This is a genomic window from Labrenzia sp. PHM005 (assembly GCF_006517275.1).
Lineage (GTDB): Bacteria > Pseudomonadota > Alphaproteobacteria > Rhizobiales > Stappiaceae > Roseibium.
Map to the genome: position 1 here is coordinate 403,304 of NZ_CP041191.1, position 57,671 is coordinate 460,974.

47 protein-coding genes, 1 pseudogene and 1 riboswitch (2 of these 49 running past the window's edge) are annotated in these 57,671 nt (G+C 54.7%); of the genes and pseudogenes, 9 read left to right on the forward strand and 39 right to left on the reverse strand.

Annotated elements, in window-relative coordinates; all coding sequences use genetic code 11:
- From FJ695_RS02025 to FJ695_RS02055, 7 genes are all read right to left on the reverse strand, one after another.
- On the reverse strand, positions 1-1,260 hold the 5' portion of the coding sequence (locus FJ695_RS02025; RefSeq protein WP_141183883.1) for an ABC transporter ATP-binding protein. The gene continues 372 nt to the left of window position 1, outside the view; only the first 1,260 of its 1,632 coding nucleotides appear in the window; it begins with the start codon at positions 1,258-1,260; its stop codon lies off the left edge, out of view.
- 10 nt (positions 1,261-1,270) lie between these two features.
- Positions 1,271-2,365, reverse strand: coding sequence for an ABC transporter permease (locus FJ695_RS02030; RefSeq protein ID WP_247653835.1), 1,095 nt, complete (start codon positions 2,363-2,365; stop codon positions 1,271-1,273).
- Positions 2,366-2,457: 92 nt separating this feature from the next.
- Positions 2,458-3,579 (reverse strand): microcin C ABC transporter permease YejB, encoded by a 1,122-nt coding sequence (locus tag FJ695_RS02035; RefSeq protein ID WP_141183885.1) that lies wholly within the window; start codon positions 3,577-3,579, stop codon positions 2,458-2,460.
- Positions 3,580-3,642: 63 nt separating this feature from the next.
- On the reverse strand, positions 3,643-5,532 hold the full coding sequence (locus tag FJ695_RS02040; RefSeq protein ID WP_141183886.1) for an extracellular solute-binding protein: 1,890 nt from the start codon (positions 5,530-5,532) through the stop codon (positions 3,643-3,645).
- On the reverse strand, positions 5,529-7,331 hold the full coding sequence (locus tag FJ695_RS02045) for an extracellular solute-binding protein (RefSeq protein WP_209010886.1): 1,803 nt from the start codon (positions 7,329-7,331) through the stop codon (positions 5,529-5,531). Before FJ695_RS02045 ends, FJ695_RS02040 begins: the two co-directional genes overlap by 4 nt.
- A gap of 162 nt (positions 7,332-7,493) precedes the next feature.
- Positions 7,494-8,924: a diguanylate cyclase gene (locus tag FJ695_RS02050; protein ID WP_141183888.1), complete on the reverse strand. Its 1,431-nt coding sequence runs from the start codon at positions 8,922-8,924 to the stop codon at positions 7,494-7,496.
- 159 nt (positions 8,925-9,083) lie between these two features.
- The gene (locus tag FJ695_RS02055) at positions 9,084-9,635 is read right to left on the reverse strand and encodes a cytochrome c family protein (protein WP_141183889.1); all 552 of its coding nucleotides are present in this window, start codon (positions 9,633-9,635) and stop codon (positions 9,084-9,086) included.
- A gap of 201 nt (positions 9,636-9,836) precedes the next feature.
- On the opposite strand from FJ695_RS02055, the gene FJ695_RS02060 reads away from it, so the two are divergent.
- Genes FJ695_RS02060 through FJ695_RS02070 form a run of 3 tightly spaced genes read left to right on the forward strand, consistent with a single transcriptional unit; the run spans position 9,837 to position 12,531 of the window.
- Positions 9,837-10,571, forward strand: a complete 735-nt coding sequence (locus tag FJ695_RS02060; RefSeq protein WP_209010887.1) for a 3-deoxy-manno-octulosonate cytidylyltransferase — start codon at positions 9,837-9,839, stop codon at positions 10,569-10,571.
- Between the two features lie 28 nt (positions 10,572-10,599).
- Positions 10,600-11,490 carry a prephenate dehydratase gene (locus tag FJ695_RS02065; protein ID WP_141183891.1) on the forward strand — a complete coding sequence of 297 codons (891 nt, stop codon included), beginning with the start codon at positions 10,600-10,602 and terminating at the stop codon, positions 11,488-11,490.
- Positions 11,491-11,529: 39 nt separating this feature from the next.
- Complete coding sequence (locus tag FJ695_RS02070) at positions 11,530-12,531, forward strand: adenosine kinase (RefSeq protein ID WP_141183892.1); 1,002 nt, start codon at positions 11,530-11,532, stop codon at positions 12,529-12,531.
- Positions 12,532-12,584: 53 nt separating this feature from the next.
- On the opposite strand, the gene FJ695_RS02075 is transcribed toward FJ695_RS02070, so the two are convergent.
- On the reverse strand, positions 12,585-13,205 hold the full coding sequence (locus tag FJ695_RS02075) for a 2,3-bisphosphoglycerate-dependent phosphoglycerate mutase (protein ID WP_141183893.1): 621 nt from the start codon (positions 13,203-13,205) through the stop codon (positions 12,585-12,587).
- A 34-nt stretch (positions 13,206-13,239) separates the two neighbouring features.
- Complete coding sequence (dapB, locus tag FJ695_RS02080) at positions 13,240-14,052, reverse strand: 4-hydroxy-tetrahydrodipicolinate reductase (protein WP_141183894.1); 813 nt, start codon at positions 14,050-14,052, stop codon at positions 13,240-13,242.
- Positions 14,053-14,480: 428 nt separating this feature from the next.
- On the opposite strand from dapB, the gene FJ695_RS02085 reads away from it, so the two are divergent.
- The 3 genes from FJ695_RS02085 to FJ695_RS02095 all read left to right on the forward strand — a co-directional run bounded on the left by FJ695_RS02085 (position 14,481) and on the right by FJ695_RS02095 (position 21,309).
- Positions 14,481-17,225, forward strand: a complete 2,745-nt coding sequence (locus FJ695_RS02085; RefSeq protein WP_141183895.1) for an EAL domain-containing protein — start codon at positions 14,481-14,483, stop codon at positions 17,223-17,225.
- Between the two features lie 188 nt (positions 17,226-17,413).
- Positions 17,414-18,559: a substrate-binding domain-containing protein gene (locus FJ695_RS02090; RefSeq protein WP_141183896.1), complete on the forward strand. Its 1,146-nt coding sequence runs from the start codon at positions 17,414-17,416 to the stop codon at positions 18,557-18,559.
- Positions 18,556-21,309 (forward strand): EAL domain-containing protein, encoded by a 2,754-nt coding sequence (locus FJ695_RS02095; RefSeq protein WP_141183897.1) that lies wholly within the window; start codon positions 18,556-18,558, stop codon positions 21,307-21,309. Before FJ695_RS02090 ends, FJ695_RS02095 begins: the two co-directional genes overlap by 4 nt.
- An 89-nt stretch (positions 21,310-21,398) precedes the next feature.
- On the opposite strand, the gene pnp is transcribed toward FJ695_RS02095, so the two are convergent.
- Positions 21,399-23,522, reverse strand: coding sequence for a polyribonucleotide nucleotidyltransferase (gene pnp / locus FJ695_RS02100; RefSeq protein ID WP_141188533.1), 2,124 nt, complete (start codon positions 23,520-23,522; stop codon positions 21,399-21,401).
- Between the two features lie 315 nt (positions 23,523-23,837).
- Positions 23,838-24,107 carry a 30S ribosomal protein S15 gene (gene rpsO / locus FJ695_RS02105; RefSeq protein WP_141183898.1) on the reverse strand — a complete coding sequence of 90 codons (270 nt, stop codon included), beginning with the start codon at positions 24,105-24,107 and terminating at the stop codon, positions 23,838-23,840.
- Between the two features lie 282 nt (positions 24,108-24,389).
- Positions 24,390-24,509, forward strand: a riboswitch (TPP riboswitch).
- 95 nt (positions 24,510-24,604) lie between these two features.
- On the opposite strand from rpsO, the pseudogene thiC reads away from it, so the two are divergent.
- Positions 24,605-26,415: pseudogene (gene thiC / locus FJ695_RS02110) on the forward strand (phosphomethylpyrimidine synthase ThiC).
- Between the two features lie 48 nt (positions 26,416-26,463).
- Here the strand turns inward: thiC and FJ695_RS02115 are convergent.
- The 28 genes from FJ695_RS02115 to dnaK all read right to left on the reverse strand — a co-directional run bounded on the left by FJ695_RS02115 (position 26,464) and on the right by dnaK (position 56,497).
- Positions 26,464-27,861 carry an FAD-dependent oxidoreductase gene (locus FJ695_RS02115; RefSeq protein ID WP_141183899.1) on the reverse strand — a complete coding sequence of 466 codons (1,398 nt, stop codon included), beginning with the start codon at positions 27,859-27,861 and terminating at the stop codon, positions 26,464-26,466.
- 89 nt (positions 27,862-27,950) lie between these two features.
- Positions 27,951-28,895 carry a tRNA pseudouridine(55) synthase TruB gene (gene truB, locus FJ695_RS02120; protein ID WP_141183900.1) on the reverse strand — a complete coding sequence of 315 codons (945 nt, stop codon included), beginning with the start codon at positions 28,893-28,895 and terminating at the stop codon, positions 27,951-27,953.
- Positions 28,896-29,000: 105 nt separating this feature from the next.
- A complete protein-coding gene (gene rbfA, locus FJ695_RS02125; RefSeq protein WP_141183901.1) occupies positions 29,001-29,420 on the reverse strand; it encodes a 30S ribosome-binding factor RbfA in 420 nt (139 codons plus the stop codon).
- Between the two features lie 104 nt (positions 29,421-29,524).
- Positions 29,525-32,266 carry a translation initiation factor IF-2 gene (gene infB / locus FJ695_RS02130; RefSeq protein WP_141183902.1) on the reverse strand — a complete coding sequence of 914 codons (2,742 nt, stop codon included), beginning with the start codon at positions 32,264-32,266 and terminating at the stop codon, positions 29,525-29,527.
- A gap of 29 nt (positions 32,267-32,295) precedes the next feature.
- A complete protein-coding gene (locus tag FJ695_RS02135) occupies positions 32,296-32,931 on the reverse strand; it encodes an RNA-binding protein (protein ID WP_141183903.1) in 636 nt (211 codons plus the stop codon).
- Between the two features lie 100 nt (positions 32,932-33,031).
- Entirely contained in the window at positions 33,032-34,684 is a 1,653-nt protein-coding gene (gene nusA / locus FJ695_RS02140) for a transcription termination factor NusA (RefSeq protein ID WP_141183904.1), read from the reverse strand.
- Positions 34,685-34,750: 66 nt separating this feature from the next.
- Complete coding sequence (gene rimP / locus FJ695_RS02145; RefSeq protein WP_141183905.1) at positions 34,751-35,347, reverse strand: ribosome maturation factor RimP; 597 nt, start codon at positions 35,345-35,347, stop codon at positions 34,751-34,753.
- A 300-nt stretch (positions 35,348-35,647) separates the two neighbouring features.
- Positions 35,648-36,343 carry a tRNA (guanosine(46)-N(7))-methyltransferase TrmB gene (locus tag FJ695_RS02150; RefSeq protein ID WP_141183906.1) on the reverse strand — a complete coding sequence of 232 codons (696 nt, stop codon included), beginning with the start codon at positions 36,341-36,343 and terminating at the stop codon, positions 35,648-35,650.
- Positions 36,344-36,415: 72 nt separating this feature from the next.
- Positions 36,416-37,588, reverse strand: coding sequence for a methionine adenosyltransferase (gene metK, locus FJ695_RS02155; protein ID WP_141183907.1), 1,173 nt, complete (start codon positions 37,586-37,588; stop codon positions 36,416-36,418).
- Positions 37,589-37,700: 112 nt separating this feature from the next.
- Positions 37,701-38,105, reverse strand: a complete 405-nt coding sequence (locus FJ695_RS02160) for a helix-turn-helix domain-containing protein (RefSeq protein WP_094073420.1) — start codon at positions 38,103-38,105, stop codon at positions 37,701-37,703.
- A gap of 193 nt (positions 38,106-38,298) precedes the next feature.
- The gene (gene lnt, locus FJ695_RS02165; protein ID WP_141183908.1) at positions 38,299-39,915 is read right to left on the reverse strand and encodes an apolipoprotein N-acyltransferase; all 1,617 of its coding nucleotides are present in this window, start codon (positions 39,913-39,915) and stop codon (positions 38,299-38,301) included.
- 108 nt (positions 39,916-40,023) lie between these two features.
- On the reverse strand, positions 40,024-41,205 hold the full coding sequence (locus FJ695_RS02170; RefSeq protein ID WP_141183909.1) for a hemolysin family protein: 1,182 nt from the start codon (positions 41,203-41,205) through the stop codon (positions 40,024-40,026).
- Between the two features lie 35 nt (positions 41,206-41,240).
- Positions 41,241-41,756 (reverse strand): rRNA maturation RNase YbeY, encoded by a 516-nt coding sequence (gene ybeY / locus FJ695_RS02175; protein ID WP_141188534.1) that lies wholly within the window; start codon positions 41,754-41,756, stop codon positions 41,241-41,243.
- 16 nt (positions 41,757-41,772) lie between these two features.
- Positions 41,773-42,837, reverse strand: coding sequence for a PhoH family protein (locus tag FJ695_RS02180; RefSeq protein ID WP_141188535.1), 1,065 nt, complete (start codon positions 42,835-42,837; stop codon positions 41,773-41,775).
- Positions 42,838-42,911: 74 nt separating this feature from the next.
- Entirely contained in the window at positions 42,912-44,372 is a 1,461-nt protein-coding gene (miaB, locus tag FJ695_RS02185) for a tRNA (N6-isopentenyl adenosine(37)-C2)-methylthiotransferase MiaB (protein WP_209010889.1), read from the reverse strand.
- A gap of 126 nt (positions 44,373-44,498) precedes the next feature.
- Complete coding sequence (locus tag FJ695_RS02190; RefSeq protein WP_141183910.1) at positions 44,499-45,365, reverse strand: 1-acyl-sn-glycerol-3-phosphate acyltransferase; 867 nt, start codon at positions 45,363-45,365, stop codon at positions 44,499-44,501.
- The gene (locus FJ695_RS02195; RefSeq protein WP_141183911.1) at positions 45,358-45,807 is read right to left on the reverse strand and encodes a Fur family transcriptional regulator; all 450 of its coding nucleotides are present in this window, start codon (positions 45,805-45,807) and stop codon (positions 45,358-45,360) included. The genes FJ695_RS02190 and FJ695_RS02195 overlap by 8 nt, the downstream gene beginning before the upstream one ends.
- Positions 45,808-45,848: 41 nt before the next feature.
- Positions 45,849-46,337 carry a ribosomal protein S18-alanine N-acetyltransferase gene (gene rimI, locus FJ695_RS02200; protein WP_141183912.1) on the reverse strand — a complete coding sequence of 163 codons (489 nt, stop codon included), beginning with the start codon at positions 46,335-46,337 and terminating at the stop codon, positions 45,849-45,851.
- Positions 46,334-47,011 (reverse strand): tRNA (adenosine(37)-N6)-threonylcarbamoyltransferase complex dimerization subunit type 1 TsaB, encoded by a 678-nt coding sequence (gene tsaB / locus FJ695_RS02205; protein ID WP_141183913.1) that lies wholly within the window; start codon positions 47,009-47,011, stop codon positions 46,334-46,336. Before tsaB ends, rimI begins: the two co-directional genes overlap by 4 nt.
- A 156-nt stretch (positions 47,012-47,167) precedes the next feature.
- Complete coding sequence (locus tag FJ695_RS02210) at positions 47,168-47,725, reverse strand: NifU family protein (RefSeq protein ID WP_141183914.1); 558 nt, start codon at positions 47,723-47,725, stop codon at positions 47,168-47,170.
- 228 nt (positions 47,726-47,953) lie between these two features.
- Positions 47,954-48,448: a universal stress protein gene (locus FJ695_RS02215; protein ID WP_141183915.1), complete on the reverse strand. Its 495-nt coding sequence runs from the start codon at positions 48,446-48,448 to the stop codon at positions 47,954-47,956.
- A gap of 69 nt (positions 48,449-48,517) precedes the next feature.
- Complete coding sequence (gene hslU, locus FJ695_RS02220; RefSeq protein WP_141183916.1) at positions 48,518-49,822, reverse strand: ATP-dependent protease ATPase subunit HslU; 1,305 nt, start codon at positions 49,820-49,822, stop codon at positions 48,518-48,520.
- Between the two features lie 41 nt (positions 49,823-49,863).
- Positions 49,864-50,976, reverse strand: coding sequence for a hypothetical protein (locus FJ695_RS02225; protein ID WP_141183917.1), 1,113 nt, complete (start codon positions 50,974-50,976; stop codon positions 49,864-49,866).
- A gap of 273 nt (positions 50,977-51,249) precedes the next feature.
- A complete protein-coding gene (hslV, locus tag FJ695_RS02230) occupies positions 51,250-51,810 on the reverse strand; it encodes an ATP-dependent protease subunit HslV (RefSeq protein ID WP_141183918.1) in 561 nt (186 codons plus the stop codon).
- Positions 51,811-51,910: 100 nt separating this feature from the next.
- Positions 51,911-52,486, reverse strand: a complete 576-nt coding sequence (locus FJ695_RS02235; protein WP_141183919.1) for an NADPH-dependent FMN reductase — start codon at positions 52,484-52,486, stop codon at positions 51,911-51,913.
- Between the two features lie 51 nt (positions 52,487-52,537).
- Complete coding sequence (locus tag FJ695_RS02240; RefSeq protein WP_141183920.1) at positions 52,538-53,197, reverse strand: class I SAM-dependent methyltransferase; 660 nt, start codon at positions 53,195-53,197, stop codon at positions 52,538-52,540.
- Between the two features lie 75 nt (positions 53,198-53,272).
- Positions 53,273-54,409 (reverse strand): molecular chaperone DnaJ, encoded by a 1,137-nt coding sequence (gene dnaJ / locus FJ695_RS02245; protein WP_141183921.1) that lies wholly within the window; start codon positions 54,407-54,409, stop codon positions 53,273-53,275.
- 165 nt (positions 54,410-54,574) lie between these two features.
- A complete protein-coding gene (gene dnaK / locus FJ695_RS02250) occupies positions 54,575-56,497 on the reverse strand; it encodes a molecular chaperone DnaK (RefSeq protein ID WP_141183922.1) in 1,923 nt (640 codons plus the stop codon).
- Positions 56,498-56,830: 333 nt separating this feature from the next.
- Between dnaK and FJ695_RS02255 the strand changes: the two genes are divergently transcribed.
- The gene (locus FJ695_RS02255) at positions 56,831-57,457 is read left to right on the forward strand and encodes an alpha-ketoglutarate-dependent dioxygenase AlkB (protein WP_141183923.1); all 627 of its coding nucleotides are present in this window, start codon (positions 56,831-56,833) and stop codon (positions 57,455-57,457) included.
- Between the two features lie 87 nt (positions 57,458-57,544).
- Positions 57,545-57,671 carry the 5' end (the start) of a DUF2269 domain-containing protein gene (locus tag FJ695_RS02260; RefSeq protein WP_141183924.1) on the forward strand. 344 nt of this gene lie beyond the right edge of the window, so only the first 127 of its 471 coding nucleotides appear in the window; the start codon lies at positions 57,545-57,547; the stop codon falls past the right edge of the window.

Genomic DNA, 57,671 nt, shown 5'->3' on the forward strand with positions numbered 1-57,671 from the left:
CCGGGTCGATGCATCAAGGCCAACCTCTTCAAGCGCACCGGCAACCTTGCGGTCCCGTTCTTCAGCCGAAATGCCTGGAAAATGCACCTGTAGGCCTTCGCCAACGATGTCGGCGACCGACATGCGCGGTGACAGTGCGCCATAGGGGTCCTGGAAGACAATTTGCATATCGCGGCGCAAGGGACGCATTTCCTTCCAGGAGTTTTCCTGAATATCCTGACCGTTGAACGCAATCCGGCCGGTGGAAGAAATCATCCTCAAGATGGCAAGGCCGAGTGTGGTCTTTCCAGATCCACTTTCGCCGACGATACCAAGCGTCTGACCTTTCCGGACGGTGACATCTATCCCGTCGACCGCTTTCACGTGATCCACCGTCCGGCGTAGGAAACCGCGTTTGATCGGAAACCAGACCTTTAAATCGTCTGCCTGAACAACAATCGGTTTGTCCGTATCGGTTTCGGGTGGATTGCCTTTCGGCTCAGCGGCCAGCAAATGTTTGGTGTAGTCGTGCTGCGGGTTGTCGAAAATCTCGGCAACCGGCCCCTGTTCAACAATTTTGCCACCAGTCATGACACAGACACGGTCGGCAAATTTGCGCACGATGCCGAGATCATGGGTGATAAACAGCATGGCCATGCCCTGCTGTTTCTGCAGATCCTTCAATAGCTCCAGGATCTGCGCCTGCACAGTAACATCAAGGGCAGTTGTCGGCTCGTCAGCAATCAAAAGATCCGGTTCATTCGCGAGCGCCATGGCAATCATCACGCGCTGACGTTGGCCGCCGGACAACTGATGCGGATAAGACCCTAACCGGGATTCCGGATCACGGATCCCCACTTGGTTCATCAGTTCCAGAACGCGTTCGCGGGCCTTTGTATCGCTCATCCCCCGGTGGATTTTGAGTATCTCTGATATCTGCCGTTCCACAGTGTGCAGCGGATTGAGCGAGGTCATCGGCTCCTGAAAAATCATCGAGACTTCATTGCCGCGCACTTTCCGCATCTCGCTTGCCGAGGCGTGCAGCAGGTCGACACCGTCCTTAAGGATTTTGCCCGTTGGGTGGGAAGCTGCTGGATAAGGCAGAAGTTTCAGGATCGACAGAGCCGAGACCGATTTTCCTGAACCACTTTCCCCAACAAGCGCGACGGTTTCACCCTTGTTGATGTCGAAGGAAATCTGATCAACAGCGAGCGTTTCTTTGCCACCTTGGGTAAAGGCCACCGAAAGATCCTGAATGGAGACGAGAGTTTCTTTGGTCATAGGTCTCTCCTCACGCCAGGCTCTTGCGCGGATCAAAAGCATCGCGCACCGCTTCACCAATGAAGATCAGTAGGCTGAGCATCAGCGAGATCACCATAAAGCCGGTGATGCCAAGCCAGGGTGCTTGAAGATTATTCTTGCCTTGTGCCAGCAATTCACCCAACGACGCGGATCCAGGCGGTAAGCCAAAGCCGAGGAAATCCAGCGCAGTCAGTGTTGAGATCGAGCCATTCAGAATAAATGGCATGAACGTGAGCGTCGCGACCATCGCGTTTGGCAGCAGGTGCCGCCACATGATGACACGGTTGGATACGCCCAGCGCCCGAGCTGCCGAGATGTATTCAAAGTTCCGCCCGCGTAGGAATTCGGCCCGAACGACGCCAACCAGCGCCACCCAGGAGAAGGCCAAAAGGATCGTAAACAGCGTCCAGAATCCGGGGATCAAAACCGAAGAGACAATCAAGATCAGATAAAGCGTTGGGATGGCGGTCCAGATCTCGATGAACCGCTGGAAGATCAGATCGACCCAACCGCCATAGTAGCCTTGTACTGCCCCAGCTGCGATGCCTATCACGGAGGAGGCCAAGGTCAGAGCCAGGCCAAAGAGGACCGAGATCCGAAAACCATAGACAAGACGCGCTAGAACATCGCGGCCTTGGTCGTCCGTGCCGAGCCAGTTCCAATTGCCCATGACGCAATTCGGATCGTCAGCCCCCATCGGATACCGCTGGCAGCGCTCTTGCTTATCCATCATCCAGGACGGTGGCGCGGGAGCGGGGACTGGAATCTCATGGTTCACGGTCCGGTAGGAATAACGGACCAGAGGCCAGAGCATCCAGCCGTTGTTCGCTATTTCTTCCTGAATGAAGGGGTCGCGGTAGTCTGTGATCGCCAGAAATCCGCCGAATTTTTCTTCCGGATAATCAACAAAGACGGGCATAAGCAGCTCGCCCTGATAGGACACCAGAACCGGCTTGTCATTGGTCAGAAACTCGGCTCCCATCGCGAGCACAAAAAGAACCAGGAAAATCCACAAGGACCAGTAGCCGCGGCGGTTGGCCTTGAAGTTGGCAAGACGCCGCTGATTGATCGGCGACAGGCGCATTTTTCTAGGCGGCGGGGTGTTTTCTTCAGCGACGGGTGCTGGAGCGCTATAACCAGCGTTTTCCAGATCTTTGGTAAGGCGCGTGTCCATGACTACACCTCCCGACTTTCAAAATCGATCCTAGGATCGATCCAGGTGTAGGTGAGATCGGAAATCAGGTTCACCAGAAGGCCCATGAGCGAGAAGATATAGAGCGTCGCAAAGACCACGGCATAGTCGCGGTTGATGACCGATTCAAAGCCGAGCAGTCCCAAGCCATCCAGCGAGAAGATTGTCTCGATCAGCAGAGATCCTGCGAAGAAAGACGAGATGAAGGCCCCCGGAAAACCGGCCACCACGATCAGCATGGCATTTCGGAACACATGGCCATAAAGCACTTGGCCTTCGGTGAGCCCCTTGGCGCGCGCAGTGATCACATATTGCTTGCGGATTTCATCCAGGAAGGAGTTTTTCGTCAAAAGTGTTGTTGTTGCAAAAGCTGACAGGACCATGGCGGTCAGCGGCAACGCCAGATGCCAGAAATAATCCGCAATCCGCGCCGGCCAGGAAAGCTCTTCCCAATTGTCCGAAACCAGCCCACGAAGCGGGAAAATATCCCAAAATGACCCGCCGGCAAATAGTACGATCAAAAGGACCGCAAACAAGAAGCCTGGAATGGCATAAGCCACCACGATCACACCAGACGTCCAGACATCAAAGCGCGAGCCATCACTGACCGCCTTGCGGATGCCGAGCGGGATCGAGACCGCGTAGGAAATCAGCGTCATCCAAAGCCCGAGCGAGATCGAGACGGGCAGTTTTTCGGCAATCAGATCCAAGATTCGGATGTCGCGGAAATAACTCTCGCCGAAATCAAAGCGGGCATAGTCCCATAACATCGTCAGGAAACGTTCGAGCGGCGGCTTGTCAAAGCCAAACTGCGCTTCCAGCTCCTTGATGAATTCCGGGTCGAGCCCCTGAGCGCCCCGGTATTTAGACGTAACACTATCGCCCCCACCGCCACTGGATCCGGACGATTCATTGCCGATATTCCCCATATCGCTGCCACCGCCGCTGATGCGTGACGTTGCATCAACATCGGTACCGGAAATCTGCGCGATCACCCGCTCAACCGGGCCGCCAGGCGCAAACTGAATTATGAAAAAATTGATCGCCATAATCCCGACCAGGGTCGGGATCATCAGCAATAAACGGCGGAGAATATAAGCGCCCATAGGGTTCGTATCGTCCCTTTAAGTTTCGGCCAAAAACTGCAAGCCACAGGTATCTTTAAAACTTTACCCTGCTTCTTCGATGATTTTGGCTTTTTCCGGATCTATCCACCACAGATCTTCCACGGGGAAGAAGTACCGTGGCGGCTCTGGCGGATAACCGAACATGTCCCAAATAGCGACCGAATGGGTGTTCTTATGCCACTGCGGTATCCAATAATAACCCGCCCTCAAGACCCGGTCGAGCGCCCGGGCGGCTGTGTTCATCTCGTCTTTCGACTGCGCTGCAAGAATTTTGTCCGTCAGGGCATCAATCACCGGGTCGGCGATCCCAGACAAGTTGCTGCTGCCAGGCACATCAGCTGAACGCGATGTCCAATATTCCCGGATCGGATCGGATAGAGTCGCCGAAAAAGCAAAGCGGCGGTTGGCAATATCGAAATCAAACTCGTTGAGCCGGGCCTGGTATTGCGCACCGTCCACCACTCTAAAGTTTGCCTGAATACCGAGCCTCTTGAGATTTTTGATAAATGGATTTGCAATCCGCTCGAAAGAGGTCGTGTTGTTCAGGAACTCGATGCTGAGCTGTTTGCCGTCCGGTCCAATCAGATCCGCGCCCTGACGCGTATATCCTGCTGCCTTTAGAAGTTCGTTTGCCTTGCGCAGCAGACTCCGGTCGGCGCCCGTGCCATTGCTCACCGGCGGCGTAACGGGTTCCCCGAACACCACCTCCGGCAGTTGCTCCCGGTACGGTTCCAAAAGCGCAAGTTCTGCACCTTGAGGCTCGCCCTCCGCCTTCATCTCGGAGTTCTCGAAATATGACTCGGTCCGTTTATAAAGGCCATAAAACAGGTTCTTGTTCGACCATTCAAAATCGAACGCATATCCGAGTGCTTGGCGCACTCTCGGATCTTTGAATTTGTCGCGGCGTGTGTTGAGGAACCACCCTTGAGCTCCGGACGGGCGGCCGTCTGGGAACACTTTCGTCACCACACGGCCATCGACAACGGCGGGGAAGTTGTATTCCGTCGCCCAATTTTTTGACGAAAACTCTTCGCGGTAGCGGACGGTGCCCTTCTTAAATGCTTCAAAGGCAACTTGCCTTTCCCGGAAGAACTCGACCCGGACGATCTCAAAATTTTTCTGTCCGCGGACGACTGGCAGGTCTTTGCCCCAATAATCCTTGATCTTGTGGTACTCGACAAACCGCCCGACTGCGTGTTTCCCGACCTTATAAGGACCAGACGATAGCGGCGGGGTCAGCGTGCTTTGTTTAAAGTCATAAGCTGTGTAGTAGCGCTTTGAAAAAATCGGATACCCAGAAGCAACGTCAAGGGGATAGTTTCGGGATTGAGTGCCATCAAATTGCAACGCCACCCGGTGCTCATCCAAAACTTCCGCACCGCTCAAAACACGCATCGGCTGGCTGATGTTTGGGTGACCGTTTTCCTTCAAAAGAAGCATCGAGAACGCGACATCTTCCGCCGTCAGCTTCGATCCATCATGGAACCGCGCTTCCGGCCTTAAATTAAAGGTAAAGCGGTTGCCATCGTCTGACACTTCAACACTTTCGGCGACCAGTCCGTAAACCGCATCCGGTTCGTCATAGGCCCGTACCATCAGTGTATCGAAACACAGCTCCATGCGCGGTGGAGCGTCCCCCTTCAGAATAAAAGAATTGAAGGTGTTATAGGTCAGAACGTTCTGATTGAAGGACCAATACGGGGCTTGAAAATTGAAGGTTCCCCCCTTTGGAGCGTCGGGATTGACGTAGTCAAAGTGCGTAAAATCCGGACCGTATTTCAGATCTCCAAACACCGACAATCCATGGTGCGGACCACTTCCAGGGCTGGCGGCCACAACGCCGGACAGCAACGAGGTTGAGCCGGCCGTAAGTGCAGCAGCTCCTGAAAGTTTCAGGACTTGCCGCCGGCTGGGGCTCGTGATCGCAGTCATTTCAACGCCTCGGTCTTGGCAGCCTTGGCTTCATCATACCACCAGATTGTGGGGAAACCTGTGCTGTATTCCGGCATGTTTTCCGGATGAGAGAAGCGGTCCCACCGTGCTGTGCGAGTCTCATCGACATAAAACTGCGGCACCACATAGTGGTTCCACAAAAGCACCCGGTCGAGAGCATGTGTGGCGGCTACCAAAGTCTCGCGATCTTCGGCAAAAATCACCTTTTCGATGAGATGATCAATCGCAGGGTTCTTGATCCCGCCGTAGTTGGCAGAGCTGGCGTTGTCGGCTGCTTCCGAGCCCCAATACTCCCGCTGTTCATTGCCAGGAGACAATGACTGGCCGATCGCAAGCGTTGTTGCATCGAAGTCGCGACTGCGGACCCTGTTGATGAACTGGGATGTGTCGACCAGCCGCAAGATCGCCTTGATACCAATGCTCTCCAAGTTTTTCGAATAAGGCAACAACGAGCGCTCGCTGGCTTTATCCCGATACAAAAACTCAATGCTCAGCTGCTCGCCGGTCGCAGGATCTATCATCTTGCGTCCTTCGAGCTTGTACCCGGCACCCCGCAACAATTTGACTGCTTCGCGTAGATTTGCCCGCACGTTTTTCGGCGAACCGCCAACCGGGTTTTTGAATTCTTCGGTAAAGACCTGCGGCGGCACCTGGTCCCGCACCTCTTCCAGAATTTCAAGTTCCTTGCCTTGCGGCAGGCCGGAAGAGGCCAAATCAGTTCCCGAATAATAGGAGTTGACCCGTTTTAGGAGATTAGCGGAGATGATCTCGTTGGTCGTCTCAAAGTCATAAGCGTAATTGAGGGCCCGGCGAACATCCGGGTTCTGGAACTTTTCGCGGCGCAGGTTCAGGAAATACCCCTGCATGACCCCTGTGGAGCGGTCGGGAAAGATTTCCTTGACGATCCGGCCATCCTTGATCGCCGGGAAATCATACCGTTTAGCCCACTGACTGGAGCTGCGTTCAGTGTGATAGTCGTATTGGTCGCCTTTAAATCCTTCGAATTGAACGGCGTCGTCCAAAAAAGAAATATATCGGATCTCTTCGAAGTTGCCGGTGCCAATCCGGATCGGAAGGTCCTTGCCCCAATAGTCGTCGACACGCTCGTAGATTACTTGGCGGTTGGCTGAAAAATCTTTGATGCGGTACTGGCCCGATCCAAGCGGCGGTTCCAAGGTGCTTTTGGATATATCGCGCTTTTCACCCTTTGCATTCATGCCTTCCCACCAGTGTTTTGGCAGAACAAACAGTTGCCCCATGATCTTGGGAAGTTCGCGATTGTTCGCAGTGTCAAACGAAAAGCGGACAACATTTCCGTCGACAACCTCAGTCTCCGTGACGTTTTTGTAGTAAAACTTGCGCTGCGGATCGAGTTCGATCGCTTTTTCAAACGACCAGATGACGTCTTCAACTGTCACCGGTTTACCATCATGCCATTTGGCGTTGGGGTTTAGCCGATACTCGACCCAAGAGTAGTCATCCGGAAAACGCACGGCATCTGCAAGCACACCATACTGCGCACTGATGTCGTCTTCATCGAGTGATGGCTCCATCAGGTTTTCATAGATATTGAAGATACCGGGTGCGGCATGACCTTTTGGCGGCAAGAAATTAAATGAATCGAAGCCGCCCCGGGCAGCCATGCGAACAACACCGGTTTTCGGTGCATCCGGATTGACATAATCAAAATGCGTAACGTCTGGGCCGTATTTCGGCGTCCCGTTCAACGCAGCTGCATGGAGCCACTCCGGTTCCTGGGCTGCCAGTGGACTTGCCATGGCCGAAACCAAGAGAGTTGCCCCTGCCAGGAGTGCAGATAGGTTTAGTGATTTGCATGCATCCCAAGCGGCTCGCATCACCTGCTCCGTCTGAATTGATTTTCAGTTAGTGTAGGGAGCGGCGGGCAAAACGCCAGCTATTTGGCATGATATGACAGAAATTTAACCTGTCTGAGGCACTCCGCTGCCAGCGGCAACTTCAGTCTTTTGCCGGTTTTTGGCCTTTTGGGCATACATGCGGCTGTCAGCGACCCGCAGCAGATCATCTATGGTTCCGGCATCACTTGGAAAACTTGCGCTTCCGATACTGGCTTTAACCTCAATTCGAACGCCCGAGAATTCGAACATTTGCGAGACCCGGTCGGCCAAACGCTCCAGGAATGCATCCTTTTCCGCTCGGCGCATGTTGCCCGGAGTCAATATGATAAATTCATCACCACCTACCCGGGCAACTGTATCGGTCTGCCGGATTTGCTGCTGCAAACGGTGGCTGACTTCTATCAACAACTGATCGCCGACCGCATGCCCATAATTGTCGTTGACGGGTTTGAATGCATCCAGATCTACATAAAAGATCTCGAAACCATTTCCTGTCCGCTCCGACATCACGGCAAATTGGAGCATGCGATCTTCAAGGAGGCGGCGGTTGGCCAACCCGGTTAACGGATCATGCAAAGCCATTGACCGGACTTTATAGACTTCACTGATCAACAAGAACGCCATGGCGCCGAACACCAATGAAATCAGGCTGCCAACCAGCTGCGTGATCCAGATATTTCTTTCATTGGCCACCCAGCCATTTCTCGGATAGCCGAGCACTTCCCAATTCAGCCCACCTGGCAAGTTTAGAGGCAGTCCAACACCGTCCTCGGCCAAAAGGCCAAACCCACCGAAAACATGTGCGTTGTCCGGATTGGCTGCACCCTTGTCGATGATCTCGATCCTGAGTTCGTTGGCGGTATCAGATACACCAGCAGCCTTCATCAAACCCGCCTCGTCGACAACGAGCGATGCGACCCCCCAATAGGGTCGCTCAGCAAGTGGCTGACCGGGATTGATTGGCGGAAATACAGGAATCCGGATCAAAAGAGCCCGCCCCCCCTGAACCAACTCCAAAGGGCCAGCAATGACCACATCACGCTCAAGCATTGCCCTTCGGATCGCGGGCCATTGGCTGGTGTTCATCCGGTAATTCAGGCCGATAGCCGCCTGATTCGGCTGGTGTGGATACACGGCCCGCAATATATTGTTTGGCGCCAGGCCAATCGACCGAATGACCGGATTTCCCTCGATCAGGTCCGCCGCAACGGCTTCATAATGCGCAGCTTCAAAGGGTTGATTTGCAAAATGGATAACGTTGGCGCGTAAGCCCAACCCATAGGCCACTGTCCGGCTGAGTTCGCCTTCCAGGCGGGCGCGCACTTCAGACAGTCTGGCGACAGCTTCACGTTTGTTTTGAGAAACAAGCTCACTGCGCACCGTGTTTCCGACATGCGCTGTCAAAGCGACACCGGTAAGAAAACATACGACAGCGACAAGGGACGCGACCCAGGTACCATTTGTATATGTAAAGTACTGACGTAACCCGCTCATGCCGGCTGGACCCGATCCAAACGTCGTTTATGACAATATAACTCAAATACTACGTAGCGTCACAAATATTAATTTTCTACATAAACAAAAGAAGAAAGCCGGACTTTCGCCCGGCTTTCTAATAATTTTACCTATACCTTCAGGAAAACGCCTTGCGCTTTACTCGCCAGGCAACGGTTTTGGCGCATCAGATTGCTCACGCATGTACGCAATCATGTTTGCGCGGTCTTCCGGTTTACGCAGGCCGGCAAAACCCATCGATGTGCCAGAGACGTAGTTTTTCGGAGACTCCAAGAAGCTGTTAAGCCCCTCATAGGTCCACTCAGGATTTCCTTCACCGTAGGCAACCATGGAGGTCGAGTACTTCGCGCCGTCCACGCCACCTGGCTTGCGGCCAATGATATCATAGAGGTTCGGGCCGACCTTGTTGGCGCCACCTTGATCAAAGGTGTGGCAAGCTGCGCATTTCTTCGCAACTTTTTCACCTGCAGATGCTGAAGCTGCCGCCATAAGTTCGCCGATCGGAACAGCATCCGGCTCAGGTGTTACTTCAGAAGTTGAATCTTCTGCTGAGGCGACGACAATTTCATAGCCCGGCTTGCCCGGAATCGTCGGCTCAAAAATAATGTCGGAAACGATTCCAACACCCATAGTCAATATCAACACCATAAGAACCGCACCTGCGGCCTTGTTCAGCGTAAAGGAATCCATTCTCTCCGGCTCCAAGCTCATACGCGTCCGGGCCCGTAACTTTGTGGTCACGAACCCTATCAGCTCTTCGAATTTCGCCGGAACCTACAAATTTTTTGACCTTGCTGTCCATAGCTTTAAAAGGACAACGTGTACGACATTCGGACGCGGACCTGGAAATTGGCCATTTTTGTGCTTCCAGACGCCCCCAAGGAGACCGGTTTGAGTTCAGCCATTGTCATTATTCCCGCCCGGCTATCTGCCACACGGCTACCAAACAAGCCGTTGGCGGACATCTGCGGAAAACCTATGATTGTGAGGGTTCTAGAGCAGGCTTTGAATGCCGATATCGGACCTGTAGCAGTGGCAACTGACGATAGCAGCATCGCTGAGGCCGTACACGACCATGGCGGCAAAGCCATTATGACCCGCACCGATCACGAATCTGGCTCAGACAGGATCCATGAAGCCGCCGATATCGCCGATCCGGACGGAAAATTCGACATTGTGCTGAATGTGCAAGGGGATGTTCCCTTGATTGAACCTGCCGCGATTCGTGCGGCATTTGCTCCGCTATCTGTTCCAGGCGTCGATATTGGCACCATAATGACTGAGCTCACCAATCCGGATTTCCGGGACGATCCGAACTTTGTCAAAGCAGTGACAAGCCCCAACGGCCATGGCCATCACCGGGCGCTCTATTTCACTCGCGTCACCGCTCCGGGCGGCGAAGGCCCGCTCTATCACCACATCGGCATCTATGCCTATCGACGGGCTGCTTTGAACCAATTTGTTGCTTTACCACCTTCTCCACTTGAAAAACGCGAGAAGCTGGAACAGCTTCGTGCGCTGGAAGCGGGGATGCGGATCGATGTGTCGATCATTGGCTCCGCCCCAATGGACGTCAACACACCCGATGATCTAGAACGGGCCCGCGCGGCCTACCGAACCCTATGACCCTGCCGCACAGAAGCTGGACACACCCATGAATAATCCGAAAAAAATCGTCTTCCAGGGGGAGACCGGCGCCAACTCACATATGGCGTGCCGCGATGTTTATCCTGACTACGAGGCCATTCCCTGCGCCACCTTTGAAGACTGTTTTTCGGCAATGGCAGAGGGAAAATCGGATCTCGCGATGATCCCGATCGAAAACTCGGTGGCCGGCCGTGTGGCTGACATTCACCACCTTTTGCCGGGCTCAAACCTGCATATCATCGGCGAATACTTCATGCCGATCCGGTTTCAGCTCATGGCTCCCAAAGGCACGCAGCTTGAGAGCCTGACAACGGTCCAAAGCCATGTGCACGCACTCGGTCAGTGCCGCAACATCATACGTGAACTTGGCTTGACCGCCGTGGTCGGCGCCGACACGGCCGGCTCCGCACGGCAGATTGCAGAGCTTGGAGATCCCACACACGCGGCTCTCGCTCCGAAGATGGCTGCCGAGATTTACGGGCTGGATATCCTGCGCCAAGATGTCGAAGACGAAGCGCACAACACGACACGTTTTGTCATCTTATCCCGGGACAAGATGGAAGCGGCTCACAATGGCCAACCAGTGATCACCACCTTCATTTTCCGGGTCCGCAACGTGCCGGCGGCGCTTTACAAAGCGCTCGGTGGATTTGCGACAAACAACGTCAACATGACCAAGCTGGAATCCTACCAGCTGGAAGGCCAGTTTTTCGCTTCCATGTTTTATGCCGACATTGAGGGTCATCCGAACGATCCGCATGTCGCTCTGGCTCTTGAGGAACTCGCGTTTTTCTGCGCCGAACTTAAAATTGTCGGCGTTTACCGGGCAAGTCCCTTCCGCGACAAGATCCGTGAACCGGAAGCTAACCGAGCCTTAAGACCCAATCCGCAATCTTAAGGGCAACGCCCTAATCCCAGAGGACCCCCAGAGGACCCAATGACCGAGATCCGTTTTGATGCCCTGTGCATCGGGAATGCCATTTGTGATGTGTTTGCCCATGTGGAAGAGGATTTTCTTGTAAAGGAAGATCTCGTTAAAGGCTCTATGCGGCTGATCGAAACCGACGAAGCGGTCGAACTGTTCAACAAGATGGGGCAGACTGTGCGGGTTTCGGGCGGCAGTGCTGGCAACACGGCCGCAGGCATTGCATCCCTTGGCGGTAAGCCAGCCTACTTTGGCAAGGTGGCTGAGGATGAACTCGGCGACAGTTATTATCACGACATGAACGGCACCGGTGTATACTTCAACACACCGCGCCTGCGTGAATGGAAGCCCACTGCCCGGTCGATGATCCTGATCACGCCGGATGGCGAGCGAACCATGAACACCTATCTCGGAGCCTGCACAGAGTTCAGCCCGTCAGATGTTGATGAGGATGTCGTTGCTGCCTCTGCGATCACCTATATGGAAGGTTATCTGTGGGATCCGGAAGAAGCCAAGAAAGCCTTTTTAGCGGCCGCCGAGATCGCGCACAAACACAGCCGGAAGGTTGCCATAACCCTGTCGGACTCCTTCTGTGTCGACAGGTACCGCGATGAGTTCAAGGGCCTGCTGTCCGACGGTGTTGTTGATCTGATGTTTGCAAATGAGCATGAACTAAAGGCGCTCTATCAGACCGGTGATCTCGATACCGCTATTGATGCTGCGCGCAACAGCGGCGCCATAACTGCGCTCACTCTCGGCAAAGAAGGCGCAATGATTGTCACCCGCGACGAGACCGTCAAAGTCCCTGCGCAGGACGTGGATAATGTTGTCGATCTAACCGGAGCCGGCGACCTTTTTGCCTCCGGGTTCCTGTTCGGCCTGGCCCGGGACTATTCTTTGACGACTGCAGCTGAACTTGGCTGCATTTGCGCTGCTAGCGTCATCAAGCACGTGGGCGCTCGCCCGGAACGCCCGTTGAAAAACCTCGCGGCGCAAAGCGGTTTTGAAGTCTAAATAAAGAAAAGGGCGGCCAATCGGCCGCCCTTTGTAATTCGGGCTCACAACTGTCAGGCAGCCAGGTCCTGCACACTCAGAACGTTTCCATCCTCGTCCAGCCGGTAGATAACCGGCGTCCCAGTTCCTAGTTCCCGCTTGAGGATCTCTTCCGGGCTGAGGCCTTCAAGCTCCATGATCAAAGCACGCAAGGAATTGCCATGGGCCGCCACGATCGTGCGCTTGCCAGCAAGCACACGGGGTAGAATTTCGGCCTTGTAATACGGCAAGACGCGTTCAGCGGTCAGTTTCAGGCTTTCGCCGCCAGGAGGCGGAATGTCGTAGGACCGGCGCCAAATGTGAACCTGCTCTTCACCGAATTTCTCGCGCGCTTCGTCCTTGTTCATACCGGTCAGATCGCCGTAATCGCGCTCGTTTAATGCCTGGTCCTTGATGGTTTCCAGGCCGGCCTGATCCAATTCATCCAAAATGATGCCAAGCGTTTTTTGAGCGCGGGACAAAACAGACGTGAAGGCCAAATCGAATGTCAGTTTCAGGTCACGCAATTGCTCGCCCGCTTTATGGGCTTCCGCGACGCCTTGCTCCGTCAGACCCGGATCCTTCCAGCCGGTGAACAGGTTCTTCAAGTTCCATTCGCTCTGTCCGTGGCGGACAAGCACTAGCAGGCGTTCCATTCCGATCTCCTCAGGTGGATAATCTCTAAATATTTCAAGAATCTAGGCCGAGAACATCGGCCATAGAGTAGAACCCGGGTTTTTGGTCAAATCCCCATAGCGCGGCCTTTACAGCCCCACGGGCGAACAACTGGCGGTCTTCTGCCCGATGCGTCAGCTCGATGCGTTCGCCTTCTCCGGCGAGAATAACCGAGTGCTCACCAATGACAGAACCGCCGCGCAGAGTGGCAAATCCTATATCGCCAGTCCTGCGCGGATCCATAATGCCGTCGCGGCTGCGCACAGAGTGGGCCTCAAGATCGATTCCGCGCCCCTCTGCGGCAGCTTCTCCCAATAGAAGGGCGGTGCCTGAGGGCGCATCAACCTTGTGCTTGTGATGCATCTCCAGAACTTCAATGTCGAAATCCGCGTCCAAAGCAGCTGCCGCTTTTCGAACCAAACTTGCGAGCAGATTGACACCCAAGCTCATATTTCCAGATTTGATAATCCGGGCATGGCGGGCAGCAGCTTTTAGCGGAGCGTCCTCATCGGCTCCCCACCCAGTTGTCCCAATGACATGAACGATCCTGGCTTGAGCCGCCAATTCGGCAAACCAGAGACTCGCTTTTGGGGCCGTGAAATCCAGAACACCATCTGCTTTTGCAAAGGCCGTCAAAGGGTCATCGGTAATCAGTACGTCCAGCGCACCAACACCCGAGAGCTCACCGGCATCCCGGCCTAGAAAGCTGGACCCTTCCTGCTCAATAGCCGCAACAACATCTGCACCATTGGCTTCGGTCACGGCGCGGATCAAGGCCCGCCCCATCCGACCACCAGCACCAACGACTACCAAGCGCATCACACCCATACCTTGTCCTCGTTTAACTCCGGCAGCGGTATAGCAGCTTCGCGACGGCTAGCAAATCTCAGAATCTCGTGGAACCAGGCAATACGAGATAGAATTCATTAGCATTATTACCATGGTCATTACTTTCAATTTTAAGTCTTATTTTGCCAAAACACAATTTCTGCTTCAAAATTCCAAATTCACTTCACGATTGCTAAACTCGGCGCGCAATAAAGTTTCTAAGTATCACTCTAGCTGTGAGGAACTGGCCAAAAATGAAAAACGTCATCCACCCAGTGCTCTTCCGGCCAGCCGACGATCAGGTCTGCAAGCAAACATTATTAGTCAGCTTTGATGTGTCTGGGCAGAAACTGACCCGTCTATTTGATAACCGCGCGATCAAAACAAAACACGAATAAACTGGTAAAGTGCCGCCACAGGAGCTGGATGTGCAATCCAATTTATCCATATCGTACAATCGCCTTATTGTGGCGTTGTTTGCATTTGGACTGATTGCCACTTGCTTTGCCCTCTTTTGGATTACCTTGCTCGGCAGCAGATCGATCGCGGAGCATGAAATCTCCCGCACCGCGAAGTCACAAGCTGCACTTACCCGCCTGGTTGTTGATCAGTATTTTGAGCGGCTTGAGATACAAATCAGAAGCATTGCCTCTGACCCTGACATAAGGGCAGCTATTGAGCAAAAGGACCTGCCCACTGCTTTAAGGATCGCCGAACAGGCTACACTTGGCCTGAACAACGCCGTCCTTGACCTCTTGCTCATCGACCTTCCTAGTGAACCGGAATGGCTCAATGTTAGTCTAGGTCTCGTAGACATTCGCGAACACATTCCGGCAGAAATTAGAAACTCCTTTCCACCGGATCTCTGGGTCACCTACACCAATCATGACATTGAACCGGAATACATGACTGCTGCTTTGTCGGTTTCTATTCTCCATCCAGAATCCGGCGAATTAATTGGTAAAATTGTTGGCGGGATCGCTATTACAGACTCCTATATTTTGCCTGGCCTTTTGGCTGACACCCTTAGTGTATTCAGTCTCGGCCTATTTCATGAAAATGAGATGGTTGCAGGCGTGGGAGACATTACCACCGGTGACCTGCCGAATATCTGGCCAGAAACCCTTGGCGAGACGACATCAGCGCTTCGCGGCGATACGCTTTATATTGCCACGCCACTGAAGCAGACTTTTGATGGTCACCTTTTTTCTGCGGTTATTAAGCAGCCAGTGGATACACTTCAAAAGGTTGATGACACATACCTTCGCCTGTTTCCTCCGTTTTTGCTCTATACACTGTTGTTGACCATCGGCATTGCCCTTCTGATCAATAAGATCACTTCAGGCGGGCTCAGATCGCTTTTAACTTACACTAGCGACCTGAGCCGAAGTAATGTGCCGGATCCACCACCACCTGGACTGATCCGTGAATTCAATCAGCTCGCAAAGAACTTCCATCACGCATTTGAGGTCACTCTTGAACGTGATGCACAGTTCCGTGAATTGATTGATGATTCGATCCAGGGGATGGTCATTCATTCAAACGAAAAGATCCTTTATATAAACAATGCCTTGCTTCAGATTTTGGACTATGGCGCTGATGAACTTGTTGGTCAGTCCATCTGGAAGATCTACGCTCCTGAAGAGCATGAGCGTATGCGCAAATATAGGAAGCTCCGTTTAGAAGGTGGTGTTCTCCCATCAGTTTACGAAGTGAAGGCTTTAAAAAAAACTGGCGACCCAATCTGGGTCGAACAACATGTCCGAATGACATCGTGGAATGGGTCGCCCGCAATCCACGCTACCGTCACAGATATACAAAAACGCAAAGCGCAGAAAAAACTGATCGAGCAGTATGCAGACTATGACGTTCTGACAGGACTGCCGAACCGCACTCTCTTTCTAGACTGCCTGCGCCAGGACCTCGTACAGCAAGAAAAATCGAATTCAATCGGGGCCGTATTCATCATCAGTTTCGACCTACTGAAATCGGCGGATAAACCCTTTGTCCATGAAACCTGGGATCCAGTCCTGCAAGAAGTCGCCAAACGGATCGAAAGGGTTGTTGGTAGCCGCGATACGGTTTCACAGCTTGGCTACCAAGAATTCGCCGTTCTTTTAACCGACATTAAGGACGACTGGAAAACAAAACAGGTTGCGCAAAAGATCCTGCAGGCCCTTTCAAAAGAGTTTGATGTTGGAAAAGACAAAGACATCGAATTCACCGCCAATATCGGGGTTTCGGTCTATCCACTTGACAGCACGAACGAGACAACCCTGCTGAAACAAGCAGAATCCGCTAGAGACCACGCCAAGTCAGAGGGTCACAACCAATTCCGCTTTTTCTCCAAAAGGATGAATGAAAGAGCGGCTCGCGCCTTGTTGCTCGAAACAACCTTAGGCAAAGCAATCGAGGACGGAGAGCTGGACCTCAGTTTTCAACCGGCAATCAATGTCGACACAGGCAAGTTGATTGTGTGCGATGCGGCGGTTTACTGGCAAAACAAACAACTTGGATTGGTCACCGCAGCGGAGATCACCAGTGCAGCAGAGGACGCAGGTCTTACGCAAGCTCTTGGGAAATGGACCCTTCAACAAACCTGTACCTTTTACCGGTCCATAGTTGATGAGGGGCACAGACTGCCAGCCATCAGCATCAGTGTCTCAAGCCATCAATGCTGTGATCCAGAGTTTTCGCAGACTTTAAAAGCTGCCTTGAAATCAGCGGACATAGATCCTTCTGGTCTGCGGCTGGAGCTATCTGATGGTTTATCAAGCAGGCAGATACCCGATTTACAGAACACTTTCCCAAGGCTGGCCGGCCTCGGTGTGAAAGTGACTTTGGGCAACTTCGGGATCAGCACAACATCTCTAGAAGAGCTAACAAGTCTTCCCATCGATATGCTGAAGATCGATCGCGCTCTTACTGACGACGCCATCCAAGACCCCAACCGGCAAAAGCTCGTTAAGGCGATCACCACGATGGCAAACTCAATGAACATCCAGGTGATCTGTAATGGAGCCGACACTCGCGAAGTATGTTTGCTGCTACGCAGTCTCGGCTGCTCTTTTGTTCAAGGAGACTATGTTGCTCCACCGATGGATCCAAGCTCGTTCAAGAAATATATCAGAGAAAAAAATCCAAAGGATCAGAGCATTTCGGCCACGGGATGATCTTATGCACAGAGGAAGCGACAACAACTCAACATCATTAAGTATTTTTTGTATCTGTTTAGAATATCTTAGAAATTGGACCAACATTGTGAAATATCGCAATAACGCTTTTAGTTGCATTGCTTGTTCTTGCACACAAAAATACGTTTTGTTTTAGGCGCAACGACTGCCAGGGAGGGAGGCCACAAATGAAACTAGTGAATACTTTGAACGGCTACGCCTTCAAAACTACCCTTATTGCTGGTCTTGCGGTCTTTTGGCTCTTGGTGGCCGGCCACTTTGCCGCACAAGCTCAAGGCAGCAGTTTGGATGAGTTCTGGTCACTGGCGGAATTCACAGAACTGAACGAAAGACAAAAACAAACATCGGATAACTTCACCAAACGCGTTTCAGCCGATGCCATCAAAATCGATGGGGCGCTAGAGCCAGTCAAGATCGCTGTTATCTACCCGGGAAAACAAGCGTCTGACTATTGGCGTCGGAGTTTGAGTTCATTTGAAGCCCGTTTGGCTGAAATTGGTCTGCCGTACGAGATTGGATCCTTTTTCTCCGGCTCTTCGTCTTATGTCGGTAACCAAGCCCAACTCATTACCGAAGCCTTGAAAAACGATCCGGATTATCTGGTTTTCACGCTCGACGCTTTGCGCCACAAGCCGATTGTCCAACGCTTGATTGCCCGTGGGCGACCCAAAGTAATCTTGCAAAACATCACGACGCCCTTGAAAGCGTGGCGTGACCGACAGCCGTTCCTATATGTCGGCTTCGATCATGTGACCGGGACAGAGCTCTTGATCGACTATTACAAAAAACGCCTTGGTACAAAAAAGAACTTCGCAATTCTGTTCGGGCCACGCGGATACGTTAGCCGGGCCCGGGGCAATACATTTCTGCAGGCTTACTCCGATCCGGACAGCATGAATCTCAAAGCCTCTTATTATGTCGGCTATGACCGGCAGAAATCACGGGATGCAGCGGAGCGGATCCTTGATGAAAACCCAAACCTGGACTTCATTTACGCCTGCTCCACCGATATAGCGCTTGGCGCAATCGACGCGATTAAAAGCCGCAACCGCCAAGCAAATGTCATCACCAACGGCTGGGGCGGCGGCAGTGATGAACTCGATGCTATCCTCAAAGGTGAGCTGGAAGTAACGGTCATGCGTATGAACGATGACAACGGTGTTGCCATGGCGGAAGCCATTGTTCTGGATCAATCTGGAAAGAGCGCTGAAATCCCGATCGTCTTCTCCGGAGAATTCGCTGTTGTATCAAAAGAAAACTCAGCAGAAGATATCAATGAACTAAAAGCGCGGGCGTTCCGGTATTCGAAATGAAGACTAAAGGACTTAAGTTCAGCTGGTTGATCGGAAGCCTATTTGTTATCGGCTTGATGGCGACCGGCATTGCGATTTTCGGAATTACCTTTCTTGGAAGCCTTTCCATCGCTGAACTGGAAGCCCAGCGTTATGCCGAACGTGATCAGTCGCTAGCCCGACTCGTATTTGAATCCCATCTTAAAAGCATCGAAGATCAGCTCAGGACAACGGCCGTTGATCAGGATTTGATCGACTCGGTAAATGAATACGATTCCGGAAAAGCGACGCGCATTTTGGAATTGGCCGGACAGAATTCATCAGGCGCATTGCCGGACGTTCTAATCCTGGATCATGAAAAGCAAATGGGCTGGTTGAATGCCAGTCTCGCCCTTGTCGATGTTGGCGCGGTGTTGCCGGGACAGACGTTGCGGACGATGCCGCCGGATGTATGGCGGTTTTACAGTGATCAATCGACAGACCAGCCAACAAACCTGGCTGTTATTGCAATTCCTGTCATTAACCCCGAAGACGGCCGGGTTATTGCCAGACTGATCGGCGGCAGTTTGATCAATGACTCATTTACTCTTTTGGATAGTCTTTCCAATGTCCTGAGCGTTCAGGACATTGCCATTGTTCATCGCAATCAAACGCTTGCGTCTTATGGGGTGTTCACCGACCCTGCTCATGTTCAGGAAGTGCTTGCACTGCTTGGGGACAAATCGAATGTCCTCTGGGAAGCCAAACTTTTTACAAAGTCCGTCCTCGAAGCAGGAGATTCTGGCAGTCCGATTTATGTGATCGCCGAAGAGCCCAGCGACACACTTAACAACATTGAAGACACCTATCTGGACATCTTCTTTCCATTTCTCCTTTACATCGGCATAGCGTCGATCGCGGCAGCTTACCTCGTCAACCAGATCACAGCATCCAGCCTTGCCTCCCTGGTTAGCTATGCCAGTGCACGCGCTGACAACAACAAATCAGAGCAGTTCGAACAAGGACGAATTGCTGAATACAATTTGCTAGGTTCACTGTTTGATAAAGCGTTTGCGTCTGTTCAAAAAACCAATGCGCAATTCCGGGAACTTATCGACGGATCGCTGCAGGGGATCGTTATTCATTCAAACTCGAAGATCCTCTATGTAAACGATGCACTGCTGCAAATACTGGGGTACGACGCTGACGAAATCGATCAACTCGTCGGCCAATCTATCTGGAAAATCTATGCCCCAGAAGAGCATGAACGCATGCGCAATTACCGTAGGATTCGTGAAGTGGGTGGCGTAGCACCTACTGTTTATGAGGTCATTGCGCACAGTAAATCCTGTGACCCGATTTGGATCGAGCAACACGTTCGCATGACAACTTGGAACGATGCTCCAGCTATTCACACCACCATTACCGATATTTCAGATCGAAAAGAGCAGGAAAAACTCATTGAGCAACATGCAAATTATGATGCCTTGACCAGCTTGCCGAACCGAAATCTCTTCCTCGACCGTTTACGTCAAAGCCTGGCTCAGCAAGAAAAAACGGATGCCACCGGGGCTGTGCTCATTATCGATATCGACCGGTTTAAAGCTGTCAACGACCTTTACGGACATGAGGTGGGTGACCCTATCCTGCAAACTATCGCAAAACGGATAGAAACCATTGTCGATAGCAGCGACACGGTTTCTAGGATCGGCGGTGATGAATTTGCAGTTCTGCTGACTGATACGGAAGACGATTGGGAAATAGAACGAATTGCTCAAGATATTCTGCATAACATCTCAAGAAAAATTAATGCCGAAGCAGGCAAAGAAATTGTGTTGACCGCTAGCGCTGGGATTTCGGTCTATCCATTTGATGGAACAACCGAGACAGCTTTGCTGAAACAAGCCGAGGCCGCTAGAAACCAGGCCAAATCGGACGGCGGCGACCGGTTCCGTTTTTTCTCCAAAAAGATGAATGAACGAGCGACCCGTGCCCTGCGGCTCGAAGCAGCGCTGCGCCGCGCCATTGAGAACGACCAGCTGGAAATCCACATCCAGCCAATCATCGAGTGCGTATCGGGGACCGTGGCCGGCTGTGAGGCTCTTGCCCGATGGAACGACCCAGAACTTGGCATCGTTTCGCCCGGTGAATTTATTCCGATTGCAGAAGACACCGGGCTGATTGTCCCCTTGGGAAAACAGGTCTTGAAAAAGGCCTGCGAGTTCTACCGGGAATGCACTGAGCGCGGCTATGACCTTGGCGGGATCGGCGTCAATATCTCGCCACGCCAATGCCGGGAAGACGGTTTTATCAATTTTGTAAAAGCCACCCTTGATGAAACGGACATCTCGCCGCGCAGCCTCACATTAGAGATCACCGAGAGCATGATGTTCGATGACAGTCAGATCGACCCTGTCGCGCTGTTGACGGCCATCAAGAGCCTTGGTGTGAAGATATCTCTGGACGACTTCGGGACCGGCTATTCTTCCTTGAGTTATCTAAAACGCTTGCCGATCGATACGCTCAAGATCGACCGGTCTTTCATCAAGGACATTGAAACCGATAAGGACGACCAGGCACTGGTCAATGCCATTGTCACCATGGCACATGCACTCTCGATTGGTGTCATTTGCGAGGGGGTCGAAACCCGCAAGCAAAACACCATCTTGATGCACATGGGATGCCGTGAGATTCAGGGTTTTTACTTTGGCAAACCGATGCCTCAGGATGAATTCTTTGAGTTCCTGGAGGAAGAACCCTTCAAAGCCGAACTGCAGCTGAAAGTCAGTTAGAGCCAGGTCTACAAGGCTCAGGGTGGATCAATTAAAAACGCAGGTGCCGCAAAGCACCTGCGTTTTCTTTTTGTCTAATTTGGAAAGGCTTAGCCTTCGTCTTTCGGGATTTCCTTACCGGTTTCCTGATCAACGACTTTCATGGACAGGCGGACCTTGCCGCGCTCGTCAAAGCCCATGAGCTTGACCCAGACCTTGTCGCCTTCCTTGATCACGTCTGTGACCTTTGCGACTTTCCTCGGGGCCAGTTGGGAAATATGAACCAGGCCGTCTTTCGCGCCGAAGAAGTTCACGAATGCGCCGAAGTCAACGCACTTCACAACAGTACCTTCGTAGATCACGCCAACTTCCGGCTCAGCTGCGATGGAGTTAATCCAGTTGACAGCTGCCTTGATGGCCTTGCCATCGGAAGAGGCGATCTTGACGGTGCCGTCGTCTTCAATGTTGACCTTTGCGCCGGTCTTTTCAACGATCTCACGGATAACCTTGCCGCCCGAACCGATGACTTCACGGATCTTGTCGACCGGAATTTTCATCATTTCGATGCGCGGTGCGTGTTCGCCAAGCTCTGCGCGGGCTTCTGTAATGGCATTGGCCATTTCGCCGAGGATGTGGATCCGGCCGCCTTTGGCCTGCTCCAGAGCGACCTTCATGATCTCTTCGGTGATACCGTCGATCTTGATGTCCATCTGCAGCGAGGTAATGCCGTTTTCAGAACCGGCCACCTTGAAGTCCATGTCGCCGAGGTGATCTTCGTCACCCAGGATGTCGGACAGGACTGCGAAGCGCTCGCCTTCCTTGATCAGGCCCATGGCGATACCGGCAACCGGTGACTTCAGCGGCACACCCGCATCCATCAGCGCCAGAGAGGTACCGCAAACGGTTGCCATGGAGGACGAACCATTGGATTCGGTGATCTCGGAAACAACCCGCAGGGTGTACGGAAATTCGTGGTGCGCCGGCAGCATCGGGTTGATCGCGCGCCAGGCCAGCTTGCCGTGACCGATTTCGCGGCGTCCCGGAGAGCCCATACGGCCGGTTTCACCAACAGAGTATGGCGGGAAGTTGTAGTGCAGCATGAAGTGGGACTTCACAGTGCCTTCCAGAAGGTCGATGAATTGCTCATCTTCGCCAGTACCGAGGGTCGCAACAACGAGGCCCTGCGTTTCACCGCGAGTGAAGAGAGAAGACCCGTGCGCACGCGGCAGAATGCCGACTTCAGACGAAATCTGGCGCACGGTAGACAGGTCACGGCCGTCGATACGGGTGCCGGTGTCCAGGATGCCGCCGCGAACGATTTCAGCTTCCAGCTTCTTGAATTGTTCGCCGAGCACGTTGCTTTCAACAGCTTCGCCTTCGGCAGCGTTGGTGATCAGCGCCTCGACGACTTTTGCCTTGGCAGCGTCTACAGCGTTCTTGCGGTCGGTTTTTGTCGTGATCTTGTAGGCAGCGGCCAGATCGTCAGCTGCAATACCCTTCACTTTGCCGAACAGCTCGGAATGATCTGCTGCAACGAATTCACGCGGCTCTTTCGCACCAGCTTCCGCCAGCTTGATGATCGCATCGATGACCGTCTGGAAGCCCTTGTGGCCGAACATAACGGCGCCGAGCATGATGTCTTCGTCGAGTTCCTTGGCTTCAGACTCAACCATCAGAACCGCATCATTGGTACCGGCAACAACCAGATCCAAAGCGGATTCCGGCATGTCGTCAACCATCGGGTTCAGCACATATTCGCCGTCGATGTAACCAACGCGCGCGCCGCCGATCGGGCCCATGAACGGAACACCGGAAAGCGTCAGGGCAGCAGAGGCTGCGACCATTGCCAGGATGTCCGGAGCGTTTTCCATGTCGTGCGACAGGACCGTGATGACGACCTGGGTGTCGTTCTTGTAGCCATCGGCAAACAGCGGACGGATCGGACGGTCGATCAGACGGGACGTCAGGGTTTCGTGCTCAGACGGACGGCCTTCACGCTTGAAGTAGCCACCCGGGATCTTACCAGCGGCAAACGCCTTTTCCTGGTAGTTCACGGTGAGCGGGAAAAAGTCCTGGCCGGCACGCGGCTCTTTGGCGGAAACAACAGTCGCCAGAACCTTGGTTTCGCCGTAAGTCGCCATAACAGCGCCGTCGGCTTGACGGGCAACCTTGCCCGTTTCGAGTACGAGCGGACGTCCGCCCCAGTCGACTTCTACACGATGAATATCAAACATCATCTGTCCTTAACATAGACTGCCTGCCCCGCCGCTATTCCTCAGCGGTCCATCTGGGGCAAACACATTCCCGGTCGGCCCCGGATGGGCCGGTTACCGGCGGACAGGTCATGGGCAAGACGGCAAGCTGCTTTTCAATGAATTCGAAAAGACGCTGGCAATCCTGCCCCATGACTTGTCACGAGGTTTCTATAGAGTGTTTGCTTCCAAAAGGGAAACACTCAAAGGCCGCAGGAATGGAAGAAAACAGTCCCGTTGCCATAAAGAAAAACGCGGCGGGCAAGCCCACCGCGTTGATCAAGTCTAAAACAAGCCTTAGCGGCGAATGCCAAGACGCTCGATCAGCGACTTGTAACGCTCTTCGCTTTTGCCACGCGTGTAGTCCAGAAGGGACCGGCGGGAGGCAACCATCTTCAAAAGACCGCGGCGGGAGTGGTTGTCCTTGCCATGCTCTTTGAAGTGTTGGGTCAGGTTGTTGATACGCTCGGTGAGGATCGCAACCTGGACTTCCGGAGAACCGGTGTCGCCTTCTTTGGTGGCGAATTCTTTCATGAGCTCAGCTTTGCGCTCTGCAGTGATCGACATCGCTCTTCCTTTCAAGAGGTAGGCCCGTTGACCGGGCGCGTTGAACTGCCGGAATACCGGCCTGATCCATCAGTCGCCAGAGCCGAGATGTCGGTCAGCAAAGGTTCTTGAAGGACGAATTGAGCCTTAATGCCCAATGGCGGCGGAATATGGCGGAAATCCGGGAAAAAGGAAAGCGGAATCTTGGATTTTGTTTCTGGAATTTTTCGCACCGCAACAGACACCTTTCAACAGAGTGTTGGCCCGCAAGAATTGACAACCGTAGATCTACAAACCAATGTGCCTCGTACCAGGGGTGTCCCGGCAAGGGGCTGAGATTCTGATGTGCTCATAAGAGCGGCGCAGTGACCCGTTGAACCTGATCCAGTTCATACTGGCGTAGGGATGGTCTGAAAAATGCTGCTTTCTTGTCCGTATCTTGCGGAACATCATAATCTGTTTTGCGTGCCATCGCCTGTGAGCTGGATCTCTTTTTCTAAGAGAGGAGCTCATAAACAATGTCATTTAGCCCCAAACCGGTCCCAGCCGTCACCACCGGCCCGCTGCCCGCGTCCCAGAAGACCCATCAAACCGGTGAGATCTATCCCGATATACGCGTGCCCATACGAGAGATTTCGGTGCACCCGACGGCCGGCGAGCCGCCGGTAACCGTCTATGACGCCTCTGGTCCCTATACAGATCCGGATGCATCAATCGCCATCGACCGTGGCTTGCCCCGGCTGCGCGAAACCTGGGTTTCTGGCCGGGGCGACACGGAAATGTACCAGGGCCGCGCGCTCAAACCGGAAGACAACGGCTTTGCCGCCGGCGACCGGCTGACACCGGAATTTCCGGAAAGCCATTTGCCGCGCAGGGCGACGGGCGGCAAGGCCGTCACCCAGATGGCCTATGCCCGCGCCGGGATCATCACACCGGAAATGGAGTTTGTTGCCATCCGCGAAAACCTTGGCCGCCAGGCTGCGGCAGAAAAATTGGAGCGGGACGGCGAAAGCTTTGGGGCAGACATTCCGGATTTCATCACGCCGGAGTTCGTTAGGGACGAAATTGCCCGCGGGCGGGCGATCATTCCGGCAAACATCAACCACCTGGAAAGCGAGCCGATGATCATCGGGCGGAATTTCCTGGTCAAAATCAATGCCAACATCGGTAACTCTGCTGTCACCTCCTCCATGGCCGAGGAAGTTGAAAAAATGGTCTGGGCAATCCGCTGGGGGGCCGATACGGTGATGGACCTTTCCACTGGCCGGAACATTCACAACACCGCGACTGGATCATTCGCAATTCGCCTGTTCCGATCGGCACCGTTCCCCTTTACCAGGCGCTGGAAAAAGTGAACGGCATTGCCGAAGACCTCTCCTGGGACGTTTACCGCGACACCTTGATCGAACAGGCTGAACAGGGCGTGGACTATTTCACAATCCACGCGGGCGTACGCCTTCACTATGTGCCGTTCACCGCCAACCGGGTGACCGGGATTGTCTCACGCGGCGGGTCGATCATGGCCAAGTGGTGCCTGCATCACCACAAGGAGAGTTTTCTCTATGAGCATTTTGAGGATATCTGTGATATCGCACGGGCCTATGATGTGTCCTTCTCCCTCGGCGACGGCCTGCGTCCAGGATCCATTGCCGATGCCAATGACGCCGCGCAGTTCGCCGAACTCGAAACCCTTGGTGAACTGACACAGATCGCCTGGGCAAAAGACTGTCAGGTGATGATCGAAGGTCCAGGCCATGTGCCGATGCACAAGATCAAGGCCAATTTGGACAAGCAGCTTGAAACCTGCGGCGAAGCCCCGTTCTACACGCTTGGGCCTCTGACCACCGATATCGCACCTGGTTATGACCACATCACATCAGCGATTGGAGCGGCGCAGATCGGCTGGTATGGCACGGCGATGCTGTGTTACGTGACGCCGAAAGAACATCTAGGTCTGCCGGACCGCGACGACGTGAAAACCGGTGTAATCACCTACAAGATTGCGGCTCATGCGGCCGATCTTGCGAAAGGGCATCCAGCGGCAAAAATCCGGGATGATGCGCTGTCCCGGGCGCGCTTCGAATTCCGCTGGGAAGATCAATTCAATCTGTCACTGGATCCTGACACCGCACGCTCGTTCCATGACCAGACCTTGCCTAAGGAAGCGCACAAGGTGGCGCATTTCTGCTCCATGTGCGGGCCGAAATTCTGTTCCATGCGGATCTCGCATGACATCCGGACAGAAGCCCAGAAAGAAGGTATGGAGGTGATGGCCGCCAAATACCGCGCCGGCGGCGATCTCTACATACCGGCAGACCCAGGCGAATAGGCGAACCCTTTTGCAAAGGCCATGCCCGAGGTATCGGGCATGGTTGCTTCAGTCTTCGGCAAGTTCGTCCTCAATCAAGTCCGCTGCCGCCAGTCCGCTCAAATAGGCTCCATGTGTCGTGCCGTGAAACTCGAACGTTGTGTGCTCGCCGGCAAATAGAATCGTGTTCTCGACGGGCTTTGCAAAGCGGTCAAAATCTTCAGATGTATTACCGACAGCCGAATAGGAGTAGGCACCAAAAGTGAACGGGTCTTCCGACCAACGCGTCGCCAGATGATCAACAGGCTCGGGAATGCCGTCACCAAACATCGCACGCAGCGCCCTCATGCAGTCGGCGATCATTTCAGGATCGCTCATTTGCTCGGCGACAAACGGATAGTCACCAACGCAGACCCCCAAAAGGATGTTTTCCGGGCTGAACGTCCGGTAATTGACAAAATAGTTCCAGCGGCCTTTCGGGTCACTCATATAGCCGAAATACTGAACATCCGTGGGCCAGAACGGCGCATCAAATTTCAAGGCCAGTTTGGTGACACTGCCGAAACCAATTTTCTCAATGCTATTTTGGTGCGATGCCGGGAGCGGCGGGACGAAAGTAAGTGCGCCCTTTTTCAGGACACCGAGCGGTACCGTGCAAACGACATAATCGGATTCATAGGTGCCGTTGGATGTATGAACCGCTGCACCATCGCCATCTTCATATTCGATGGCCTCAACCACCGTCTCGAAGCGAATGTCGAGGTCAGCGGCCAAGCTTTTGGGGATCTGGTCGTAACCGTCCGGCAAAATAACATCGGCGCCCTCGAACTCGTTGTCTTCATCGAAATAATAAGCCGACAATTTGTCGATCGGGCCGCCGGTCGAGAACTCCGTATAGGCGCTCATCATCCAGCGCAGCACCGGGTCGTTGAGGCTTTCTTTGGAAACTCGCTGGATCGCCCCGGACAACGGCTGATCATTGTCAAAGGTGTCGTCAACCCGCTTGTAGAGGCGCATCAGGTCACGATACTTGGAGTTGATCTTGGATCTCACAACAGCATCGCCATCTTGGGTAAAGACCTGATAGCTTTCGTCTGAGGTGATAAAAGTCGGCGCGTCGATCGCACGTGCCAGTTTTGAAATCGGGTTTCCGTCGGGCCTGTGGATCCAGCCGGCGCCGACCTCAAATGGCGCGCCCAAGGACCAATCTGTCCGGATCCGCCCACCGACGGCAGACGTCGCCTCGAGGACCACAACAGTGTATCCAAGATCCTTGAGGCGCCGGGCAGCAGCCAGACCTGCGATGCCTGCCCCAATCACAATCACATCGAAGTCGTCGTTCTCGGCTTTCGCAGTGCTTGCAGTCAGGAAGGGCGCAGACAGTGCCGCGGCAGCGCCTGTTTTCAGGATTTGGCGCCGCGTTGCCCGCCCGAGAATATCAGAAAAGACCTTCCGACCGCGCTTCATAATGCCGCCTTGCCCAGTGGTTCACGTTTGTATCTGGGCATCATGCCACGGCTGGATCAAAACGTCAGGAAGGGATCGCAGATATGGCTTTAGAGATGAAAAACCCGGCTCGGCTGAAAGCGGCCCTTCTCGATCGCGCCGATGGCGACGGGAACACTTGCGTGGCTGGCAAAGGCGACATCACAGTTCAGCGGGGCGTCCCGGCCACGCAGAAGCACCGCCATGCCCTTTTTGATCTTGGCTGCATCGTCATCCGAGACTGTGACTTCAACCAGCTCATCCATCGCCTCGCGCACCGGCAAGACAAACTCTTCTACCAGCTCATCGACACCCGCACCTTCTTCAAGCTCTTCTGCCATCTGAAGGATTTCATCCAACGCGACCAGATCCTCTTCACCGAACGGCCCGACCAGCAAGCGGCGCAGTTCGGTGACATGACCGCGCGTGCCCAGCCGGCGGCCGATATCACGGGCAAGTGCGCGGACATAGGTGCCTTTGCCGCATTCCGCTTCAAAGACAGCGCGGTTTACATCCGGGCATTCCACGAGGTCCAGCCGGTGCATGTCGATCGGCCGGGCTTCGAGTTCAACCTCTTCGCCGTCGCGGGCGAGATCATAGGCACGTTCCCCGGCCACCTTGATCGCCGAGAACTTCGGTGGAACCTGCATGATCTCACCAACAAATTCGGGCAAAACCAAGCGAATGGCATCCGTATCCGGCCGCACATCAGACGTCGCGATCACTTCGCCTTCGGTGTCGTCGGTGTTGGTTTCTGCGCCCCAGGTCACCTCGAACCGGTAAACCTTTCGACCGTCCATCACAAAAGGCACCGTTTTCGTGGCCTCACCAAAGGCGACCGGCAGCAGACCGGACGCCCGCGGATCGAGCGTGCCAGCATGGCCGACCTTTTGCGGTGAAAATATCCGCTTGATCTTGCCAAGCGCCTCGTTGGAGGTGATGCCATAGGGCTTGTCCAGCACCAGCCAGCCGTTGATCGTGTTCTTTTTTCTTTTGAATTGCTGTTTGCGGGCCATTTGGATTTTCTGTCAGGCAAAATTCGGACGCGGTCGTCATGCCCGGGCAGAACCCGGACAGCTAATGTCTTTGTCGTTCAAAGACAGTCACGGCAAATGAGATTATCAGTTCTCGGTATCGGTCTCTTCATCACTCGCCAGATCCCTGGAGACTTCCGGCGAATGCAGCAGCGTTTCGATCCTGTCATCATCATCAAACCTGGTATCGAGCACAAAGCGCAAGTCCGGCATGTATTTCATTGTCAGCCGGCGCGACACCTGACCACGCAGGTATTTGGCGCTGCGATTAAGAGCCTTTTCGACCTTTTCCGCGTTCACGCCGCCAAGGGGCATGACGAGACATGTTGCCAAACGCAGATCCGGTGTCATCCGCACTTCGGGAATGGTGATGATGACACCATCCAGATCCGGATCGGACATCCGTCCGCGGGTCAGAATGTCGGATAATTCTTTGCGCACCGTTTCGCCAACCTTGAGCTGGCGCTGCGATGGTCCGCGGCTGTCCTGTCCAGAATGTTTCGCCATTTGAATGGTCCTAACCAGAGCCGATAGGGGGCTCCAAATGCAAGGGCGCCGGCGTGACCTTTAAAGTCCCGCCGGCGCGAATGTCTTCCGATTGGTTCCGGCGTTTAGAGCGAGCGTTTGATGTGCTCGACGCGGAAACACTCGATTACGTCGCCCGGACGCATGTCCTGGTACTTGGTGAAGTTCATGCCGCATTCCTGACCGGATTCGACAGACTTGACCTCGTCCTTGAAGCGCTTGAGCGTGCCCAATTCGCCTTCGTGGATAACCACGTCGTCGCGGATGAGGCGAACCTGCGCGCCGCGCTCCACGACACCTTCGGTGACCAAACAACCAGCAACCTTGCCAACTTTGGAGATGTGGAAGATTTCCTTGATCTCCGCGTTGCCGAGGAAAGTCTCGCGGCGTTCCGGCGACAGCAGGCCAGACATGGCTGCCTTGATGTCATCGACGAGATCATAGATCACGTTGTAATAACGAACTTCGATGCCATCACGCTGAGCTGCTTCTCGCGCCTGTTTGTTGGCACGAACGTTGAAGCCCAGGATCGGCGCCTTGGAGGCTGAGGCGAGGGTGATGTCGCTCTCTGTGATGCCACCAACACCTGACAATAGGATGCGCGCACCCACTTCGTCGGTGCCAAGCTCGTTCAACGCGTGAACGATCGCTTCGGCAGACCCTTGAACGTCTGCTTTGAGCACCAGCGGGAATTCCTTGCGGCCAGTTTCCTGCAGACGGTTCATCATCTGCTCAAGAGAGCCACGGGCACCAGAGGCAACCACAGAGGCTTTCTCACGGATCTGACGCTGGCGGTAATCGGTGATTTCACGAGCGCGTGCTTCGTTTTCAACCACGGCGACCATGTCGCCAGCAGCCGGTGTTCCCTGGAAGCCGAGGACTTCGACCGGTTTGGCCGGGCCTGCTTCTTTCACCTGCTTGCCGTTTTCATCCAGCATTGCGCGAACGCGGCCCCACTCAGCGCCAGCGACGAGAATGTCACCCGGCTTGAGAGTACCTTTCTGGACGAGGACAGTAGCAACCGGACCACGGCCACGGTCGAGCTGTGCTTCAATGACGATACCTTCTGCGGTCCGGTCCGGGTTGGCCTGAAGTTCAAGAACTTCGGACTGCAACAGGATCATTTCCAGAAGCTTGTCGAGGTTCTGGCCAGACTTGGCAGACACTTCAACGTCAATGACGTCACCGCCCATGGATTCGGTCACAAGCTCTTCGCTCAGAAGCTCCGTGCGAACCCGGTTTGGATCGGCATCCGGCTTGTCCATCTTGTTGATGGCAACAATGATCGGAACATCGGCCGCCTTGGCGTGCGCAATAGCTTCTTTGGTTTGCGGCATGACACCATCGTCTGCAGCAACAACCAGGATCACGATGTCGGTCGACTTGGCGCCGCGGGCACGCATTTGGCTGAATGCCGCGTGGCCTGGCGTATCGATGAAGGTGATCTTGTTGCCGTCCTGCTCGACCTGGTAAGCGCCGATGTGCTGGGTAATGCCACCCGCTTCGCCGGTTGCCACCTTCGCTTTGCGGACAGCGTCGAGCAGAGATGTCTTACCATGATCAACGTGGCCCATGATGGTCACGACCGGCGGACGTGCCTGCAGGGTGCCCTCGTCATCATCAGAAGAGAAGAGCCCCTCTTCAACATCCGCTTCAGAGACACGCTTGACCGTATGGCCCATTTCTTCAGCGATGAGTTCAGCCGTGTCGGCATCGATCACATCGTTGATCTTGAGCATCTGGCCCTGCTTCATCAGAAGCTTGATCACATCAACGGCCCGCTCCGACATACGGTTGGCGAGTTCCTGAATGGTGATCGCTTCTGGAAGCGTGACTTCACGCATGACTTTTTCGCGAACGACCTGCTGCTGACCGCGTTTCGCCTTCTCCTGGCGGCGGCGCATGGACGCGAGTGAACGTGTGCGCTGACCATCGTGGCCGCCGGTCGCAGCCGAAATCGTTAGCTTCGAACGACGCCGATCATCACCGCCCTTCGGACGGGCAGGAGCCGGAGCCGGAGCCGCTTTGGGCCGTTTAACCGCACGGAGGTTCTTGTTGCGGTCGTCTGCGCCTGCTGCGGGACGTTCTTCCGCTTTCGGGCTGGCCGGTGCCGGCGACGCTTTGCGCTTGCCCATATCATTGAGATTGCGCGGCTTGCCTTCATCACGCCCCGGAGCCTTTCGGACTTCGCGCCGCTGAGCCGGACGATCCTGTTGGGCCGTTTTCGGAGCAGGCTTCTCGGCCGTCTTTTCAGCAGCCTCTTGGGCTTTTGCAGCCTCATCAGCTTTGGCCTGTTCGGCAGCAGCTTTTGCTTCTTCAGCTTCGCGCTTGGCACGCTCTTCTGCTTCGGCTTTCGCGCGAACTTCTTCTTCCTGTTTGCGCTGCGCTTCTTCTGCAGCGCGGCGCTTGGCGTCTTCTTCGCGGCGCGCGGCTTCTACAACCTCGCGTTCCTTGGCCATCTCCAGAGCTGCAGCGCGTGCTTTCGCTTCGCTCGGCGTCAGCGTCCGCAGAACGTTGCCGTTTCCTTTTTGGCGCTGCCCGCCTGCAGGTTTGCGGCCCTGGCGGCCAGCCGGAGCTTCCGGCTTGCGTGGCGCTTCGGCTGGCTTTTCAAGACGCTGCGTGACCGGTGCCGGAGCTTCAGGTTTCGGCTCCTGGCCCGGCAACACGACACGGCGTCTCTTTTTGTTCTCCACAACGACGTTTTTCGACCGGCCATGCGAGAAGGACTGGCGAACCGTTCCTGAATCGCCACCACCACGCTTGAGGCCAAGCGTTTTGCCACGCTCAACGCTGATTGTCTTGTCGTCTGGATTCTTCGTATCGCTCATATTGCCTTCAGTCCTGCGCAACCGCCCTGCTATGCGTTGCTCTTTTCGTCGTCTGCGACGGAATAGCCGCGAAATTGCTCCAAGTCACGTACCCGTGCCAAGAAATTTTCGCTGGCCTGCCCCGCAAGCAGTGCAGCATGTATCACATTTGACCGGCCCAATGCCAAATCCAATTGGTCCGAATCGAACAAACGGACGATTTGGCACCCGTTTGCTGGTTCTGTTCTGCCTGCGGACACCGCCGCCAGCTTCCGCACCCCGTCGTCCGCAGCATCGGAGGCATGGATCAGACCCGCGACAGTGTCCTGCCGCAAGGCTGCGTCAACTTTCGAATAGCCGGTGATTAGCTCACCGGCCTTGCGCGTCATGGAGAGCGCTTGAAGCGCTGCACGTTCCATAAGCGAATCGACCTGGTCTGCCAATCCTGGTTCAACGCGGGCTTCGGTTTTGAAGCCTCTGCCAAACACTTTCTTCCGGTCTTTTTCGGCAACAGCCACGACATCCTTCGACGCTGTTACCCAAACGCCGCGGCCTGGAAGAACCCTTTTCAGATCCGGAACCACTTGACTGTCTGGGTCAAGTACAAACCGGATCAGCGAGCTGATGGGCTGAACCTCCCTGGTAACGGCACATTGCCGTTCGGTTGGCTCATTCTTCCTGGGCACGCCGCCACTCCTCTAGATCAACCTGCAACAAAGCCGCTTACTTTAGAATGCAGATAAGTTGATCACTTCCATATTGCGGGAGGCTATTTGCCCCTCTCCATTAGCCGTTCAGGATCACGCCTGTTGGTGTGTCCTCAACAACCTCTTCTTCGGCCTCGGCCTCTTCCAGAACTTCTTCCTCTTCTGCCATCTGGGCAGCGAGTTCTTCTTCGGTGATCCAGCCGGCCGCCAAACGGGCCGCCATCACCATGTTTTCCGCATCAGCACGGGAAACATCATAGCCGGACAGCGCACCGTCGTAGCGCTTGGTTTCGCCGTCCTTGCGCTCGGTCCAGCCAACAAGGTCGTCGGCTGCACATCCTGCAAGGTCTTCCATCGTTTTGACGTCATCCTTGCCGAGGGCCACCATCATAGCGGTTGTCAGGCCATCAATCGAGCGCAGTTCGTCGGAAACACCAAGTTCGATCCGCTCTTCGTCCAATTTGGTTTCCAACTCGGACAGGTAATCGCGGGCACGCGCTTGAATTTCGACGGCAGTGTCGTCGTCGAAGCCCTCAATCATGGAAATCTCTTCGATCTCCACATAGGCAACTTCTTCAACCGACGTGAAGCCTTCAGTTGCCAGAAGCTGACCAACCATCTCGTCCACGTTGAGGGCTTCCATAAAGAGCTGCGAACGCTCTTGGAATTCCTTGGTGCGCCGGTCGGATTCTTCCTGCTCGGTCATAATGTCGATGGCCCAGCCGGTCAGCTGGGATGCCAGGCGGACATTCTGGCCACGGCGGCCAATAGCAAGAGACAATTGGTCGTCCGGAACGACAACTTCAATACGTTCCGCATCTTCATCGAGAACGACTTTGGCAACTTCAGCTGGCTGAAGCGCGTTGACGATGAAAGTCGCAGCTTCGTCGTTCCACGGAATGATGTCGATCTTCTCACCCTGGAGTTCGCCAACGACAGCCTGGACACGGCTGCCGCGCATACCGACACAGGCGCCGACCGGGTCGATCGAACTGTCCTTGGAGATCACAGCAATCTTTGCGCGGGACCCCGGGTCACGGGCAACAGATTTAATCTCAATGACGCCGTCGTAAATTTCCGGAACTTCCTGCGCGAACAGCTTCGCCATGAACTGCGGATGGGTCCGGGACAGGAAGATTTGCGGCCCACGCTGTTCGCGGCGCACATCGTAGATAAAGGCACGGATGCGGTCACCGGTGCGGAAGATCTCACGCGGGATCAATTCATCCCGGCGGACAATGCCTTCGCCGCGTCCCAGGTCCACAATAACGTTGCCGTATTCGGCCCGTTTGACCACGCCGTTGATGACTTCGCCAACACGGTCTTTGAATTCTTCATACTGACGGTCACGCTCGGCTTCACGCACCTTTTGGACGATCACCTGCTTGGCGGACTGGGCGGCAATCCGTCCGAAATCCAGCGGCGGCAGCGGCTCAGCAATGAAATCACCAAGATTGGCTTCCGGGTTGCGCGCCTGCGCGTCCTCAAGGGCAATATCAGTGGAGACATTTTCAACGGCTTCCACCACTTGAAGCAGCCGCTGCAGACGGATATCTCCGGTTTTCGGATTGATCTCTGCGCGAACTTCGGTCTCCGAGCCGTAACGTGAGCGGGCCGCCTTCTGGATCGCATCTTCCATAGCGTTGATGACGATCATCCGGTCGATCGACTTTTCCCGTGCAACTGCATCCGCAATTTGCAACAGTTCCAGCCGGTTAGCGCTGATTGCCATAGTCCACTCCTCTTGCGCCAAGGGTCGGGTCGGGCGCGTTTATCCAATTGCCAGCGAGCGCTACGCTCAGTTGGGCGAGTTATCCTGTGACAGCTCGTCTTCACTTTCGCCGCGTGCGGCCAGTGCCGCCTTTTCGGCCTGAAGAGCTGCTGTAATCAAATCGTCGGTCAACACCAGCTTTGCTTCGCCAATGTCCTCAAGCGGCAGCAGAACCATGTCCGGCTCATTCTCGCGCGCATCAGGCAAACGTAGTTTGGCCGCCGCGCCTTCCACGCCGAGCAAAGCTCCACGGAAGCGCTTGCGGCCATCCTGCATGACATCCATCTCAACTTTCATCTCGTGCCCTGCCCAACGCTCAAAGTCGCCAGCGCGCACCAGCGGCCGGTCGATGCCTGGTGAGGACACTTCCAGATGATAAGCCCGGTTGATCGGATCTTCCACATCCAGAGCGGGAGACACCGCTCGACTGATGGTTTCACAGTCCTCAACCGTCATGGTGCCATCCGGACGCTCTGCCATGATTTGCAGCGTGCAACCGTTTGCCGCGGTAATACGGGTGCGCACAAGACGGTAGCCGAGATCTTCAATAACCGGCTCAACAATTGCCGCAACCCGGGCATCAAGGCCCTGTTCAGTGACAATTCTCGGATCGCGTGCGCTCAACACCTGGCTCCATATTACCGTTTATAGCGGCGTTTGATCTCAGCAGGACATTTGGTGACTCGAGTTGTTTCGGGCAGCAGCCTGCTGATTGATTTCGATGTTTCCGGTTTGTGTAAGCCAAAAAGAGCGGGTCCCCGGCGGGCCCACTCTCAAGAGCTCATATAAGCCGTTTGAGATGAAACTGGGGCTGTATAACTCCAAACCAGCCCAAAATGCAAGGGTCTTGGCTACTTTGCTCCAAAAGAAGTTGCGCAGCAGCATTGCGAGCATTTTTGCCGCCGTTTCCGCTGCAGCTTCTGCCTAGCTGGTTTGGACGCGTAGGAACGTCAGATACCGGCCAACCCGGCCTTCACGGATCGCTTTGGCCTCATAGCGGGTTCCTGGCCAGCCATCCCAGGGTGTTTTCCAATCCGCCGCGGTTTCAGCTGTCCATTCGAATGCAGGGTGAGCGCGGCAATGGCGCAGCGTCCAGTCTATGTAGGTGTCGATGTCACTGGCAAACCGGAACTGACTGCCCGCCTTAAGCGCGCGAGCGTAACGGTCCAGGTTCTGTTCATTAATAAACCGGCGTTTCCAATGGCGCTTTTTGGGCCAGGGATCAGGATAGAGCTGATAGGCCAAATCAAGGGACGCTTCCGGCAGCCAATCCAGAACATTGACCGCATCATCATCATAGAGCCGGAGATTCTGCAGCCCCTCATCGGTCACAGCCGCAACGGCCTTTGCCATGCTACCGACAAAAGGCTCGATGCCGATAAATCCGGTTTTTGGATTGGTACGGGCCCGGTGTAACAGGTGCTCGCCGCCGCCAAATCCCACTTCCAGGCAGACTGTTTCGACTCCGGTCTTAAAGAGGTCCTTCAGGTCTGAGGGTGGTGGCGCGGTCAGGTCAAGCGACAACTCTGGCAGCACATCTGTCATGAGCGCCTCACGGCGCGGACTGAGCGGCTTGCCTTTGCGTCGGCCAAAAAAGGAACCTTCGTAACGATCTGTCATAGCTTCAAACCAAATCGCCGGCCAAGACGGCCGGCGATTTTCATCTTGTTGGTGTCGCGTCTTTGGCGCTGCTTATCCTGCAAGCGGACGCAGTTCGTCAACCAGATCAGTTTTTTCCCAAGAGAACCCACCGTCGGCCTCCGGCTGCCGGCCGAAATGACCATAAGCAGCTGTGCGTTCGTAGATTGGGTTGTTGAGCTTCAGATGCTCACGGATACCACGCGGGCTGAGACCCATGACTTCGCGCAATGTCACTTCCAGCCGGGCTTCATCGCACCGGCCGGTGCCATGCAGATCGACATAGACCGACAGAGGATCGGAGACGCCAATCGCGTAGGACAGCTGTATTGTGCAGCGGTCTGCGAGATCTGCTGCGACAACGTTCTTGGCAAGATAGCGGGCCGCATAGGCCGCGGACCGGTCCACCTTGGTCGGGTCTTTGCCGGAGAATGCTCCACCGCCGTGGGGCGCGGCGCCGCCATAGGTATCGACGATAATTTTGCGGCCGGTAAGGCCGGCATCGCCATCAGGACCACCGATAACAAAGGCGCCGGTCGGGTTCACATGCCAAACAGTCTCACCTGAGATCCAGCCGTCCGGCAATGCTGTGCGGATGTAGGGCTCGACAATCGCCTGAACATCACGGGATGTCAGCGCCGGGTCGAGATGCTGGGTCGACAGGACAATCGAGGTTACGCCAACCGGCTTGCCGTTTTCGTAACGAATGGTCACCTGACTCTTGGCATCCGGACCAAGAACCGGTTCCTTGCCAGATTTGCGGGCCTCGGCCAGCAACTGCAGGATTTTGTGCGAATACAGGATCGGCGCCGGCATCAGCTCTTCGGTTTCGCGGCACGCATACCCGAACATGATCCCTTGATCACCCGCACCTTCATCTTTGTTGCCACCAGCATCAACGCCTTGTGCGATGTGGGCAGACTGGGCATGTAGATGAACTGCGATGTCACAATTTTCCCAATGAAACCCATCCTGCTCATAGCCGATGTCTTTCACCGCCATGCGCGCTAGATGAGCGATATATTCATTGGTGATGGTCGCCGGTCCGCGGGTTTCTCCCGCAATTACAATCCGATTGGTTGTCGCTAGCGTTTCTGCAGCAACACGGGCTTCCGGCATTTCTCTAAGGTAGGCATCCACAACCACATCGGAGATGCGGTCACAAACCTTGTCCGGATGTCCTTCAGACACGGATTCGGAGGTAAAAAGGTAATTCTGACGTGCCATTGGCGATCGTCCTTCTGGGAATGAATACAAAGAAGCGGCGATAACTACCGCCGCTTCAGTTGCCATCAATCTAAGAAGTTTGGGGCCACGTCAAGAAGATGGTTATTTTTTATTATTCATCGCCGGCAAGCGATCTAACCAGATCCACGATCCGGCGCCGGACCTTCGGGTCTTCTATGCGCACGAATGCCTTGTTCAGGGACAGACCTTCCGACGAGGAGAGGAAGTCGACGACGTAGGACGTTGGCTGAGTTTCACCAAAGCCTTCCGCCTCTTCCGGAGTTCCCGGTGCATCTTCAAAGAAGAAGGAAACCGGAACTTTCAAGATGGTCGCAATGTGTTGCAACCGGCTGGCACCAATTCGGTTGGTACCTTTTTCGTATTTTTGGATTTGTTGGAACGTAATGCCAAGAGCTTCGCCAAGCTTTTCCTGACTCATACCAAGCATCATACGGCGCAAGCGGACCCGGCTGCCAACATGAATGTCGATCGGATTCGGAGATTTCTTACTGGGCATCGGCGTTGTTCTTTCTAATATCCAATGGGCCGCTAACAGCCTTGTTTTATTTATTACGCAAGCCCATCCAGGTTCCCACAAACCCAAAAAGAAGAAAGTCCGCCCGCAACTTCTCGCTTGCGCCTACGTTAGCTTTCAATCAGCTATGTCACGGTTGTATCACACTTCTTTCACTCAACTCAAACAAAAAATATCAATTTAAGCGCGAAAATCGGTTGTACCTGCGAATACTGGAGAAAATTACAATAATAATCGAAATAATCAGCACCGGAGCATTCTGAAAACTCCGATAAAACGTTTCATCAATTTGTTTTGGAAGCTTGGCGTCGATCAACCCTTTGTCGAAAATCGCAAGTTTAGATAATATACGTCCATGGCCATCGATCATACCGGAGATGCCCGTGTTGGCTGCACGAACCGTCGGCACACCCGTTTCTATCGATCGCAGCTGGGCTTGCGCAAAATGCTGGTAGGGACCCGGGGTGTGGCCGAACCAAGCATCATTTGTCACATTCAGAAAAAAGGCTGGTCTTGGTGACGCGCTTGCTGTGATTACCGGAAATATCGCCTCATAACAAATCAGCGGAAGAAAACTGAAATCTTCAAAGACCGTAAGCGGCCGTCGCTGAAATCCGGCCTGGAATCCCACACCTGGGCCGGCCAAATTGCTGATCCCAACTTGGTCCAACACCTGTTTGAAGGGAACGTATTCGCCAAACGGCACGAGGCGCACCTTGTCATAGAGCCCGCTCACGGCGCCGTCGCCGGTGATTGTATAGATACTATTGAAATAGAGCGGCCCATTTTCACCTGCCTCCACCCGAACCGCCCCAACGGCAAGTTCATTGTGTGTCCCAAGTGCCGCTGAAATCCGCCTCAAGGCGCCAGGCTCGCGGGTTAAGAGAAATGGGATTGAAGATTCGGGCCACACAACCAAACGCGGAACACCAACCCGTGCACCGCCTCCAAGCGGCGCCTCTGTCATGTCCAAATACGTTTGGAAAATCTGATCACGCAGCTCCGGCTGCCACTTGTCCTTTTGACTGACTGCAGGCTGCACGATCCTGATATCCAGATCCTCGTACTCGGTCTCTGAGGCCATCAACCGATAGCCGCCATAACCCGCCATTGAGATCAAAACGGCCGTAGCGGCAGCAACCGGCAGCAACCGTTGACTCAATGGCCGGGAATCAGCCAGCACAGCTAGCATCGCGAAAACACCCCACGCCAAGAAGCTCAATCCATACAACCCAACAAGGCTGGCCGTTTGGGCAAGAACCAGGCTTTCGGAAAAAGCGTAGCCAAAGGCATTCCAGGGAAATCCGGTTAAAACGGTTCCCTTCAGCCAATCAGCAAGTGTCATCGCTGCGGCAAGCAGCAAGATCCGCCACCGCGTATCTCCCCAGAAAAAACCTGCCAGCGCAGCTCCAAGACCAGTAAACAAGGCAAGCCCTGCCGGCATGGCCACGATGGCAAAGGGCATCAGCCAAGCAAACCGTTCCGCCTCCACCAGGAACGCCGATCCGATCCACCAGAGGCCAGACAGGTAATAGCCAAAGCCAAACAACCAGCCGAGGACAAATCCGGTGCGAACCTGTTTGAAAGCACCGCTTTTTCCGGTTTCCAATGCGCCATCAAGCAGCCAGACGAATGCTGGCAAAGTCAGAAACAGGATTGGGAACAGTCCAAAAGGGGGCAGCGCTAAGGCGGAAACAGCTCCTAACAGCAGACACAATCCCCGGCGGGGCCACCCCCAGGCCAATAAAAATGCATTGGGTAAGAGAGAGAGCTTCTCAATAAGCAGGTGCATGCGTATCCGATTCGCTGAAAAATTGAGGGCAGGTTTGTCCGCTTGCAAGGGCGGGGTCAACCCTTACAGCCATCAACTGTTCCAGCAATTCGAGATTTAAAGCAGCCGTTAGGAGGCTATTGGTGGCTGTTCGGGCGCATCCGAGGAGACTTGTTCAGCGTCCGGTGTCCCTGCGTCTGCCCTTTTCGCCCGCCGGCGCAGATCCTGCGGGCGGATTTCCCCCCGTCCTTTACGGATCTTCAGGCGTTTTATGCGGCGTGGGTCAGCATCCATGATCTCAAATTCATAGCCCGGAACATCCCGCACCACCAACAGTTCGCCGCGCACCGGAACCCGGCCGACCGCAATGTAGAGAAGTCCTCCAAGCGTATCGACATCTTCGGAAATCTCGCCGCCGTTCAATCGTGTGCCCAGCGCTTCATCAAGCTCTTCCAACGGCAGACGCGGATCAGCAATCCAGATGCCCTCGCCGGCTTCTGTCAGCATGGCTTCTTCATCTTCGTCGTGTTCGTCTTCAATGTCGCCGACGACTTCCTCGACCAGATCTTCCAAGGACACCAGGCCATCGGTGCCGCCATATTCGTCGATCACCAGCGCCATCTGAATTCGGCCTGCTTGCATTTTGGCCATGAGGTCCGTTGCCGGCATAGACGGCGGCACAAACAGAAGGTTGCGCAAAAGATTGGTTTCTTTGAGCGTTGCCGACAAATCGACTGATGACAAATCCAGGTTGGAAAGATTGTGACCTGGAAGCGGCGTGACATTATCTGCCTCGTTACCGTCAGAATCCTTGTCCGCGCCTTCCACATCTTCTGCGCTCAAACCAGAGCCACGCTCGGCAATATAAGCCATCAAATCCTTGATATGAACCATACCGCGTGGATCATCGAGCGTATCCTCATAAACCGGCATGCGCGAGTGGCCGCTGCTTCGGAACAACTCCATCACCCGGCTGAGGCTGGTATCCAGATCAACCGCATCAATGTCGGCGCGCGGGATCATGACATCATCGACGCGCTTTTCCCGCAGCCGCAAGATATTGCCAAGCAGCATCCGCTCTTCGGGAGAAAATGCAGTATCGCCAGAAACTTCGCGTGCAAGTTCGTCTTCAAGATTTTCACGCAGGCTCGAAGAGCCACGGCCCAATCGCAAAAAGCGTTTGAACGTATCAAGGATCGCCGCAGGTTTCTGCGGCTTCGTCTGTTGCGGGTCTTCCCCGTCTTGTGCGGCCCCTGAATTGGCGGAATGTGTTTCGCCGTCAGGACTTCGCGGTTCAGCTGCGTTCATCATCGATCAGTTTTCGATCCAAGTGCTCTAGTGTCCCCTTAATCGCCATCGGCTTCAAGGGGCCGGTCAGCATAAGGATCATCAATACCAAGTTTAGCCAAAATGGCTGTTTCAAGGCTTTCCATCAATTCGGCTTCATCATTCTCCTGATGGTCATAATCAAAAAGATGAAGCAATCCATGAACCGTGAGATGGGTAAGGTGGTTGTTAAATTCAATTCCCAGGTCTTTCGCCTCACGGGCGACCGTCTCATAAGCATAGACAATGTCCCCTAAGAGGGGCCCATAAATATCTTCCTGCGGATCGCTGCCGGGAAACGACAACACGTTGGTCGGCTTGTCTTTTTCCCGCCATTGATGATTCAGCTTTTGGATGCCGGCATCATTGGTGAAGAGCAACGAGACTTCCGTTCCGTCCAAAACTTCAAGCTCGGCTTCACGAAAAGCCGCGGCGGCAGCAGTTTGGACCAGCTTAAGAAGCTGCGCTTCCGCGGGCCAGTCTCCCGCCTCCACCGCAATATCAATCTGAAAGCCGTCTGGCAAAGCTGATGCCATCGTTCCTGCTATGCCCTCAAGATGCCGCGGCACTGCTGCGCGAACGGCGTCCGGACCGATCCGGTTCATCTCCGTCCTGGCGTGCTGCAAAGCGCCGTTCACGGGCTTCAGATTCCTCGCGTGAAGCATTGTCATAAGCTGTCACGATCCGGCCGACCAGCTCATGCCGGACAACATCGGTTTCATTGAACCGGATGTGCGCGACCGCCGGGATATCTGTTAGCAGCCCCAACGCTTCACGCAGGCCGGACTTCTGGCCGGCGGGCAAGTCGATCTGGCTTGGATCTCCCGTGACAATCATTTTTGATCCTTCACCGAGACGGGTCAAAAACATCTTCATCTGCATTGATGTAGTGTTCTGCGCTTCATCGAGCAGAACAACTGCATTTGACAGGGTCCGGCCGCGCATAAACGCCAGCGGCGCGACTTCAATCATGCCGGATTGCAGGCCGCGGTCGACTTTTTCCGCCGGCATCATCTCGTACAGAGCATCGTAAATCGGCCGCAGATACGGATCGACCTTATCTTTCATCTCGCCAGGCAAAAAGCCGAGCCGCTCGCCCGCTTCCACAGCCGGACGTGACAAAATCAGCCTTGCCACATCTCCCCGTTCCAAAAGCGCAGCTGCATAGGCAACCGCTAGAAACGTCTTACCTGTTCCCGCAGGGCCTGTACCAAAAATCAAATCGGCCCGGTCCATAGACCGGATATAGGCGTCCTGGGTGGGTGTACGGGCCACAATCGTTTTGCGGCGGGTGGCAATCTGAGCAAAGGCCAAGCGGGATTTCGGCTCAAGGGTCGGGAGCGGCAGCTGGGCTTCACTTGCAGCCGCCATCCGCAAGGCCCCATCCACGTCACCGGGATGGATCTCCTGTCCCTGCAACAGCCGTTGATAAAGCGCCTCCAGCGCAGTGCGGGCCTGGGCGCAGCCTGCCTCTGATCCCTTCAGTGTCACCTGATTTCCCCGAGCGATGGCATCTACGCCAAGACGCTGTTCAATCAAGGCAAGGTTCTGATCGAATTGCCCGAAGAGATCCCCGATCAAGCGGTTATCTTCAAAGGCAAGGACGATGTGGGTCATGTCAGAGGCCGAAGCCGCGGATTCGGGCAGTTTTTGGGACGAAGATTGGCTGTCGCGCGTCAAATGACGTCTCCTTAGGCCGCCGGGGCCGGTATGGCACCGGTTCCATCACCAGCATCTTGCCCCGCAATTAGCTGTCCGAACAGCGAATTGCTTCCGATGTCAACGATTTCCACCGCTTGTATGCTGCCAATCAACGTCTCGGGCGCATCCAATGCAACCGGCTGCAGCCACGGAGATTTTCCAACCAGCTGGCCCGGATTGCGGCCTTTCTTTTCCAAAAGGACATCGCAGGTCATGCCCTTACGCGAGGCATTGAAGGCCTTTTGCTGCGCGCTCAACAAAGCCTGAAGCTCCTGAAGGCGGGCAGACTTAACATCTTCCGGCACCTGATCGTCCATGGTCGCGCCCGGAGTGCCCGGACGCTGGCTGTATTTGAACGAGAAAGCCGAGCCATATTCGACACGGCGGATCAGGTCCATCGTGTCTTCAAAATCCTGATCCGTTTCACCCGGAAATCCGACAATGAAATCGCCCGACAGCGCAATATCCGGAGCTGCCTGGCGGATCCGATCAATCAACCGGAAATACTCGTCCCGTGTATGCTTCCGGTTCATGGATTTCAGGATCTTGTCCGACCCGGACTGAACCGGAAGGTGCAAATATGGCATCAGGCTCTTCAGATCCCGGTGCGCCTCAATCAGCTCATCATCCATATCGCGTGGATGACTGGTGGTGTACCGCAAACGGTCCAGTCCATCGATTTCCGCGAGCCGGCGCAGCAACCGTCCCAGGCTCCAGATCGTGCCGTCGGTGGCTTCACCGTGATACGCATTCACGTTCTGGCCGAGCAGCGTCACTTCGCGGACACCGGATGCAGCCATGTTTTGCGCTTCGGTAACAATCTGCTCAACAGAACGGGAAACTTCTGCGCCGCGCGTATAAGGCACAACACAGAAGGTGCAGAACTTGTCGCAACCTTCCTGAACCGTCAGGAAAGCCGATGGCGGGCGTTTCATGACCGGCTTTTCGGCTCGCTCGGACAGATGGTCGAATTTGGCGTCGATATCGAATTCGGTTTCAACCACCTTCTTGCCCTGGCGAGCCTTATCCAGCAGTGAGGGCAGCTGGTGATAGCTCTGCGGACCCACGACCATGTCGACAATTGGTGCACGCCGGGAAATTTCTTCACCTTCCGCCTGAGCGACACAACCGGCAACACCCACCATCATGTCCTTGCCGGATTTGGCGCGCGCTTCCTTGACCTTCCGGATCCGGCCAAGTTCGGAATAAACTTTTTCTGCAGCCTTTTCGCGGATGTGACAGGTGTTGAGGATCACCAGGTCGGCATCGTCCATGTCTTCGGTGGTCTGATAGCCCTCAGGTGCCAGCACATCGGTCATGCGCTCGCTGTCATAGACATTCATCTGGCAGCCATACGTGCGCACAAACACCTTGTGCGTATTTGCGCCATCACCGGACTTTGCGTCCGCTTTGGCGGGGATATCCTGTTCTGCTTCCGGGCGGCTTGTCATTCGCTCCTCATGGCCCTCACCGGGCGGCCAGCATGTCATTGGGTGGTGGTGCCTAGGTGCCGGATCCTCATGATCCGCACCCGCATTCTCTCCGCTGTTCACTCTGACAACGGGCGGTACCGAAATTCAAGCGCCTGCTTTAGCGGTTTTTTCCGCGTTTGAGAAGAACTCAGACGCCTCGATTTCATCGGAATCGAACCGTTCGACCGGTTTTTGACGCAGCGCGGCCATGGTGAGCGCCCGAACTTCGCGTTCCAGGTGTCGCGTGAGGACCTTTCGATCCGTCGCCGCTTCGACCCGAACCGGCTCGCCCCAATAAACAGCCACATCAAGTGCACCGTGTTTAAAGATGCCCCAAAGATGTCCGGCAAGTTCCATATCGCCATACCAGGCAACATGCGGCCGATGCACCCGGCCCATCGGCATGCCGAAGAGGCCCTGATAGGCGATTGACAGTGGCTGCACCCATACCCCGGACTCCTGATCTCCGCCGGCTGCCCGGGTAGCCGCACCCAGCAACGCGGAGCGGAACGGCAGGACACAATTGCCATCGTTCGATGTGCCTTCGGCAAACAGCACCATTGCATCGCCTTCGGCCATCCGCACAGCGATGGTGTCAGCGACCGCAGCGGTTTCTGTTCTCCGGGTGCGGTTGACAAACACGGTCCGCTGCAGCTTGGCGAAAAGGCCAAACACCGGCCAGCCGGAGACCTCGGACTTGGCGATGAAGGACAGCGGCATTAGGGAGCCAACGACCGTAATATCCACCCAGGATGCATGATTGGCGGCGATCAGAAGCGGGCGGTTTGGAGCAGGCGCGCCCTGCTGATGTATCCGGATTCCAACCAGGCTGGTCGCGATTTTGTGCCAGATATGGGGAAGGTTTTTTTGAATAGGAAGGTTGAGCTTCACTGCAATCCACTGCAGCGGAATCAAGACAAGAGAGACGAGTGTCAAAAGCAAGATCGTCAGAATTGCCTTGATTTCAGCCATCGCTGTCCGTGTCCTTCTTGGGATCAATAGGAACCCCATAAAGTTCCAGCCGGTGATCGACCAACTTGTAGCCCAGCTTTTTTGCAATGAACTCCTGCAAGGCCTCGATTTCTTCGTTCCGGAATTCGATCACCTGCCCACTGCGCAAATCGATAAGATGATCATGATGCTCGTCTGGCACAGTTTCATAACGGGAACGGCCATCCCTGAAATCGTGGCGCTCGATCATACCGGCATCTTCGAACAGCTTGACGGTCCGGTAGACAGTGGAAATTGAGATTTTCGGGTCGATGGCAACGGACCGGCGGTAGAGTTCCTCTACGTCCGGATGCTCTTCAGAGGCTTCTTCAATCACGGAGGCGATCACGCGGCGCTGTTCTGTCATGCGCATGCCCTTTGCCACGCAAAGTTCCGCCAGCGATGTCGTCCGCTCGTCCGTCATGAAAAATAAGTGCCTTCAAGTCTCATCGATGGATACAGCGATTAGCCAAGATCAACGCGCATGACAAGCGCTGTCCCGTCTCCTCCACTGTCGCTGTAATAGCCTTTGCGCTTGCCAACTTCCTTAAAACCTAAGGACCTGTACAGCAAAATCGCAGAGTCATTTGCCGAATCCACTTCCAAAAACAAGCTCTTGCACCGGTCGCTATAAAGCCGGAACAAACCAGCTTCCATCAGCTTTTTGCCAATCCCACGACCACGCTGACGCGGGTGAACAGCGATGGTAATCACCTCTGCTTCGTCTGCAGCTGTTCTCAGAATCAGGAACCCAAGAGGGCTTCGTGTGCCATAGGGACTGGACCGCCGGGCGACCAACATGGTGGTGCTGTCTTGCGCCTTCATACGGGCAAGTTCGTCCGCATCCCATGCGTGTTTGAAGGATACTGCGTGGATTTCGGCGATCTTAGGTAGATCCTCGTCCAGCGCCTCTTCGATAACCGGCGGCTGAGCCCAGAACCACCAAAAACTCATTGCCGTTCAATCCTTCCCTTTTTCTGCGGTGTCGCATCGGGCGGCCGCAGATAAAGCGGAGATGGTGAAGCCAACAGCGGTTCCGTTACCAATCCCAGTTCAGCCACCGCCCGGATCCCCGGATAAGCGCATCTGGAAATTACCCGGCTTGCGTCTGCCCCTGTTGACTGCGCTACGTTGTCTGCCGCTGACCCGGCAAACCTTATGTCCTCAGGCAGGGTTCTCGCAAGTTCTGACAAGGTTTGCACCCCCGCGTCGCTCAAAGGCGCGCCATCATCAGAGAATTGCTGGCAATAGACCTCTTCGCCTTTCCCTGTCAGAGCGACCAAAAGGGGCGGGCCATTGTCAGATGGTGCGCAGGAGCGGGCGATTGCCGCAAGGGTCGTGATCCCAACAACCGGCTTTTCAAGCACAAGGCCAAAACCGCGGGCGACGGACAGACCAACCCGAAGGCCGGTAAAGCTACCAGGCCCTACCGTGACCGCAACCCGGTCCAAATCGGAAAAGGCAGTGGAGCTTTCAGCCATCACTGTTCCGATCATATCCATGAGTTTTTCAGCATGGCCGCGGCCGATTTCCTCGCCGCAGGTTTCGAAGCACGCCGAAGCGGCGCCGTTATCCAGTACCGCGGCGGCACAATTGGCCAGTGCTGTATCGATTGCCAGTACGCGCATAATACATTCGCTCTATCGCGGAGACCGCGCTGAGTCGAGCCGGGCTTTGGACCTAGATCCAATGGGGGGCTTGAAACCCACAGAGAAATTCAAAAGGAAAAAAAGAAAACCCGGCACGCATGCCGGGTTCCAAAAAACTCAGGTCGTAAGCTCACATCAAATTGGGCGAACTTCCTCAACTTCCGGCACAAAATGGCGCAGAAGGTTCTGAATGCCGTGCTGCAATGTAGCCGTGGACGATGGGCAACCGGCACAGGCACCGCGCATAGAGAGATAGACAATTCCCTCTTTGAAGCCCTTAAACGTGATATCACCGCCGTCCTGTGCGACAGCAGGCCGCACACGTGTTTCCAGCAATTCTTTGATGGTGTCGACCGTTTGTTGGTCGCTTTCTTCAAAGAACTCGCCTTCTTCGATGTTTTCACTTTCGCCAGCTGCCATGACTGGCTGACCGGACATGAACTGTTCCATGATGACACCGAGGATCGCCGGTTTCATGTGCTGCCAGTCGGTGTCGTCCTTGGTGACGGTTACAAAGTCATGGCCAAAGAAAACCGCAGAGACGCCCGGAACATCAAACAGCTTTTCGGCTAGTGGCGACGCGCCCGCATCCGCCTTGGTGCGAAAATCATATGTGCCTTCCGGCAGGACAACCCGGCCCGGAAGAAACTTCAGGGTGGCCGGATTCGGCGTTGCTTCGGTTTGAATGAACATATCTTCCGTCCTTGCGCCTAGCGCGCTCTTTCAACTGTGCGCCCTAATGGGTGGTGTCATGCGCCCTCGCTATCATCGCAAAACACCGATGGGACCTTTTAACTGATCCCGATCCAGTTTGGAACCATTAAAAACTAGATAGGCAATTATCTACCAAAATCAAGAAAACACAATTGTGCCAAAGGGCCGCAAGCCCGGCCGGCTTAACTTCCGCCTGCAAACACAGCTCTAGGCAAGCGCCGCAATCGAATCATCATCCAGATTGCCTGGTACGATCGTGACCGGAATCGGGAAAGTTCCGGCAGATTTACCGGCAATCGACGAAACAAGCGGACCAGGCCCCTCGGAATTCGTGCTGGCCGCCAGGACAAGGATCGCGATGTCTGCGTCGGCTTCAATCAGCTCAATGATCTCTTCGCTCATGCTGCCTTCGCGGATCACGGTTTCCGGCTCCGTCCTGGCAACTGAGCGGACCCTCTGAGCCGCCTTGGCCAATGTGGCTTCGGCTTCTTCATGCGCCTCGGCACGCATGATGTCCTCTACTCCGAGCCAATGTTGAAAATCGCCGCGTGCGATGATGAACAACAATGTCACAACACCACTGGTCCGCGCCGCGCGCTTGGCCGCATAGACAATGGCACGGTCACACTCTGGCGTATCGTCGACCACCACCAGAAACTTCCGGCGATGCCCTTCTTCGTTGCTTTTTCGAATTGCTACCATTTGTGCATGCTGCCATCGGACCCGGCCGGCTGCAAGCGGCGAATTTGCCGCGTGCAGCTCTAAACCCGGCTAGAGAATAAACTTCGACAAATCGACGTTTTTCGCCAAATCGCCGATATTCTCTTTGACGAACTCCGCTGTAATTTCAACCGTATCACCAGCCCGATCCGGGGCAGTGAAAGAGATCTCGTCCAGAATCCGTTCCATGACGGTTTGCAGGCGGCGGGCCCCGATATTTTCGACAGAACCGTTGAGATCCACCGCAACGGACGCGATTTCGTCAATGGCATCTTCCGAGAAAGACAGAGTCACCTCTTCAGTCTGCATCAAGGCAATGTACTGCTTAATGAGGCTTGCTTCCGGTTCTGTCAGGATCGCACGGAAGTCTTCTTGTGTAAGCGCGCGGAGCTCCACCCGGATCGGCAGTCGGCCTTGCAATTCCGGCAAGAGATCCGAAGGCTTTGCGACATGGAAGGCGCCAGAGGCTATGAAGAGAATATGGTCTGTGCGCACAGGCCCGTGTTTGGTGGCAACCACTGTCCCCTCGATCAACGGCAGAAGATCGCGTTGGACACCTTCGCGGGAAACATCTCCGCCAGCACGGCCTTCACGGGCGCAAATCTTATCGATTTCGTCCAGGAATACGATGCCGGAGTTTTCAACCAGGGAAATCGCTTCTTCGACGATCTTGTCTTCATCGAGCAGCTTGTCGGATTCTTCATTGACCAGCAGCTGATGGGAATCGCGCACGGTGGTGCGCTTGGTTTTTGTCTGTCCGCCAAAGGCTTTGCCGAGTATATCGGAGACATTCATAACACCAACACTCGCTCCCGGCATACCCGGCAGATCGAAGCTCGGCATTTGCGCCTGGGCACGGATCTCGATTTCGATTTCCTTGTCGTCCATCTCGCCGTCGCGCAGTTTGGCCCGGAAGCTGTCGCGCGTTGCCGGGCTTGCGTTGGCCCCGACCAAGGCATCAAGCACGCGCTCTTCGGCTAGAACATGCGCCTTGGCTTTCACCGCTTCGCGTTTTTCCTCACGAACGAGCGATATCCCGGCCTCGACAAGATCCCGTACGATCTGCTCAACGTCCCGGCCGACATACCCGACTTCTGTAAATTTGGTGGCTTCCACCTTGGTGAAGGGGGCACGGGCCAGTTTTGCCAGGCGGCGGGAGATTTCCGTTTTGCCGACACCCGTCGGGCCAATCATGAGAATGTTCTTTGGCAGAACCTCTTCGCGCATCTCGCCTTCAAGCTGCTGACGGCGCCAACGGTTGCGCAAGGCGATGGCAACCGCACGTTTGGCGTCTTTCTGGCCAACAATATAGCGGTCGAGTTCGGAGACGATTTCACGTGGAGAAAAGTCGGTCATTCGCAGGTATCACTCGCACAGAAGAAGATAGTAGTTTCGGTCTATGTGGTCGCCGGTAGGTAACGCAGCAAGGGTTGGCCTGACAATGGTGCAAGCAACACCCGGCGCAGGAAGCTCCAGGCAGACCCGATCAGCAGGATGAAACTGCCGAGCACCAGAAGGGTTACGGCAAAGGCCGCTTCCTCGGAGACATTTGCCTGGGTGATCAGGTATCCGATTGCAAAACCAAGATAGCTCATCGCAGACACCAATAGCGCCCGGCGGTCGACGACCAGCGCCACGGTTGCCAGCACCAGAAACAGTCCAATGACTGCCACCGAATACCCAACAGACCCTTGCCCCATATCTGCTGATACCAGAGCCAGGATGGAATGAACGATAAACGGTGCAGCCAGCAGGTGCAGCCAGAAGGCCTTGTCGGAATTGAGCGTAACCCGGGCCGGATCCTTGATGTCAAAACTCATAGCCAGCGAAAAGGTCACCAATCCGAGGATCAAGAAGAACAAGACATGGTGCGCTTCAATCAAGCCCGGCACCGCCAATTCGATCAGTACGGCTGCTATATACAGGCAGCCCCCGGTAATTCCGGCGATCCCGACGGGAACCTTGAACCGCCAATAAAACAGAATTGCGCCGGTCAACGCCACCAATGACGTCGGTATGACCAACGCAGTTTCATGAGTTTGACGCCATCCGCCCATGCTCAAACTCGTCAGATCCTGATCTACGACAAGACCAAAGCAGGCAATGAAGAAAAACGGAGTGAAAGCCAAGCTCAGCAGGAAAGACGGCAAAGCGAGACGCATCTGGCGGGAAAAGACTTCTGCCAGCCCCCAGATCGCCAAAGCCCCAGCTGCAGAAATCGCCCAGGCCGGCAAAATGTCATTCAAACCGTAGATGAGGCCGACCATCAATATGACGATCCCAAGGCTGATAAAAATATCATGGAAGCCTCGGACAAACCGGACTTCTTCGATATCGGCATGCGGCAAGGTTTCGGCTAAAGGGCTGCTGGTTCCCCGGCTGGTCCAGAAATCTGTAAGACGTTCTGCCTGGTCCTCGGTGAGGATCCCTTCCGACACAGCGGCGGCTAAGCGCACTGAATCCAGCGGGCTTCCATCATGGCCGTCCGTTTTTTGGGCCGACTCGCTCAATGGTTTCTCCATTTCTCGTCAAAGACCTTCCATTTGAAGGGTGCGTGCCGCTTAGGAGGCCACCAGAGTATTCAATATACCCTGCTTCGCACGGAACTGTGTCTTTTGATAAGCTCTCTTTTGCCGGATTTGCATTGACTTGGATCGTCCCACGCAGTGAGTTGGACACACACGCTCACGGGTGTCTCAAAAACTCCGCAGAAGGAGCCGAGGTACCAAGTCTACTCACATCGGCAACAGCCAGCTCTCATAGGCCAAACTGAGGGCCGGCGCTTATTCGGACGCTTCCAGAACTTCGACCGTTACGCTTTCATTGGTGTAGACGCAGATTTCAGCAGCTACCGCCATTGCTTTGCGTGCGATTGTTTCGGCATCATAATCGGTATCAACAAGCGCACGGCCCGCGGCCAAAGCATAGTTTCCGCCGGATCCGATGCCCATCACCCCGCCTTCCGGCTCCAGAACATCCCCGGTGCCGGTCAATACCAGCGAAGTCGTCTTATCGGCAACTAGCATCATGGCTTCCAGCCGGCGCAGATACCGGTCGGTCCGCCAGTCTTTCGCAAGCTCTACACAGGCCCGCATCAACTGGCCCGGATATTGTTCCAACTTGGTTTCGAGCCGCTCGAATAAAGTGAAGGCATCGGCTGTTGCCCCAGCAAATCCGGCGATCACATCCCCTTTGGCCAGGGGACGGACCTTGCGTGCGGTGTGTTTGATCACGGTTTGGCCAAGCGACACCTGGCCATCACCTGCGATGACCACCTTTCCGCCCTTACGCACCATCATGATGGTCGTGCCATGCCAGACTGCCGGCTCGCGCGTATCGCTCATCTAATCCTCATGTTTTTGCTGCAACGCCGCCCTATGTAGGGATCAAATCAGGGCTTGAAAAGCAATCCCTGATATTTCCTGGCGCAAGAAGACATCTTTGTCAGTGAGACAGCTCAATCCGAGTGGCACGTAGGAGTGCGTCGATCAGCTTGTCCATGTTTGCAGACGCCCGTTCGTCCGCCAGATCTCCGCGCTCGTCAAATGCTGAACCGGCTTTGGCCACAGACACCATTTGCGGCAGCACCATTGCGCCTAGGCCGACCTCAAGGATGGTCCGCATGCCCATTAGGCCACGCATGCCTCCAAAACCTCCGGGAGATGCAGCGCCAATCGCAAAGATCTTCGATCGATAGGCTTCACCGGGATCTTTCACCCGGCTGATCCAGTCAAGCGTGTTCTTAAGCAGCGGGGTAATACCGGCATTGTATTCGGGACAGGCGATAAAAACGCCATCATGTTCGACAAAAAGCATCTTTAGCTTCTTGGCATTTTCCGGAACCCCGTCGGCGCTTTCAAGATCACCGTCGTAGATTGGAAGGGGATAGTCCTTCAGCGATATTTGCGTGACTTGGGCGTCCAGGATCGCCAGTTTTTTTGCAGCTAGAGCCGTCAATTTACTGTTGTGAGACCCAGCACGGGCGGAACCGGATAGAACAAGGATTTTCGGATTGCGCATGAAGGCCCTTTCAAGAGACTACGCAGCCTGCAAGACTGTCTCTTGCGGCAATCAATTCGCCTTGCGATAGACCCAAACGCGGGCCGGCGGCAAGTTTTTCCAGATCCATTCGGAACTGAATATGGAGACAGCCCGGGTCTTGGGTTTCACCGGGGCAGCAAGCCCATACGAAAACTGGATCAGCGGGGCACCAGGCTTCAATAGATCAAGTGCTTCGGACAAAAACGCCTTACGGTCTTTTTCGGGGCGCGTCAGCAAAGGCAAGGATGACACGATTCCGTCAAGCGAGTGTTGCGGCTCGTGAGTTTCGTCCAGAAACCCTCCACGATTGGAGAGCGTCCCGCGCAAGGCATAGGCATCGCCCTGCAAGACAGGAAGGCCTGGGTATCGTGCTTCCAAATGGTCGCAAAAGTCTGCGCTGTATTCGATCAGGTTCAAGTGGTGATTTGAAAATCCAGCCTCAAACAGCGCTTTCGTTACAACACCAGTCCCCGGGCCGAGTTCAACGACCCTAGCGTGTGGCCGCGGTGTTAAGAAGGACACCATGCGCGCAGCCAGCTCTGGTCCTGAGGGTGCCACAGCGCCGGTTCTAAGTGGATTTTGCGCCCAGGAGCGGATGAATTTAACATCATCCAAGACTTTCATGCGGACAGCGTCCGCCTTTTCCAGTTTCTCCCGGATAGTTTCCCGCTTGATCCCGATACGCTTCAAAACCCAACCTCGCGCCTGTCCTTTTAGAACATATAGGCGTGTTCGGCCGCGGTTTCTACCGGTGAGGCACGTCTATTATGTACTTAAATTGTCGATAAAATCCTTCACCTTGGAGAAAAAGCCCGCAGATTCGGGATGATTTTCACCTGAGGATTCCTTTTCGAACTCAGCCAAAAGTTCGCGCTGGCGTTTGGTCAGATTGGTCGGTGTTTCGACAGTCACCTGAATATACATGTCGCCATGCTGGCTGGAGCGCATCACCGGCATGCCCTTACCGCGCAACCGGAACTGTTTTCCGGTCTGTGTACCTTCCGGCACCTTCACCCGGCTGGTTGCCCCATCTACCGTGGGCACATCGAACTGACCACCAAGGGTTGCTGTCGACATGGAGATCGGCACACGGCAATAAAGATCTGCCCCATCCCTCTGGAATAGATCATGCGGCTTGATAGAGAGGAATATATAGAGATCCCCGGCCGGGCCACCGCGCAGGCCTGCTTCGCCTTCGCCAGCAAGCCGGATCCTTGTGCCATCCTCGATGCCTGCCGGAATGTTGACCGACAAGTTCCGTTCCTGGGTTTTCCGGCCTGACCCGCCGCAATCGCCACAAGGATCAGTAATTACCTGCCCTTTGCCCTGACAGGCCGGACATGTCCGTTCCAAGGTGAAAAAACCTTGCGCTGCCCGGACCCGGCCAGCACCACCACAGGTCCGGCACGCCGTCGGGCTTGTGCCAGGTTTTGCACCTGACCCAGAGCAGGTGTCACAGGTAATGCTGGTCGGGACTTCGATCTCGACAGTCTTGCCGGCAAAGGCATCTTCCAGCGAAATATCCAGATTGTATCTGAGGTCCGCGCCACGCTCGCGGCCGCTGGACCGGCGGCCACCACCACCGCCCATGCCGAAGAATTCTTCAAAAATATCAGACATGGTGGACGAGAAGTCATGGGCGCCAGCACCGCCGCCACCGCCGCCAAATCCACCATTTTCAAACGCCGCATGACCAAACCGGTCATAGGCAGCCCGTTTTTGACCATCCTTCAGCGTGTCATACGCCTCATTGACTTCCTTGAACTTCGCTTCCGCTTCCGCATCACCTGGATTGCGGTCGGGGTGAAATTGCATCGCCATCTTGCGGTAGGCACTTTTTAGCGCCTTTTCATCCGCATCGCGCGCAACTCCCAGAACCTCGTAGAAATCACGTTTGGACATCAAGATCTCTCGGTCTTGTTACACCGCTGGCTGCCGAAAAGTGTTTGGCGCCAAGTACGGCGAAGCGCCGTTCGCGGCTCCTTTGTCTTTGGACAACCAGGCAAACGGCGCTGTGCAAATAGTCTATCAGCCAGCCGGTTTTCCGGCTGGCTGATGGTTTTTAGTTTAAGCAGATTTTTTGTCGTCGTCGTCTTTGACTTCTTCGAAGTCCGCATCGACGACATCGTCCTCGGCCTGCTCGCTGCCGGCTTCACCGCCCTCAGCGTCAGCTTCGGCATCTGCTTGCGCCTGCTGATACATGGCTTCGCCAAGTTTCATGGACGCTTCGGCCAGAGCCTGTGTCTTAGCCTGGATGTCTTCCAGATCTTCACCTTCAAGCGAAGACTTCAGAGCTTCCAGAGCGCTTTCGATCGCGGACTTGTCGTCCTCAGACACTTTGTCGCCATAGTCGGCAAGGGACTTTTCGGTCGAATGAACAAGGGACTCACCCTGGTTCTTGGCTTCAACCAGTTCCTTACGCTTCTTGTCTTCGTCAGCGTGGGCTTCCGCGTCCTTGACCATCTGATCAATGTCGGCGTCGGAAAGACCACCAGATGCCTGGATGCGGATCTGCTGCTCTTTGCCTGTGCCTTTGTCTTTCGCGGACACGTTGACGATGCCGTTGGCATCGATGTCGAAAGTGACTTCAATCTGCGGAACACCGCGCGGTGCCGGCGGCAAGCCAACCAGATCGAACTGGCCGAGGATCTTGTTGTCCGCAGCCATTTCCCGCTCGCCCTGGAAGACGCGAATGGTCACAGCCGTCTGATTGTCTTCAGCGGTCGAGAACACCTGGCTCTTCTTGGTCGGGATCGTCGTGTTGCGGTCGATCAGGCGGGTAAAGACACCACCAAGGGTCTCAATGCCGAGCGACAGCGGGGTCACGTCGAGCAAGAGAACGTCTTTAACATCGCCCTGCAGAACACCGGCCTGGATCGCAGCGCCCATGGCCACGACTTCGTCCGGGTTCACGCCTTTGTGCGGTTCTTTGCCGAAGAAGTTCTGAACGGTTTCCTGAACTTTCGGCATGCGAGTCATGCCGCCAACCAGAACGACTTCGTCGATGTCACCGGCAGTCAAACCAGCGTCTTTCAACGCCGCTTTCATCGGATCGACGGTGCGCTTGACCAGTTTGTCGACGAGCGATTCAAACTTCGCACGGGTCAGCTTCAAGGTCAGGTGCTTCGGACCAGACGCATCTGCGGTGATGAACGGCAGGTTGATCTCAGTCTGGGATGCGGAAGAGAGTTCGATCTTCGCTTTTTCAGCAGCTTCTTTCAGACGCTGCAGAGCCAGCTTGTCGTTCTTCAGATCGATGCCCTGTTCTTTCTTGAACTCAGCAGCCAGATAGTCGACCAGAACCATGTCGAAATCTTCACCACCGAGGAACGTGTCACCGTTGGTGGATTTCACTTCAAAGACGCCATCGCCGATTTCCAGGATGGAAACGTCAAAGGTACCGCCACCAAGGTCGTAAACCGCGATGGTCTTGCCGTCGTTCTTATCAAGGCCGTAAGCGAGGGCTGCTGCGGTCGGCTCGTTGATGATGCGCAGGACTTCCAGGCCAGCAATTTTACCGGCATCCTTGGTTGCCTGACGCTGTGCATCGTTGAAGTAAGCCGGAACAGTGATAACAGCCTGTTCGACTTTTTCGCCCAGATAGCTCTCAGCGGTTTCCTTCATTTTCTGAAGGATGAACGCGGAAACCTGCGACGGGGAATATTTTTCGTCGTTGGATTTAACCCAAGCATCGCCGTTGTCGGCTTTGACGATTTCGAACGGAACCAACTTCTGGTCTTTTGCAACGGTCGGATCATCGAACCGGCGGCCGATCAGGCGCTTAACTGCAAAAAGAGTGTTTGTCGGGTTTGTGACCGCCTGGCGTTTTGCCGGCTGGCCAACGAGACGCTCGCCGTCGTCAGAAAATGCCACCATGGAAGGGGTGGTGCGGGCGCCTTCTGCGTTTTCAATTACTTTGGAATCTTTGCCGTCCATAACGGCCACGCACGAGTTCGTCGTGCCGAGGTCGATACCAATGACCTTTGCCATATCTGCCTCTCTTTCTAGCAAACCGGCTGGACCCTTAAAGGCGTCGTACCGGCTCCTCTCAATTTAAGTCCCGGACACCTGTCCGGATGCCGCCCCCGAAGTCATATACAATTCGGTGCGCGACGCTTGACCGCTATATAGGTGGATGAAACTTTGCCTGCAAGAGACCTTTTCACAGGCTTTTGCTGACTTCTGGATATGTCGGCCAAAAAACTTCCCATAAGGTTACCGGCCAAGTGCCACCGGCCGCATGGGGGCACTTTTCAACAATTTCGGATTTGCGATACCGGCGGCATACCCTTTTGCAACGCAGCGAGCAGTTACATCGGAAGAATGCAGAACATCAACATCAACGGTCTGACCGGCCTCAAATATGCACCGGACCACTTTGACCGCGCCGCGCAGGAAATCCTCCTTGCTAAGATCCGCAAGATCATCGAGGAGGCACCGCTGTTTCAACCGGCCATGCCCAAAACGGACAAAGCGTTTTCGGTCAAGATGAGCAATTGCGGGCCACTTGGCTGGGTGTCTGATATCAATGGCTACCGCTATCAACCGAAGCACCCGATCACCAACGAACCCTGGCCAGAAATTCCAGCAACGCTTTTGGATCTTTGGAAAGAAGTCGCTCCGGCTGCGCCTGAGCCCGAAGCTTGTTTAATCAATTATTATGAAACCGGTGCGCGCATGGGACTGCATCAAGACCGGGATGAACTAACTTTTGACGCGCCCGTTGTCTCCGTGTCTCTTGGTGATACGGCTACTTTCCGGGTCGGCGGCACCAGCCGTAAAGACCCGACCAAGTCGTTCCGTCTAAACTCAGGTGATGTTGTGGTGCTTGGCGGAGAGGCCCGCCTCGCTTTTCACGGCATTGACCGCGTCTTGAAAGGCACTTCAACGCTTTTGAAAAATGGCGGCCGGATCAATCTGACACTTCGGCGGGTGTCTCCTATGCCCTAACGCTCTTTGTATCTGAAATTCAAGACTTTACTGGCCTCATACCTCATGTAAAAGTGACGCTAAATTCAATTTTTTCATCGGCAGCCGATGACCTATTTTTTCTTGAAATATGTTCATGTGATCGGTGCGGTCATTCTTCTGGGCACTGGAACCGGCATCGCGTTTTTCATGTTGATGGCACACAGGAGCAGAGATCCTGCTTTCATTGCCAAGA

Excerpts from the sequence above, each read along its gene's own strand:
- FJ695_RS02030 (WP_247653835.1), bottom strand. The coding sequence starts at position 2,365 with ATGCGCCTGTCGCCGATCAATCAGCGGCGTCTTGCCAACTTCAAGGCC.
- FJ695_RS02035 (WP_141183885.1), bottom strand. The coding sequence starts at position 3,579 with ATGGGCGCTTATATTCTCCGCCGTTTATTGCTGATGATCCCGACCCTG.
- FJ695_RS02040 (WP_141183886.1), bottom strand. The coding sequence starts at position 5,532 with ATGACTGCGATCACGAGCCCCAGCCGGCGGCAAGTCCTGAAACTTTCA.
- FJ695_RS02045 (WP_209010886.1), bottom strand. The coding sequence starts at position 7,331 with ATGGCAAGTCCACTGGCAGCCCAGGAACCGGAGTGGCTCCATGCAGCT.
- FJ695_RS02050 (WP_141183888.1), bottom strand. The coding sequence starts at position 8,924 with ATGAGCGGGTTACGTCAGTACTTTACATATACAAATGGTACCTGGGTC.
- FJ695_RS02055 (WP_141183889.1), bottom strand. The coding sequence starts at position 9,635 with ATGGATTCCTTTACGCTGAACAAGGCCGCAGGTGCGGTTCTTATGGTG.
- FJ695_RS02065 (WP_141183891.1), top strand. The coding sequence starts at position 10,600 with ATGAATAATCCGAAAAAAATCGTCTTCCAGGGGGAGACCGGCGCCAAC.
- FJ695_RS02070 (WP_141183892.1), top strand. The coding sequence starts at position 11,530 with ATGACCGAGATCCGTTTTGATGCCCTGTGCATCGGGAATGCCATTTGT.
- FJ695_RS02075 (WP_141183893.1), bottom strand. The coding sequence starts at position 13,205 with ATGGAACGCCTGCTAGTGCTTGTCCGCCACGGACAGAGCGAATGGAAC.
- dapB (WP_141183894.1), bottom strand. The coding sequence starts at position 14,052 with ATGGGTGTGATGCGCTTGGTAGTCGTTGGTGCTGGTGGTCGGATGGGG.
- FJ695_RS02090 (WP_141183896.1), top strand. The coding sequence starts at position 17,414 with ATGAAACTAGTGAATACTTTGAACGGCTACGCCTTCAAAACTACCCTT.
- FJ695_RS02095 (WP_141183897.1), top strand. The coding sequence starts at position 18,556 with ATGAAGACTAAAGGACTTAAGTTCAGCTGGTTGATCGGAAGCCTATTT.
- pnp (WP_141188533.1), bottom strand. The coding sequence starts at position 23,522 with ATGTTTGATATTCATCGTGTAGAAGTCGACTGGGGCGGACGTCCGCTC.
- rpsO (WP_141183898.1), bottom strand. The coding sequence starts at position 24,107 with ATGTCGATCACTGCAGAGCGCAAAGCTGAGCTCATGAAAGAATTCGCC.
- FJ695_RS02115 (WP_141183899.1), bottom strand. The coding sequence starts at position 27,861 with ATGAAGCGCGGTCGGAAGGTCTTTTCTGATATTCTCGGGCGGGCAACG.
- truB (WP_141183900.1), bottom strand. The coding sequence starts at position 28,895 with ATGGCCCGCAAACAGCAATTCAAAAGAAAAAAGAACACGATCAACGGC.
- rbfA (WP_141183901.1), bottom strand. The coding sequence starts at position 29,420 with ATGGCGAAACATTCTGGACAGGACAGCCGCGGACCATCGCAGCGCCAG.
- infB (WP_141183902.1), bottom strand. The coding sequence starts at position 32,266 with ATGAGCGATACGAAGAATCCAGACGACAAGACAATCAGCGTTGAGCGT.
- nusA (WP_141183904.1), bottom strand. The coding sequence starts at position 34,684 with ATGGCAATCAGCGCTAACCGGCTGGAACTGTTGCAAATTGCGGATGCA.
- FJ695_RS02150 (WP_141183906.1), bottom strand. The coding sequence starts at position 36,343 with ATGACAGATCGTTACGAAGGTTCCTTTTTTGGCCGACGCAAAGGCAAG.
- metK (WP_141183907.1), bottom strand. The coding sequence starts at position 37,588 with ATGGCACGTCAGAATTACCTTTTTACCTCCGAATCCGTGTCTGAAGGA.
- FJ695_RS02160 (WP_094073420.1), bottom strand. The coding sequence starts at position 38,105 with ATGCCCAGTAAGAAATCTCCGAATCCGATCGACATTCATGTTGGCAGC.
- lnt (WP_141183908.1), bottom strand. The coding sequence starts at position 39,915 with ATGCACCTGCTTATTGAGAAGCTCTCTCTCTTACCCAATGCATTTTTA.
- FJ695_RS02170 (WP_141183909.1), bottom strand. The coding sequence starts at position 41,205 with ATGATGAACGCAGCTGAACCGCGAAGTCCTGACGGCGAAACACATTCC.
- ybeY (WP_141188534.1), bottom strand. The coding sequence starts at position 41,756 with ATGGCATCAGCTTTGCCAGACGGCTTTCAGATTGATATTGCGGTGGAG.
- FJ695_RS02180 (WP_141188535.1), bottom strand. The coding sequence starts at position 42,837 with ATGACCCACATCGTCCTTGCCTTTGAAGATAACCGCTTGATCGGGGAT.
- miaB (WP_209010889.1), bottom strand. The coding sequence starts at position 44,372 with ATGACAAGCCGCCCGGAAGCAGAACAGGATATCCCCGCCAAAGCGGAC.
- FJ695_RS02190 (WP_141183910.1), bottom strand. The coding sequence starts at position 45,365 with ATGGCTGAAATCAAGGCAATTCTGACGATCTTGCTTTTGACACTCGTC.
- FJ695_RS02195 (WP_141183911.1), bottom strand. The coding sequence starts at position 45,807 with ATGACGGACGAGCGGACGACATCGCTGGCGGAACTTTGCGTGGCAAAG.
- rimI (WP_141183912.1), bottom strand. The coding sequence starts at position 46,337 with ATGAGTTTTTGGTGGTTCTGGGCTCAGCCGCCGGTTATCGAAGAGGCG.
- tsaB (WP_141183913.1), bottom strand. The coding sequence starts at position 47,011 with ATGCGCGTACTGGCAATCGATACAGCACTGGCCAATTGTGCCGCCGCG.
- FJ695_RS02210 (WP_141183914.1), bottom strand. The coding sequence starts at position 47,725 with ATGTTCATTCAAACCGAAGCAACGCCGAATCCGGCCACCCTGAAGTTT.
- FJ695_RS02215 (WP_141183915.1), bottom strand. The coding sequence starts at position 48,448 with ATGGTAGCAATTCGAAAAAGCAACGAAGAAGGGCATCGCCGGAAGTTT.
- hslU (WP_141183916.1), bottom strand. The coding sequence starts at position 49,822 with ATGACCGACTTTTCTCCACGTGAAATCGTCTCCGAACTCGACCGCTAT.
- hslV (WP_141183918.1), bottom strand. The coding sequence starts at position 51,810 with ATGAGCGATACGCGCGAGCCGGCAGTCTGGCATGGCACGACCATCATG.
- FJ695_RS02235 (WP_141183919.1), bottom strand. The coding sequence starts at position 52,486 with ATGCGCAATCCGAAAATCCTTGTTCTATCCGGTTCCGCCCGTGCTGGG.
- dnaJ (WP_141183921.1), bottom strand. The coding sequence starts at position 54,409 with ATGTCCAAACGTGATTTCTACGAGGTTCTGGGAGTTGCGCGCGATGCG.
- dnaK (WP_141183922.1), bottom strand. The coding sequence starts at position 56,497 with ATGGCAAAGGTCATTGGTATCGACCTCGGCACGACGAACTCGTGCGTG.
- FJ695_RS02255 (WP_141183923.1), top strand. The coding sequence starts at position 56,831 with ATGCAGAACATCAACATCAACGGTCTGACCGGCCTCAAATATGCACCG.